Origin of the sequence: Photorhabdus namnaonensis, assembly GCF_001684335.1 — a bacterium.
Lineage (GTDB): Bacteria > Pseudomonadota > Gammaproteobacteria > Enterobacterales > Enterobacteriaceae > Photorhabdus > Photorhabdus namnaonensis.
Map to the genome: position 1 here is coordinate 396748 of NZ_LOIC01000018.1, position 57671 is coordinate 454418.

General features: G+C 41.6%; 49 protein-coding genes and 1 other RNA gene. 17 read left to right on the plus strand and 33 right to left on the minus strand.

From position 1 onward, the window contains the following. Nucleotides 1–3: 3 nt before the first annotated feature. Nucleotides 4–405 carry a Cu(I)-responsive transcriptional regulator gene (gene cueR / locus Phpb_RS04095; protein ID WP_065389275.1) on the minus strand — a complete coding sequence of 134 codons (402 nt, stop codon included), beginning with the start codon at nucleotides 403–405 and terminating at the stop codon, nucleotides 4–6. Nucleotides 406–543: 138 nt separating this feature from the next. Here cueR and copA point away from each other — a divergent pair, with 138 nt between their 5' ends. The 3 genes from copA to ybaK all read left to right on the plus strand — a co-directional run bounded on the left by copA (nucleotide 544) and on the right by ybaK (nucleotide 5115). Beyond that, nucleotides 544–3279 carry a copper-exporting P-type ATPase CopA gene (gene copA / locus Phpb_RS04100; protein ID WP_065389276.1) on the plus strand — a complete coding sequence of 912 codons (2736 nt, stop codon included), beginning with the start codon at nucleotides 544–546 and terminating at the stop codon, nucleotides 3277–3279. A 349-nt stretch (nucleotides 3280–3628) separates the two neighbouring features. Beyond that, entirely contained in the window at nucleotides 3629–4441 is an 813-nt protein-coding gene (locus Phpb_RS04105) for a TraB/GumN family protein (RefSeq protein WP_065389277.1), read from the plus strand. 197 nt (nucleotides 4442–4638) lie between these two features. Continuing rightward, nucleotides 4639–5115, plus strand: a complete 477-nt coding sequence (gene ybaK, locus Phpb_RS04110; protein WP_065389278.1) for a Cys-tRNA(Pro)/Cys-tRNA(Cys) deacylase YbaK — start codon at nucleotides 4639–4641, stop codon at nucleotides 5113–5115. Between the two features lie 46 nt (nucleotides 5116–5161). Here ybaK and ushA read toward each other — a convergent pair whose 3' ends face one another. After that, nucleotides 5162–6835 (minus strand): bifunctional UDP-sugar hydrolase/5'-nucleotidase UshA, encoded by a 1674-nt coding sequence (gene ushA, locus Phpb_RS04115; protein ID WP_065389279.1) that lies wholly within the window; start codon nucleotides 6833–6835, stop codon nucleotides 5162–5164. 251 nt (nucleotides 6836–7086) lie between these two features. On the opposite strand from ushA, the gene Phpb_RS04120 reads away from it, so the two are divergent. Together Phpb_RS04120 and ybaL are read left to right on the plus strand one after the other, a co-directional pair. Next, on the plus strand, nucleotides 7087–8304 hold the full coding sequence (locus tag Phpb_RS04120) for an MFS transporter (RefSeq protein ID WP_065389280.1): 1218 nt from the start codon (nucleotides 7087–7089) through the stop codon (nucleotides 8302–8304). Nucleotides 8305–8545: 241 nt separating this feature from the next. Further along, the gene (ybaL, locus tag Phpb_RS04125; protein WP_065389281.1) at nucleotides 8546–10252 is read left to right on the plus strand and encodes a YbaL family putative K(+) efflux transporter; all 1707 of its coding nucleotides are present in this window, start codon (nucleotides 8546–8548) and stop codon (nucleotides 10250–10252) included. A 191-nt stretch (nucleotides 10253–10443) separates the two neighbouring features. Here the strand turns inward: ybaL and Phpb_RS04130 are convergent, their stop codons facing one another. From Phpb_RS04130 to apt, 10 genes are all read right to left on the minus strand, one after another. Next, nucleotides 10444–11055 carry a LysE family translocator gene (locus Phpb_RS04130; protein ID WP_065389282.1) on the minus strand — a complete coding sequence of 204 codons (612 nt, stop codon included), beginning with the start codon at nucleotides 11053–11055 and terminating at the stop codon, nucleotides 10444–10446. A 940-nt stretch (nucleotides 11056–11995) separates the two neighbouring features. After that, the gene (locus Phpb_RS04135; protein WP_065389283.1) at nucleotides 11996–13306 is read right to left on the minus strand and encodes an inosine/guanosine kinase; all 1311 of its coding nucleotides are present in this window, start codon (nucleotides 13304–13306) and stop codon (nucleotides 11996–11998) included. Nucleotides 13307–13403: 97 nt separating this feature from the next. Next, entirely contained in the window at nucleotides 13404–14507 is a 1104-nt protein-coding gene (gene wzz(fepE) / locus Phpb_RS04140) for an LPS O-antigen length regulator Wzz(fepE) (RefSeq protein WP_065389284.1), read from the minus strand. A gap of 178 nt (nucleotides 14508–14685) precedes the next feature. Next, the gene (gene hemH, locus Phpb_RS04145; protein WP_065389285.1) at nucleotides 14686–15663 is read right to left on the minus strand and encodes a ferrochelatase; all 978 of its coding nucleotides are present in this window, start codon (nucleotides 15661–15663) and stop codon (nucleotides 14686–14688) included. A 176-nt stretch (nucleotides 15664–15839) separates the two neighbouring features. Further along, nucleotides 15840–16484 (minus strand): adenylate kinase, encoded by a 645-nt coding sequence (gene adk / locus Phpb_RS04150; RefSeq protein ID WP_065389286.1) that lies wholly within the window; start codon nucleotides 16482–16484, stop codon nucleotides 15840–15842. A gap of 189 nt (nucleotides 16485–16673) precedes the next feature. Continuing rightward, the gene (htpG, locus tag Phpb_RS04155) at nucleotides 16674–18566 is read right to left on the minus strand and encodes a molecular chaperone HtpG (protein ID WP_205634734.1); all 1893 of its coding nucleotides are present in this window, start codon (nucleotides 18564–18566) and stop codon (nucleotides 16674–16676) included. Between the two features lie 265 nt (nucleotides 18567–18831). Continuing rightward, on the minus strand, nucleotides 18832–19437 hold the full coding sequence (gene recR / locus Phpb_RS04160) for a recombination mediator RecR (protein ID WP_065389288.1): 606 nt from the start codon (nucleotides 19435–19437) through the stop codon (nucleotides 18832–18834). Beyond that, nucleotides 19437–19766: a YbaB/EbfC family nucleoid-associated protein gene (locus Phpb_RS04165; protein ID WP_021323842.1), complete on the minus strand. Its 330-nt coding sequence runs from the start codon at nucleotides 19764–19766 to the stop codon at nucleotides 19437–19439. Before Phpb_RS04165 ends, recR begins: the two co-directional genes overlap by 1 nt. A gap of 56 nt (nucleotides 19767–19822) precedes the next feature. Continuing rightward, a complete protein-coding gene (dnaX, locus tag Phpb_RS04170; RefSeq protein ID WP_065389289.1) occupies nucleotides 19823–21817 on the minus strand; it encodes a DNA polymerase III subunit gamma/tau in 1995 nt (664 codons plus the stop codon). 96 nt (nucleotides 21818–21913) lie between these two features. Further along, complete coding sequence (gene apt, locus Phpb_RS04175) at nucleotides 21914–22465, minus strand: adenine phosphoribosyltransferase (protein WP_046394861.1); 552 nt, start codon at nucleotides 22463–22465, stop codon at nucleotides 21914–21916. A 145-nt stretch (nucleotides 22466–22610) separates the two neighbouring features. Between apt and priC the strand changes: the two genes are divergently transcribed. Continuing rightward, on the plus strand, nucleotides 22611–23153 hold the full coding sequence (gene priC, locus Phpb_RS04180; protein WP_065389290.1) for a primosomal replication protein PriC: 543 nt from the start codon (nucleotides 22611–22613) through the stop codon (nucleotides 23151–23153). A 22-nt stretch (nucleotides 23154–23175) separates the two neighbouring features. Then, nucleotides 23176–23343, plus strand: coding sequence for a pleiotropic regulatory protein RsmS (gene rsmS / locus Phpb_RS04185; RefSeq protein WP_065389291.1), 168 nt, complete (start codon nucleotides 23176–23178; stop codon nucleotides 23341–23343). A 128-nt stretch (nucleotides 23344–23471) separates the two neighbouring features. Here rsmS and Phpb_RS04190 read toward each other — a convergent pair whose 3' ends face one another. Next, complete coding sequence (locus tag Phpb_RS04190; protein ID WP_065389292.1) at nucleotides 23472–23909, minus strand: DUF1284 domain-containing protein; 438 nt, start codon at nucleotides 23907–23909, stop codon at nucleotides 23472–23474. Between the two features lie 122 nt (nucleotides 23910–24031). Here Phpb_RS04190 and Phpb_RS04195 point away from each other — a divergent pair, with 122 nt between their 5' ends. Then, nucleotides 24032–24796 carry a 2OG-Fe(II)-dependent halogenase WelO5 family protein gene (locus Phpb_RS04195; RefSeq protein ID WP_065389293.1) on the plus strand — a complete coding sequence of 255 codons (765 nt, stop codon included), beginning with the start codon at nucleotides 24032–24034 and terminating at the stop codon, nucleotides 24794–24796. Nucleotides 24797–24998: 202 nt separating this feature from the next. Here Phpb_RS04195 and Phpb_RS04200 read toward each other — a convergent pair whose 3' ends face one another. The 4 genes from Phpb_RS04200 to acrR form a co-directional block, all read right to left on the minus strand. After that, complete coding sequence (locus Phpb_RS04200) at nucleotides 24999–25547, minus strand: biotin transporter BioY (protein ID WP_065389294.1); 549 nt, start codon at nucleotides 25545–25547, stop codon at nucleotides 24999–25001. A gap of 40 nt (nucleotides 25548–25587) precedes the next feature. After that, the gene (locus Phpb_RS04205; protein ID WP_065389295.1) at nucleotides 25588–26217 is read right to left on the minus strand and encodes an energy-coupling factor transporter transmembrane component T family protein; all 630 of its coding nucleotides are present in this window, start codon (nucleotides 26215–26217) and stop codon (nucleotides 25588–25590) included. Next, nucleotides 26214–26888: an energy-coupling factor ABC transporter ATP-binding protein gene (locus tag Phpb_RS04210; RefSeq protein ID WP_065389296.1), complete on the minus strand. Its 675-nt coding sequence runs from the start codon at nucleotides 26886–26888 to the stop codon at nucleotides 26214–26216. The genes Phpb_RS04205 and Phpb_RS04210 overlap by 4 nt, the downstream gene beginning before the upstream one ends. A 406-nt stretch (nucleotides 26889–27294) precedes the next feature. After that, nucleotides 27295–27936, minus strand: coding sequence for a multidrug efflux transporter transcriptional repressor AcrR (acrR, locus tag Phpb_RS04215; protein WP_065389297.1), 642 nt, complete (start codon nucleotides 27934–27936; stop codon nucleotides 27295–27297). Nucleotides 27937–28065: 129 nt separating this feature from the next. Here acrR and Phpb_RS04220 point away from each other — a divergent pair, with 129 nt between their 5' ends. The 3 genes from Phpb_RS04220 to Phpb_RS04230 all read left to right on the plus strand — a co-directional run bounded on the left by Phpb_RS04220 (nucleotide 28066) and on the right by Phpb_RS04230 (nucleotide 33679). After that, a complete protein-coding gene (locus Phpb_RS04220) occupies nucleotides 28066–29259 on the plus strand; it encodes an efflux RND transporter periplasmic adaptor subunit (RefSeq protein WP_065389298.1) in 1194 nt (397 codons plus the stop codon). Nucleotides 29260–29277: 18 nt separating this feature from the next. Beyond that, a complete protein-coding gene (locus tag Phpb_RS04225) occupies nucleotides 29278–32427 on the plus strand; it encodes an efflux RND transporter permease subunit (protein WP_065389299.1) in 3150 nt (1049 codons plus the stop codon). 1048 nt (nucleotides 32428–33475) lie between these two features. After that, nucleotides 33476–33679, plus strand: coding sequence for an HHA domain-containing protein (locus Phpb_RS04230; protein ID WP_011147992.1), 204 nt, complete (start codon nucleotides 33476–33478; stop codon nucleotides 33677–33679). Between the two features lie 100 nt (nucleotides 33680–33779). Here the strand turns inward: Phpb_RS04230 and ffs are convergent. Both ffs and Phpb_RS04240 read right to left on the minus strand, forming a co-directional pair. Beyond that, an RNA gene (gene ffs, locus Phpb_RS04235) (signal recognition particle sRNA small type) lies at nucleotides 33780–33876 on the minus strand. A gap of 134 nt (nucleotides 33877–34010) precedes the next feature. Continuing rightward, entirely contained in the window at nucleotides 34011–34553 is a 543-nt protein-coding gene (locus Phpb_RS04240) for a YbaY family lipoprotein (protein ID WP_240492394.1), read from the minus strand. 265 nt (nucleotides 34554–34818) lie between these two features. Here Phpb_RS04240 and tesB point away from each other — a divergent pair, with 265 nt between their 5' ends. Continuing rightward, a complete protein-coding gene (gene tesB / locus Phpb_RS04245; RefSeq protein WP_065389300.1) occupies nucleotides 34819–35682 on the plus strand; it encodes an acyl-CoA thioesterase II in 864 nt (287 codons plus the stop codon). Between the two features lie 72 nt (nucleotides 35683–35754). On the opposite strand, the gene amtB is transcribed toward tesB, so the two are convergent. The 5 genes from amtB to Phpb_RS04270 form a co-directional block, all read right to left on the minus strand. Beyond that, nucleotides 35755–37038, minus strand: coding sequence for an ammonium transporter AmtB (amtB, locus tag Phpb_RS04250; RefSeq protein ID WP_065389366.1), 1284 nt, complete (start codon nucleotides 37036–37038; stop codon nucleotides 35755–35757). Between the two features lie 22 nt (nucleotides 37039–37060). Beyond that, nucleotides 37061–37399: a P-II family nitrogen regulator gene (gene glnK, locus Phpb_RS04255; RefSeq protein WP_065389301.1), complete on the minus strand. Its 339-nt coding sequence runs from the start codon at nucleotides 37397–37399 to the stop codon at nucleotides 37061–37063. 178 nt (nucleotides 37400–37577) lie between these two features. Further along, nucleotides 37578–39362 (minus strand): SmdB family multidrug efflux ABC transporter permease/ATP-binding protein, encoded by a 1785-nt coding sequence (locus tag Phpb_RS04260; protein WP_065389302.1) that lies wholly within the window; start codon nucleotides 39360–39362, stop codon nucleotides 37578–37580. An 11-nt stretch (nucleotides 39363–39373) separates the two neighbouring features. Next, entirely contained in the window at nucleotides 39374–41128 is a 1755-nt protein-coding gene (locus Phpb_RS04265; protein WP_065389303.1) for a SmdA family multidrug ABC transporter permease/ATP-binding protein, read from the minus strand. 116 nt (nucleotides 41129–41244) lie between these two features. Beyond that, nucleotides 41245–41706: an Lrp/AsnC family transcriptional regulator gene (locus Phpb_RS04270; RefSeq protein WP_065389304.1), complete on the minus strand. Its 462-nt coding sequence runs from the start codon at nucleotides 41704–41706 to the stop codon at nucleotides 41245–41247. 127 nt (nucleotides 41707–41833) lie between these two features. Between Phpb_RS04270 and Phpb_RS04275 the strand changes: the two genes are divergently transcribed. Both Phpb_RS04275 and queC read left to right on the plus strand, forming a co-directional pair. After that, nucleotides 41834–42886, plus strand: a complete 1053-nt coding sequence (locus tag Phpb_RS04275; RefSeq protein ID WP_065389305.1) for a PLP-dependent cysteine synthase family protein — start codon at nucleotides 41834–41836, stop codon at nucleotides 42884–42886. Nucleotides 42887–42918: 32 nt separating this feature from the next. Continuing rightward, nucleotides 42919–43617 carry a 7-cyano-7-deazaguanine synthase QueC gene (queC, locus tag Phpb_RS04280; protein ID WP_065389306.1) on the plus strand — a complete coding sequence of 233 codons (699 nt, stop codon included), beginning with the start codon at nucleotides 42919–42921 and terminating at the stop codon, nucleotides 43615–43617. 28 nt (nucleotides 43618–43645) lie between these two features. Here queC and Phpb_RS04285 read toward each other — a convergent pair whose 3' ends face one another. From Phpb_RS04285 to bolA, 9 genes are all read right to left on the minus strand, one after another. Then, a complete protein-coding gene (locus Phpb_RS04285; protein WP_046394481.1) occupies nucleotides 43646–44053 on the minus strand; it encodes an acyl-CoA thioesterase in 408 nt (135 codons plus the stop codon). A gap of 155 nt (nucleotides 44054–44208) precedes the next feature. Next, complete coding sequence (locus Phpb_RS04290) at nucleotides 44209–44583, minus strand: ComEA family DNA-binding protein (protein ID WP_065389307.1); 375 nt, start codon at nucleotides 44581–44583, stop codon at nucleotides 44209–44211. A gap of 150 nt (nucleotides 44584–44733) precedes the next feature. Beyond that, a complete protein-coding gene (gene ppiD / locus Phpb_RS04295) occupies nucleotides 44734–46605 on the minus strand; it encodes a peptidylprolyl isomerase (protein WP_065389308.1) in 1872 nt (623 codons plus the stop codon). Nucleotides 46606–46907: 302 nt separating this feature from the next. Then, the gene (gene hupB / locus Phpb_RS04300; RefSeq protein WP_011148005.1) at nucleotides 46908–47183 is read right to left on the minus strand and encodes a nucleoid-associated protein HU-beta; all 276 of its coding nucleotides are present in this window, start codon (nucleotides 47181–47183) and stop codon (nucleotides 46908–46910) included. Nucleotides 47184–47411: 228 nt separating this feature from the next. After that, entirely contained in the window at nucleotides 47412–49766 is a 2355-nt protein-coding gene (lon, locus tag Phpb_RS04305; protein WP_036775120.1) for an endopeptidase La, read from the minus strand. A 207-nt stretch (nucleotides 49767–49973) separates the two neighbouring features. Further along, nucleotides 49974–51245 carry an ATP-dependent protease ATP-binding subunit ClpX gene (gene clpX, locus Phpb_RS04310; protein WP_065389309.1) on the minus strand — a complete coding sequence of 424 codons (1272 nt, stop codon included), beginning with the start codon at nucleotides 51243–51245 and terminating at the stop codon, nucleotides 49974–49976. Nucleotides 51246–51382: 137 nt separating this feature from the next. Further along, nucleotides 51383–52006, minus strand: a complete 624-nt coding sequence (gene clpP / locus Phpb_RS04315; RefSeq protein WP_065389310.1) for an ATP-dependent Clp endopeptidase proteolytic subunit ClpP — start codon at nucleotides 52004–52006, stop codon at nucleotides 51383–51385. A 272-nt stretch (nucleotides 52007–52278) separates the two neighbouring features. Continuing rightward, the gene (gene tig, locus Phpb_RS04320) at nucleotides 52279–53583 is read right to left on the minus strand and encodes a trigger factor (RefSeq protein ID WP_065389311.1); all 1305 of its coding nucleotides are present in this window, start codon (nucleotides 53581–53583) and stop codon (nucleotides 52279–52281) included. Between the two features lie 379 nt (nucleotides 53584–53962). Next, nucleotides 53963–54277 carry a transcriptional regulator BolA gene (gene bolA, locus Phpb_RS04325; protein WP_036775112.1) on the minus strand — a complete coding sequence of 105 codons (315 nt, stop codon included), beginning with the start codon at nucleotides 54275–54277 and terminating at the stop codon, nucleotides 53963–53965. Between the two features lie 243 nt (nucleotides 54278–54520). On the opposite strand from bolA, the gene Phpb_RS04330 reads away from it, so the two are divergent. The 3 genes from Phpb_RS04330 (at nucleotide 54521) to Phpb_RS04340 (ending at nucleotide 57665) form a co-directional block, all read left to right on the plus strand. Next, nucleotides 54521–55099: a lipoprotein gene (locus tag Phpb_RS04330; RefSeq protein ID WP_065389312.1), complete on the plus strand. Its 579-nt coding sequence runs from the start codon at nucleotides 54521–54523 to the stop codon at nucleotides 55097–55099. A 72-nt stretch (nucleotides 55100–55171) separates the two neighbouring features. Beyond that, a complete protein-coding gene (gene ampG, locus Phpb_RS04335; RefSeq protein ID WP_065389313.1) occupies nucleotides 55172–56659 on the plus strand; it encodes a muropeptide MFS transporter AmpG in 1488 nt (495 codons plus the stop codon). A gap of 244 nt (nucleotides 56660–56903) precedes the next feature. Beyond that, nucleotides 56904–57665: a nucleoside-specific channel-forming Tsx family protein gene (locus tag Phpb_RS04340; RefSeq protein ID WP_065389314.1), complete on the plus strand. Its 762-nt coding sequence runs from the start codon at nucleotides 56904–56906 to the stop codon at nucleotides 57663–57665. Nucleotides 57666–57671 lie beyond the last annotated feature (6 nt).

A 57671-nucleotide genomic window follows, 5' to 3' on the forward strand; every position in this document is an offset into this window, starting at 1 on the left:
CTCTCAGTGATGAGAGCAACAACCCGATAAATGATCTATGATGGGGCATTCAGCCCCATCATCTCCAGGGCACTCTTCCGCCAAAGATAACAATTTACTTCTCATTTTCTGCAACTCTTCAATCGCCTTTTCTATTTCAGCCACCTTATGCAAGGTTGCCGTTTTTACATCAGCACTGTGACGATTGGGATTGCGAAATAACACTAAAAATTCACGGCATTCATCAAGCGTAAAACCGACCTGTTTCGCCTGACACAACAGCGTTAATTCATCAATATGTTTCTGCTGATAATAACGGTAGCCGTTATCCCCCCTTGCCGGCGGTGTAATCAGATCCTTTTCTTCATAAAACCGAATAGCTTTACTGGTAAGACCAGTTTTTTGGGCAACTTCACTGATGTTCATTTTTTCCCCTTGACCTTACCCTTGCGGGAAGGTTTAACCTTCGCAACAAGTCAGAAATTCACTTGAACTGTGTAGATATCATCAATTATCACACAGGTGTGAAGAATAATTACATCACTATGTGTTAGGAGTTTTTTTATGTCACACACAATCATTTTAACCTTGCAGGGACTCTCCTGTATGCATTGTGTTAACAGTGTGAAAAAGGCACTGGCAAATCGTGCAGATGTGGAACAGGCGGATATTACGATTGATTATGCCAAAATCACCGGCGCAGCCTCTGCTGAATCATTAATCGAAACAATTCAAGCAGCCGGTTACGATGCGATAATCGCCAGCCAACCTGACGTTGAACTGGCGCTCTCCGGCCTGAGTTGCATGCATTGTGCCGGTACGACTCGTAAAGCGCTGGAGGCCGTAGATGGCGTTATCGCCGCAGATGTGAACACTGAAACAGCTAAAGTTTACGGTCAAGCCGATGTCGATACGTTGATTGCTGCTGTTGAACAAGCTGGCTATCACGCAAAACTCGCTTCTGGGCAAAACTCCCCAAAATCTGAGCCGCTGACACTACCTGCTTCGAATAGACCGGAACCTTTGGCAGCGGCAACCTCTTCCGTTCCGGTCGAAAAAACTGACGCCTCCGTTGTGAGTGATAGCGATGAGAGCATCCAGTTGTTGTTGGACGGCATGACTTGTGCCAGTTGCGTGAGCAAAGTTCAGAAAGCCCTACAAGGTGTTGATGGCGTGGAAAATGCCAGAGTGAATCTTGCTGAACGCAGCGCTTTAATTACCGGCAGCGCCTCAGAGGAGGCGCTGATTAAAGCAGTAGAAAAAGCCGGGTATGGCGCAGAACTGATTCAGGACGAAGCTGAACGGCGTGAACGTCAGCAACAAGTTTCTGACGCTAATATGCGCCGTTTTCGTTGGCAATCAGCATTAGCATTGGTCGTCGGTATTCCCGTGATGGTGTGGGGCATGATGGGCGATAATATGATGCTCACACCTGAAAACCGTCATATCTGGCTGACTATCGGCGTTATCACGCTTGCCGTGATGATCTTTGCCGGTGGTCACTTCTATCGCAATGCGTGGCAAAGCCTGAAAAACCGTAGTGCCACAATGGACACATTGGTGGCATTAGGAACAGGCGCAGCTTGGCTTTACTCTATCAGTGTCAATCTATGGCCGGATATTTTTCCGCCACAAGCCCGTCATCTCTATTATGAAGCCAGCGCGATGATTATTGGTCTGATAAACCTGGGTCATACTCTGGAACAACGTGCCCGTCAGCGTTCTTCAAAAGCACTGGAACGTCTGCTGGATCTGACACCACCGACGGCCCGTGTGGTGACAGAAGATGGCGAAAAAGAGATGCGATTGGCTGATGTCAAACCCGGCATGACATTACGTTTGGCAACCGGTGATCGTGTTCCCGTTGATGGTGAAATCATGCAAGGTGAGATTTGGATAGATGAAGCAATGCTCACCGGTGAGCCAATTCCACAGCAAAAATCTAAAGGCGATAACATTCATGCCGGTACGACAGTGCAAGACGGTACGGTGCTGTTTACTGCCGCCGCAGTTGGCAGTCAGACAACATTAGCACGAATCATTAAACTGGTCCGTCAGGCGCAAAGCAGTAAGCCCGAAATTGGTCAGTTAGCAGATAAAATTTCCTCCGTGTTCGTTCCCGTTGTGGTCGCGATTGCCCTGATTGCCGGTGCTATTTGGTATTTCGTGGGTCCAGCGCCACAGATCATGTATTCATTGGTCATTATTACCACCGTGTTGATTATTGCCTGTCCCTGCGCTCTTGGGCTGGCGACTCCGATGTCAATTATCTCTGGTGTCGGCCGGGCAGCAGAATTTGGGGTTCTGGTTCGGGATGCGGATGCGCTGCAACAAGCGAGCACCTTAGATACCCTTGTTTTCGATAAAACCGGTACGCTGACGGAAGGGATGCCTCAAGTGACTGATATCCATACTTTTAATGGGTACAGTGAACAAGAGGTATTGCGTTGGGCAGGCGCACTGGAGCAAGGTTCTAACCATCCATTAGCCAAAGCCATTCTTGCCAAAGCCAAAGGGCTGCAATTACCGCAAGTTGAACAATTCCGTACTCTGGCTGGACTCGGTATCAGTGGTGAAGTGAATGGCACAATCTTGTTGCTAGGTAATCAAGCCTGGCTAGAACAAAATCAAGTTGATACGCAAGAATTAAAACCGCTGATTGCTCAACAGGCAGAAAAAGGCATCACACCGGTTCTCCTGGCAGCAGGAGGTAAAGCGGCGGCAGTGCTATCAATTCGCGATCCACTGCGTGAAGATACCATTACTGCATTGCAGCGATTACATCACCAAGGCTACCGTTTAGTGATGTTAACCGGTGATAACCCGGCTACTGCCAATGCGATTGCAAAAGAAGCAGGTATTGATCAAGTGATTGCGGGTGTATTACCTGATGGCAAAGCTGAGGCGATTCAGAAACTGCAAGCAGCAGGTCGCAAGGTTGCTATGGTGGGGGATGGTATTAACGATGCTCCTGCCCTAGCTCAAGCTGATGTGGGGATTGCAATGGGAGGTGGTAGCGATATCGCCATTGAAACCGCGGCGATAACACTGATGCGTCATAGTCTGCATGGTGTGGCTGATGCGATTGAACTGTCCAAAGGAACGCTGCGCAATATGAAACAGAACCTATTGGGGGCATTTATCTACAACACATTAGGGATTCCAATTGCCGCTGGTGTGCTCTATCCCTTTACCGGAACCCTGTTAGATCCGGTAGTCGCAGGTGCGGCAATGGCGCTCTCTTCAATTACGGTGGTGAGTAATGCTAACCGCTTATTGAGGTTTAAACCTAAATTATGAATTACTAAAGAAATAAGTCTGCTTTGATGATGTTGGGGTGAGTCGTAAAGTGAGTCGTAAAAATGCGCATCCATGATCGCATTTTACACTTCTACCCCAGCACTTTTTCATATAGCAATGTCCCCCATGTTACTGCATCAAATCACCACATCTCCGACAATGTTTTCATTACAAATCTCTAGTTATCATTTTTAAAGAACTGGAAAGGTAAATGCAGAGGTCAAGTAAAATCTCCTTGTATACTGAATAGTAGTAAAAGAACATTCAATGGAAATGGATAGAGATACAGTTGTAATATTAACCTAGAAAAATAGCTAGTTTAAAGAATAAATGCTAAACCGGAGCTCAAATGGGACGACTGATTAAACACCTTACCAATATATTAGGAATCAATGCTCTCCATCGTTATCCCTATCCCGCTCACGATATTACACTGGCAGGTGATAGACATTTGCATCTGGTAGGCAGTATTCATATGGGTACGAAAAACATGTTCCCACTTTCAGCAATATTGATAGCACAGCTTAATCAATCCGATACATTAATCGTGGAAGCAGATATTACTCAGTCAGACTCCCCATTTCATGATGAGTTTCAATCATATCACCGTATCGAACAACGTTTATCTTCTGAGATGTATCAGAATTTTCAGGACTGTTGCAATGAGATCCAACAGCAAGAAGAATTCCTCAATCTATTGCCCTCATGGCAAATCGCTTTAATTTTACAAGCTGGACAAGCACAAAACCTTGGATTGCATCCCCAATACGGTATCGATTATCAGCTCCTGAATGCAGCCAAGGCTCAAGGGAAAACGATTATTGAACTAGAAGGTACTGAATCACAAATTAATTTACTTAATCAAATTCCCAATAACGGCCTGCCACTACTGGAAGATACATTAACCCATTGGCACGCAAATGCCCGTGCTTTACAAACCATGATCAGTTGGTGGATGGACTATCAACCAGAACAACAAGAACATGCTTTACCAACAACTTTCAGTAAAGAGATATACCAACTATTGATGACTGAGCGCAATAAACGATGGAATAAGCGTTTACAGGAATTACCTGCCGGTCGATACCTCGTTGCTGTTGGCGTTTTGCATCTGTATGGTGAAGGGAATTTGCCCAAGATGCTGACAGAAAAACAGCATTAAAAAAAGGCCAATATTACATATATCGCTATAATAATATTGGCCAATCATATGAGGTATAATCTGTCATTTTTGTTATTCTTAAGTACGGGATATTACCTGTTTGTATACAAGCAACAGAGCCGTAGTCAGATTATCAATTCCATCATTCCATTTCATCCATTATCTTTAATTACAAAATCATCCTATGTAATGAAATCATGACACCTGCGATCATTTTACTAGAGAAACAGAAAGTTAGCTTTACTCTTCATACCTACGAACACGACGCAAATGAGCATAACTTTGGTGATGAAGCAGTGAGGAAATTAAGACTCAATGCCAGGCAAGTCTTCAAAACTTTGCTGGTTGCACTTAATGGTGAGGCTAAAAATTTGGTAGTAGCGGTCACCCCCGTTTCAAGTGAACTAGATTTAAAAAAGGTCGCCAAAGTTTTTAAAGTCAAAAAAGCTGAGATGGCTGATCCGCAAATCGCCCAGAAAGTGACAGGATATCTCGTCGGCGGGATCAGTCCGCTAGGACAGAAAAAACTCTTGCCAACGGTTATTGATAATCAGGCGCGACAGTTCCCTACTATCTTTGTCTCTGGTGGCAAACGAGGGTTAGATATTGAATTAGCGCCATCTGATCTCTGTAGGTTAGCGAAAGGCACCTTCGCTGATATTGCAAGAGTTTAAATTATTCCCCCAAAAGGGCTGCCAAAATTGCAGCCCTTTCGATTTATCATTCTGTCAGGGATTTTTGATAAATAATTTCACCCTTTGGCTCATAATCAGCCGCTTTCAATGGTGAATGCTTCTCGATATAGTCTTTCAACACTTCTGCATCAACAAAACCGGTGTTGACATAGGTTGGATAATTATCAACTCGTGGATAGCCATCACCACCGATAGCATTAAAGTCAAGCATTGCCATGCGGTAAGTTTTATTCGGCTCTAGTGGCTTTCCACCGATTTTTACCTCTTTAACGCCTTTACCATCAGCGATCAGGCTAACATTCACAAACTGTGCGTAAGCACCAGAATCAACTTTCATATTAGCAATCACTGCCAGATATGGTTCAATTTCGCTGCCTTTCATATCAACGTAAACCAATGAGTTGGCAAATGGATGCACTTTCAACACATCTTTATAAGTGATATCGCCAGATTCAATCGAATCGCGAATACCACCGCCACTCATAATCGCAAAATCGGCATCCGCGCGTTCCATCATGGCAGAGAGGGCAACACGGGCCATATTAGTCTGAACAAAACGAACTTTGCTGCGATCCCCTTCCAATTTACCCTCAATAGAGCCCACTTTTACACCAAGCTGTTTATCACCTTTATCCTGATAAGGCATCAGCAACTTTAACATATCCTGGTTTTGTGCAATTTCATGAGTGTAGTAAACACGTTCAGTAGCACCGTCTCCCTTCTGCACTTTCTTTTTGAGGTTAATAGGGATCAACTGATAGTGAGTCAACTTCAATTCACCATTACGAAATTGGAAATCAGCTCGACCAACGTATTTCCCCCACTCATGAGCCTGGACAATCCAGGTACCGTTCTGACGATCCGGCGAACATGGCGCTCCTGGCACATAATCGATCTGCTTATAATTTTTCTTTTCCGCGGACATACAGACCGGATCTTGTGAGTGACCACCAACAATCATATCCAGATAGCCTGCTGGCAAACTGCGAGCCATTTCAACATCACCCGGCGCATTAGAACCATGATTACCGTTGTCATAGTGTCCCATATGGGTTGCGGCAATAATCACATCTGGCTTTTCATCTCTCTTTAGTTCTTCAACAACCATTTTGGCTTCTGTCGCAGGAACACGAAACTCAACATCAGGGAAATTAGCCGGGTTGCCGATTTTCGCCGTATCATCAGTTGTCAGACCAATAACGGCAATTTTCACACCCTGTTTATCGAAAATGGTATAAGGCTTGAACAAACGTTTGCCGGTGCTTGCTTGGTAAATATTGGCAGCCAGAAATGGAAAATTTGCCCATTTTTCCTGTTGACGTAGTATTGACAGAGGATTATCAAACTCATGGTTCCCCAACGCCATTGCATCATAGCCCACCAAATTCATGCCCTTAAAATCAGGTTCGGCATCTTGCAAATCAGATTCTGGTACACCGGTATTAATATCTCCGCCGGAAAGCAGTAACACACTACCGCCTTTTTTCACGACCTCTTGACGGATTTCATCAACGACCGTTTTTTGAGCGGCTAAACCATACTCACCATAATCGTTATGCCAAAAATGCCCATGATGGTCATTGGTGTGCAAAATGGTAATGTCATAGGTTTTGTCCTTCTCCCACGCACTTGCGATTGCAGGAAGTAATGCTATAGATACAACCAAAGCGCAAGCTGAGGTCTTGAACGAGAGTTTCATGGTATATCTCCATGTTTTTTTTAGTGAATTGCCATGCAAAAACAGCTTCAAAAGCTAACAAGGCGGGATAAATTGATCATTTCTTGAGATAGGTTATGTATGTTATGCAGTTATTAGAACATGTTTTGCTTCGTCTTCGCGGGAGTACCATAAAACTATACCCAAAATAGTAAAAAATCAACTCTCTACCTAATATGTATTAAAATTCAACAAATAACCAATATACTGATTAAGACAGGTTGGCAGCGAATATGAGTGAACAGAGCAATACTACTATAGCCCCATCTCCCACAAGAAAAACCAGGAATACCGTTTTCACTATTCTTGGTGCAATCAGTGTTTCACACTTATTGAACGATATGATCCAATCGCTGATTCTGGCGATTTATCCTTTACTACAATTAGAATTTAACCTAAGTTTTGTGCAAATCGGTATGATCACACTGACCTATCAGATTACCGCCTCGCTATTACAACCACTGATAGGTCTTTATACCGATAAACATCCACAGCCCTATTCATTACCTGTTGGAATGAGTTTCACTTTATCCGGTCTATTACTGCTGGCCTACGCCAACAATTTCTCGTTAATTCTATTAGCATCTGCATTAATTGGTACAGGCTCTTCGGTATTCCACCCGGAATCGTCGCGCGTAGCACGTATGGCATCCGGTGGTCGACACGGATTAGCTCAATCTCTTTTCCAGGTCGGCGGTAATTTCGGCAGTTCCCTTGGGCCTTTGCTAGCTGCTGTGTTTATTGCTCCCTATGGCAGAGGCAACGTTGGCTGGTTCACTCTGGCGGCATTACTCGGTATCATCGTGCTGCTACAGATCAGTAAATGGTATAAAGCTCAGAATTACATCAAGAAAAATCAAACTAAAGCTGACCTCGCCGTCAAAGTTTTATCAAGAAAAACCGTAATAGGTTCCTTGGTTATTTTGCTAATTTTAATATTTTCCAAATATTTTTATCTCACCAGTATCAGTAGCTATTATACTTTTTACTTAATACACAAATTTGGCATTTCCGTACAAAACGCCCAGTTTCATCTGTTTATTTTTTTATTCGCAGTCGCGGCAGGAACCATTATTGGCGGACCGCTTGGTGATAGGATCGGCAGAAAGTATGTTATCTGGATATCTATCCTCGGAGTTGCACCCTTTACATTAGTTTTGCCTTACGCTTCTCTATACTGGACAAGTATTCTATCAGTGATTATTGGTGTGATTCTAGCATCTGCGTTCTCTGCAATCCTGGTATACGCTCAGGAACTTATTCCAGGTAAAACCGGGATGGTATCCGGCCTGTTTTTTGGGCTAGCTTTTGGTATGGGAGGTATTGGCGCAGCGGTACTTGGTGATATTGCAGACAGAACAAGTATTGAACTGATTTATCAGATTTGTGCTTTTCTGCCGTTACTTGGCATATTTACCGCTTTATTACCTAATATAGAAGATAAGAACTAGAAAAATCACCATCCAACCCCACATAAAATTTACTTTTTATGTGGGAATAGTGCTTATTTACCTTATAAATATTCAAATAGAACAACATAAATCCCTGTTACGGGTAATTTAATCCTTTCAATCCATATTTTTTGATGTTTTATTCATTTTTTTAGCGAATTTACCTCGAATTATCTATAAAATACAGTTACACCTACCTCTTCACTATGCTATTTACTAGCCTCAGCACGAAGGAGTCTTAATGGAGCACTCGACACCACTTATCACCACTATCGTTGGCGGGTTCTTTATCGCTTATCTGCTCGGTATGCTGGCACAACGCCTGAAAATCTCACCGCTGGTTGGTTATCTTACTGCGGGAGTACTCGCTGGTCCTTTCACTCCTGGTTTTGTCGCTGATGCATCACTGGCCCCCGAATTGGCAGAAATTGGTGTCATCTTATTGATGTTTGGTGTTGGACTGCATTTTTCACTCAAAGATCTACTCGCTGTAAAATCCATTGCTATCCCCGGAGCGATTGCGCAAATATTGGTCGCGACATTACTCGGAGTAGGATTATCAGCAATACTGGGGTGGGAATTATTTAGCGGTATCGTCTTTGGTCTCTGTCTATCAACCGCCAGTACCGTTGTTCTGTTACGAGCGTTAGAAGAACGCCAACTGATCGATAGCCAACGAGGTCAAATAGCTATTGGCTGGCTGATTGTCGAAGATCTGGCGATGGTGCTGACTCTGGTATTACTGCCTGCGGCTGCCGGTATTCTTGGTAATAAAGAAGCCGATATCGGGCAGTTAGTTATCGAACTCGCCATAACCGTCGGCAAAGTTATCGCGTTTATCCTGCTGATGATTGTTGTTGGCCGTCGTCTAATTCCGTGGGTACTGGCAAAAACCGCCAGTACTGGCTCCAGGGAACTGTTTACCCTTGCCGTGTTGGTTATTGCCTTGGGTATCGCTTACGGCGCCGTTGCTCTGTTTGATGCTTCATTCGCACTAGGGGCGTTCTTCGCCGGTATGGTATTAAACGAATCAGAACTAAGCCACCGTGCCGCCCAGGATACGCTGCCACTCAGAGATGCTTTCGCCGTATTGTTCTTCGTTTCTGTTGGCATGCTGTTCGACCCAATGGTCCTCATTCAACAGCCACTATCTATATTGGCAACGTTAGCAATCATTATTATTGGTAAGTCCGCGGCTGCAATGTTACTCGTAAAGATGTTCGGCCACTCACGCCGGACTGCGCTGACAATTTCAGTCAGTCTGGCACAAATCGGTGAATTCGCCTTTATTCTGGCTGGTCTTGGAGTCGCACTCGGCCTGCTTGATGCAAATGCCCGTAACCTTGTTCTGGCTGGCGCGATTGTTTCTATCATGCTAAACCCAGTTCTATTCAGCCTGTTGGATCGCTATCTGGAAAAAACAGAAACTATTGAGGAACAGTTGCTGGAAGAAACGCTGGAAGAAGAGACGCAAATTCCTGTCGATATCTGCGGTCACACTATCGTTGTCGGCTACGGACGTATCGGCAGCTTGCTATGCCAACGCTTGCAGGAAAAAGAGATCCCTCTGGTTGTTATTGAAAACACCAGAGCCAAATTTGAAGAACTCGGTGAACAGGGTATCAGTGCCGTCATGGGCAACGCCGCCAGCAAAGATATTATGTCACTGGCTCGCTTGGATTGCGCCTGCTCCCTTCTACTGACCATTCCCAATGGCTATGAAGCAGGTGAGATTGTCGCTAGTGCGAGAGAAGCACGCCCAGATATTAATATCATTGTCCGAGCTGACTACGACGATGAAGTTACCTATATCACGGAGCGTGGGGCTAGCCACGTTATTATTGGCGAGCGTGAAATTGCCAAAACAATGGCAAGTGTATTAGCTAGCAGTGAGCAAGGCTATCCGACTGAGCCTCCCTCTGCGTCGCCCTTTTCGCCATTAATCTGAGAAGACGCGACTGTTGATAGAATAATTCCCTATTCTTTACCGAGTAGGGATCATGAGCCATCCTTATCACTTTAGGTACCGGTGATAAGGATGGTTCAGAGGGAACAAAGCTTTCAGTTACAGTATCGATCTACTCAATTCTGTACAGCAAAAATCAATCGGAAAGTCGTAATATCAAATATTTCATTACGTCAAAGATATAAAACACCTTTCATTGACGTGTAAAACATTGAAACAGAGAAAACACATAACACTAAAGAAGCGAGACGATAAAACAGATCAGGTTTTAAACTCCCTTTTCCCAGCTTTCCTGCATATAGCATTTTCCCAACCCCCACCCAAATTAAAGAAACAGGCAATAACGCGCAAACAAAAACCGCCATACATGGAATGTATTCTGACCACAAAGTAAATGCAGTAAGAGGAAATATATATGTAGCAAACACAAAAGCCTTAGGATTCAGCAACGTGGCAAATAATACCGTGATAAAGTGGATTTTCGCCGCATTCTTGTCTAATGAGAAATGCCAAACTTTAAAAGCCAAATAAGCAATGTATGTCGAAGCACACATCTTTAAGATAACTAATGACCATACGAAAGCATGAGAGACAGTAGATAAAAATAACCCCCACAAACTAATTGCTGTTATATAACCCAGTGCCTCAGCTAATATCAGCCTGAGTGTACTAATAAAACCATGTGAATATCCAGATGATACCAAAAGAGTATTGGTTGGTCCCGGCATAATTAAGACCATACTCACCATACTGGCAATTCTTATATAATCGTAGTAACTATTCATAGTATCCTCAATGGCTGTTATAGATAATAATTAATTATTTGAAATATAATAGGAAATTTCTAATAGAAAATTTCATCACGTTCCTCCATCTCTTTAAATTAACAATAATAAGTTATAGTCATTAAATACTATGACTTTCATTTAATTGCTATTAACTACGTCTTTTCTTCAAATGTGAGTAATATCAATAACTCCAATTCAATAATAAAAGATACAAAAAACCTGTCCTAATATAGGCCATAAATTTAAATAATTACAGCAAACACTAACTCACATATCAATACTATATAAAAGATATGAAACTCCGTATCATCATAGAGGCTATTTCTAGAATATAGCAGCACAAATCCATATATAACTAATATCATTTCTATATATGGTCGATATCATTTCAATATATAAAGAATATCATTTCAGTATATTACTAATAAAGGAGTATCTTCCAGCCAATCATCTTGATTATAATCAGTAAAATCAATAATTGAAAAATCAGTTCCAAAATTTTTCAACATTGTGATTTTAGTCCAAATTCATTCTTTACTTGATCCCTCCAAAAATAAATGAAAAATACTTAAATAAGCACAAGTTAGATTGGTAACTTTAGCGACACATAGATATATTACAAATGTGCTCCTATGCATAATTATCATATATAAAACAACAGGATAAATTATAAATAAAAAACAAGTAGAAAATTTAAATTGCATATTTTTGCTACCTGAGTGACATAAATATTCTATTAAAAAATATTTATTACATATTATGTGAATTTATTTAAACAGATATATAAACAAGAATAAAATAATTTTTCCTTTATAAATTCAAAAAAAATCATTATTCTTAATTAAATAAACCTTAACTATCATTTATAACTTTAATAAATGATTTTGTACCTAAATTTCGGCGCCGTATAAATTAATACGGTGCCGAAATTTTAGAATTATCGTTCCCAATAAGACTCTTCCAAACTATCTTCTTTTTCAGGTAAACCACGACTTAATCGAGGAGAATGCTGACTCAATACCTGATAGCTAACTCTGTTCGCATATTTACAAACCTGAGCAAGTGATGAATATGTCAGATAAGTACGGATATGTTTGCTGGAATTAGGCACATTCATTCTGTGATGATTGTTGGCCGTTATATCATGCAGTAAAGCAGATAAAGCACCATCACCCGCCCCATTGGTATTCATGATTTTTTCCGGCCCCCCCATATAAGGTTCAATATGGGAATAAACTTTCATTGGGATTTGGCAATCAGATTTACGCATAGCGCGGCTGAATTCATAACGGTTAAATTCAGCAATAGCCCCCGGTAGCAATGGGTGAGTTGTCTGACGCATGTAATCTTTTTCCGTATAACCTGCCATATATAGTCCAGCCGGACCAGCGGTACACAAAACTAAATCAACCCAATCCAACGCCATATCTGAAGCTAATAACGGATCACTGCAACCAGTAAGCTCATAAGCCTCATCTTCATTCATTGCCAGAACAGAAATATTCTCAACTAAAAAGTCACGCCACCATTGTGGATCATCAGCAATAACGTATTTTGTCCCCAGCGTCAGAACGACAGGCACACTATGTTTTTTCGCATATTCGATGGCCTTCATAGTCGCTTCTGGCATTGGTTCTCCCGGTTTACAACGAACCAGGTAAGCGGTTAACACCAATGCAGAAGCTTCAGCAATAATCTTCTCAGGAATACTCTCCGGCTTAAGTTGATTCATTTGCCCAGGACTAATGGCAAAAGTGCGCTCACCATTTTCCGTTACTAACGTAAAACAGCGCCCAATTGCCCCGTTCACACCTTGTAAGTAGTTCAGATCAGTACGGCTAGACGTGTTACATAAATAGCGGTAAGCATAGCTGCCAATCTGAATATTATTGCACATAGTACCTAGTAAGACAGAACGATCATCGGCAAGAACCGAGTAATTATGTAAGGTATTACCAATAGTACCGCCAGCAAATTCGTGGCTAATAAGATTATTATCAGTAAGTTCTTTATACAGGACCTCAGCAACATCATCTTCAATAACTAATGAATGCCCTTGGCTGAGGTTATAGCGCTGGATAAAATCTTCGTCTACTTTCGCTTCAATATCTACTAATGTCTGATCGATACCAACGATATAAGCTCGGTTATTCTCCCCATCCATCATCTCTTTAATTGGCTGGAGTAAAGGATCACGCAGACTGACGGGAAAATAGTGTTTTGATTTACGTTTACCGGGGAATTTCATTTTTGGTTGATGCTATAACGCTAAAAGATGCAGCATATTAGCACAACAAAAGACTAACAGGCAGCAAATGTCATTCGACATTTGCTGCCAAAGAAGACTAAGCCGCTTGTCGACGACTACGTACCATATGACGGATCAGAACAAACACTACAGCCAAGATCAGCCCAACGAAAGCACTGCCTACTAAAATAAGTAAACGCTTCGGTGAATCTTTCGCCGTTGGCTCATAAGGAGACTGCATATATCTGAATGGTTGGAAATTAACGGTATCTATTTTAAGTGCTTTAAGTGCCTCTATATAAAACAAACGGTTACGTAAGTCAGCATCAACTGAGGTGGGATCTTTAATATCCTCGGTAATTTTCAGCTTACGTTGTAATGCATCAGCACCCAAAGCAATGGAATAATCTGGATCGTCTTTGATCATTGCACCTTCACTGGAAATAGGTTTCTTAATTCCTGCTGAATTAGCAATAGATAATGCATGTTTCAATCGCTCGATATTTGCTTCCTGTATATTATTCACGCGATTTAAATCAACCTTATATAAACCTTCAGAGTAAACAAGCTTTTGTTTCACCATATCACTTAATTCACTCTTTACCTGCTCACGAACAACAGACGACACATAGTCAATATAACCCTTTAACAGGTTATATGCATCCTCAGCAGTTCCAGCACTGAAAGTCAATTTAGTTTCACCATTGTCATCATCTTTCTCCGCTTTTGAAAAAGATGAAATATTATCATTTACAATTTTTTCAATAAGTTTTCTTTTTGCAAACGGTGAATGATCATCTGATTTTGCTATCAGATTTTTAAAATAATCTGTATTGACCAAATATTCTTCACGTAAAACCCGTGAATCAAAATTATTTAAAAAACGATTATACAACGACGACGAAGTTATTGATGGTTGTAAATTTAAAACCTCTAACTTAGTCAGGGTATCTTTAAGTGGTTGTATCTCTTCAAGTTGAGGTTTAACAACAGAAGCCGAACTACTCCACTTTTGTGGCATCAAAGATGCTGCCGCAAAGCCAATAACAGCAAAAAGAATAGTAACAGCAATAATCAATAACTTTGATTGAAATAAAACAGAGAATAACTCAAACAAATCAATTTCATCATCTTGTTTTGAATTGTAATAATTAAAATATTCTTCACTGAAATTAGTGTCTTTAATCGGTTTATTACTCATTATTTATATCCAAATTCAAATATGCTGTTACTAATTGATATACAAAACATCATCCCACTAGCCCATAGGTTAATTCCTATTTACTCTGAAATAAGCATGGCATTTCCACCAAGCTAGCATCCGTGTAGCAATATACCCTAAAAAGCCAATGAACCCTAATGATAGATTAATCCTATCACTATTCATTCCCGTTTCTGACAAACCCGTTGACCAACGCTTCAAGGAGTAAAATATGGCTTGTATTGTCGTTAAGCGCAGGAATATATTCGAATTTTTCTCCACCCGCACTAAGAAATATCTCTTTATTTAGCTGTTTTATCTCTTCCAAAGTTTCCAGACAATCAGACGAAAAGCCGGGGCAAATCACCTGAATATGTTTTACTCCCTGATTAGGCAGGGATTTCACTGTTTGATCCATATATGGCGTCAACCATTGTTCACGACCAAAACGTGACTGATAAGCCACCATTACCCGTTCTGCCGGATAATTAATTGCCTGCTTTAGTAAGCGTGTTGTTAACTTACACTGTTCAGCATAAATATCACCCGTATCAGCATAACGCTGCGGAATGCTATGGTAGGAAAACAATAATCGGTCAGGTTGACCATGCTTATCGAAACTCTGCTCAATAGTCTCTTTCAGCGCAGAAATATAGGCCGGATGATCAGCATAACTACGAATAAAGTGAATCCCAGGAATAGTACGATATTTCTGCAATACCTGACTGACACCATCAAATACCGCCGCAGATGAGGAACTAGAATATTGGGGATAAAGTGGTAATACAATTAGCTGCTCAACATTCTGCTTAAGTAAGTTGTCAATCGCTTGCTCAAGAGATGGAGAGCCGTAATTCATTCCAAGTTCAACAGGGATGTCAGCAAGCCTTTCTGCCAGTAATTTCTGTTGCCGACGGCCATATACCAACAGAGGAGAACCTTCATCCATCCAAATTTTCTGGTATAACTTTGCTACACGTGAAGAACGTAAAGGCAAAACAAATCCATATAATATTGGCTTCCAGATGAATCGAGATAAATCTATGACTCTTTTATCGCTCAGAAACTCAGCTAAATAACGTCTTACAGCCTTAGTTGTCGGTTTATCAGGAGTACCAAGATTAACTAATAAAACACCATATTTACCGTTGTTCATTATGTCGATCCTTAATTGTTTCTCTAGTGAAAACCCTAACACAATAAAATACAGATGAAAATCATGTTTATCTACGCAAACAATCAAGAAAAACCGACCAATTTACATGATATAGTAAATAAATAATATAAGATAAGGCGACTTGTTAGTCGCCTTTTAAGAATCATTTAGGTTGATTAACCTAAAATTTCAGTTAATTCTTCGCTAATCTCAGATACCTTACGAGTACCATCAATTCTAAAATATTTAGTATAATCTACCTCTGCTTCTTTTCGGTAGTAGGATATTAAAGGTGCTGTCAGTTGATGATATTCAACTAAACGTTTACGCACGATATCTTCGTGGTCGTCTTTACGAATGGTCAACTCTTCACCCGTAACATCATCCTTGTTCTCCACTGCCGGTGGATTAAATTTGATGTGATAAACACGGCCAGATAGCGCATGTATACGGCGCCCAATGATACGTTCAATAATGAGTTCATCGGGAACATCGAACTCCAGGACATAATCAACATTAATCCCCGCTTCTTTCATTGCATCAGCCTGGGGAATAGTACGGGGGAACCCATCCAACAAGAAACCATTGCGGCAGTCATCTTGTTTGATGCGCTCTTTGACCAAAGCAATTACCAGTTCATCAGTGACCAGCTTGCCATGATCCATCAGAGCTTTCGCTTTTAAACCTAATTCTGTGCCAGCCTTAACCGCAGTACGCAACATATCGCCAGTAGAAATTTGAGGGATCCCATATTTCTCCACGATGAATTGCGCCTGAGTCCCTTTACCGGCGCCCGGAGCGCCCAGCAGAATAATACGCATTGCGTAAATCCCCTTGCTAGTTAGTTTTTATATTTTCAGAAAACGAATCACCATACCATTTAGCATGGGGTTCGCTCAAGGAAACAGGTAAACGATTTCGTGATATTTTTCTCTAAAAATAAACCACGCCCCATCTTATTATTAGAGGAGAGGCGTGGTTTACAATCGTTATCAAGAAATATAGTTAAATCAAGCTTTTTCAGACAATAACAACTGATTCATACGGCGAATAAACTGATTTGGGTCTTCTAATGTGCCACGTTCAGCAAACAATGCCTGATCAAGCAACAGTTCAATCCAATCCGCAAATTGAGCCTCATCACTGATATCAGCAGCCAGTTTTACCAACTGATGATCAGGATTCAGTTCAAAATTGTACTTAACATCCGGCACTTGTTGACCAGCCGCAGCAAACAATTTCGCCATCTGCGTGCTCATTTCATCCGCATTTGTTGTCACAATTGCTGGAGTATCAGTCAGACGGTGAGTCAATTTAACCTCTTTCACGCGATCACCAAGCAGTGTTTTCACACGCTCAACAAACGGTTCCAGTTGCTTTTCAATTTCTTCCTGCTCGGCTTTGTTTTCATCTGCTAATTTATCCAGGGACTCATCGGCTTTACTGACTGACTGGAATTTTTTACCATCAAAATCAGTGAGGTATCCCATCATCCATTCATCAATGCGCTCTGACAGCAACAGAACTTCAATACCTTTTTTACGGAACAACTCCAAATGAGGACTGTTTTTCGCCGCAGCATAACTGTCTGCGGTGATATAGTAGATCTTATCCTGACCTTCAGTCAGCCTGCTAACATACTCTTCCAGAGAAACTGTCTGCGCCGAGCTATCATTATGAGTAGAAGCAAAACGCAGCAATTTAGCGATAGTTTCCTTGTTGGTACTATCCTCTGCCGGACCTTCTTTCATTACCAGACCAAACTGTTGCCAGAATTGCTGGTACTTTTCCGCATCATCTTTCGCCAGTTTATCCAGCATCTGTAATGCACGTTTAGTCAGTGCATTACGTAAATTACGAGTAATAGAATTATCTTGTAAGATTTCACGGGAAACATTCAGCGGTAAATCGTTGGAGTCAATCAGGCCGCGGACAAAGCGTAAATAGTTCGGCATAAACTGTTCCGCATCATCCATAATAAACACACGCTGGACATACAATTTCAGCCCGTGCTTATGCTCACGGTTCCACATATCCCACGGAGCCTGAGACGGAATATAGAGCATGCTAGTATATTCCTGTTTACCTTCTACGCGGTTATGGCTCCAAATCAGCGGATCAGAAAAATCATGAGAAATATGTTTGTAGAACTCTCTGTACTCTTCATCTGTAATTTCAGATTTGCCACGAGTCCACAAAGCTTGAGCTTTATTAATCTTCTCCCAAGTTACTGTATCCTCTTCACCCTCTTCTTCGCTCTTGTTTTTGGTTTCAATTTCAACCGGCAAGGCAATATGGTCAGAGTATTTACTGATAACAGAACGCAAACGCCAGTCATTCAGGAATTCATCTTCTCCTTCACGTAAATGAAGGGTGATCTCTGTACCGCGCGTCTCTTTTTCAATATCAGCAACCGTGTAATCGCCTTCTCCGGCAGATTCCCAGAATACGCCCTGATCAATTGAAGCGCCAGCCGCACGAGTACGCACAGTGACTTTATCAGACACAATAAATGCAGAGTAAAACCCAACACCAAACTGACCAATTAACTGGCTGTCTTTAGCCTGATCTGAACCAATAGATTCCAGAAAAGCTTTTGTTCCTGATTTAGCGATTGTTCCAAGATTATCGATAACTTCATCACGAGTCATACCAATGCCGTTATCACTAATCGTGATGCTTCTCTTTTCTTTATCAAAAGAAAGACGAACGCGTAGTTCACCATTATTTTCATAAAGTTCTGGAGCAGATAATGCGCGGAAACGTAATTTGTCAGCAGCATCGGAAGCGTTTGAGATTAGCTCACGAAGGAAAATCTCTTTATTGGAATAGAGTGAATGGATCATTAATTGCAGAAGTTGTTTTACTTCAGACTGAAATCCACGGGTTTCCTGACCTTTCATACTCATTTATTACCTCAATCTAAATCCAGTTCAGATAGACAAAATCAGACGATAATATGCAGATGGGGATAAATAAGTTGAATTTCAAGTTTGATTATCCAAAAGAATTATGAAGTCACTTTTGCTGACAACAGAATGAACTCAAAGGCATGCGCCACATAAATGTAGCGCCTCAAAACCTTTACGACTTGTTCTAACCAGACTACAACTCTGTTCAAGCACATATTCAATCACAACTCGAAAACCGTAAGGCATTAACAGAAAATCAATAAGTAATCTTCTGCCGCCCGGCAATTGAATGAGACAATGTTGTACCATCTACCATCTCAAGTTCACCACCAACCGGTACACCATGAGCAATACGACTTGCTGTCACACCGTACTGAACGCATATCTCTGCGATATAATTGGCAGTAGCCTCTCCCTCCACTGTCGGATTAGTCGCCAGAATCACCTCTGAAATCTCTTCACTAGAAAGACGATCCTCAAGACGATCTAAACCAATATCCATTGGACCAATACCATCTAATGGAGATAAATGGCCCATCAATACAAAGTAACGCCCGGCAAACTGCCCAGTTTGTTCAATAGCATGGATATCCGCAGGATTTTCAACCACACAGATTTGACCGTTTTGTTGACGGCGTAGATTAGCACAAATCGTGCACTGTTCCTGTTCGGTAAAAGTCCGGCAATATTTGCAGTGTCCAATTTCTGACATCGCTCTGGTCAATGCCTGAGCCAAACGCATTCCACCACTGCGATCACGCTGGAGCAGATGAAAAGCCATCCGCTGCGCAGATTTAGGGCCAACCCCTGGTAAACAGCGTAATGCTTCCATCAAGGACTCAAGGAGAGGACTGGTTTGCATCAGAATGGCATCTTAAAGCCTGGCGGCAGTTGCATCCCACTGGAAACACTTGCCATTTTCTCTTTCTGAGTCTCTTCAATACGACGAGCTGCGTCATTGAATGCGGCAGCAATCAGGTCTTCCAGCATCTCTTTGTCATCTTCCATCAGACTTGGATCGATCTCAACACGACGGCAATTATGAGCACCATTGATAGTCACTTTAACCAAACCCGCACCCGATTCACCCGTCACTTCCAGATTGGCGATCTCTTCTTGCATTTTCTGCATTTTGTCCTGCATTTGCTGGGCCTGTTTCATCAAATTGCCCAAACCACCTTTACCAAACATAGATTTCTCTCTTCGCTATGGCTACATCGTACAACAAGGTACAGATTGCAGCATGGTTAAACCGGTCGGATACTCTCTTCATCCAATTCAGCATCAAATACCTGCCGCAATGTTTGAATAGTTTTATCCGCAATAATTGATTGGCGAGCTTGTGCCAATTTCTCTTCATAAATGGCTTGTCGCCACTCCAGCGGAGTTTTCTCCGCAGGATTATCATCTTCAATAATGCTGAATTCAACCGTTGCGCCATACAACTCGCTCAAAGCCCCCGCTAATGATTTTTGTGCGAAAGCGGAATTAAGGTGACTCTGGCTCGAACGTAGGTGTAAACGGATGTTATTCGCGCTAACCTGCTCTTTGAACGCATTTAATGCCAATTGCTGCACCAGCTTAGGAATTTTAAGTTTACCAACTTCTGCGGCCCATGCATCTCTCTGTTTAGATTCTTCCGCTAATTTATCTACCAGCTCTGGGGTTTTCTCATGTTCCAAAGCTGTTCTTAAAGCGTTTGGTGTAGCCACATGAGTTTCTGTTTTCTCCTCAATATTCTTGGCTCGCCAACGATAAGCTTCTTTTTTCTCAGGTTTGTTTTCCTGTTTTTTATCTATTGATGACTGAGGTCGCTGTCCTGACACTGCGGCAAGCCGTTCCAATGCTGAAGTTGTTGACTTCATTTTAACAGGTGTAGCCGATTCAGGCTTTTTTGTTGGCGTTTGCTCTTGCTGTCGGGATAACACACTCCTTGCTTTCAGCAACTGCGCGGTTGGGCTTGATGAAAGCGCCTGAGGTATCTGAGGTTGCGACGGAGAAGTTCTATCCAATTGTGCCGGTTCATTAATATCATTAGCAGGTGGCACATCCCCCTGATCACTCTGTTTATGTTTCGGCTGTGCTGTAACTGGTGTTGTAACTGATGGTATAACCGCAGGATTTACCACCGGCGCAGCAACCTCTTCAATAACTTTTTTGGGATGAAATGCCAAAGCTCTGAACAGAGCCATTTCAACCCCCATCCTGCGCTCCGGTGCATACGGCAAGTCCCTACGACCAATCAGCAAAGTTTGATAATAAAGTTGCAAATCTTCCGGTGAAATAGCTTTTGCCAATATGCGCAAACGACCTTCAATCGATGAAGAAACGATCTCTGGTTGGGAAGGTAATAGTTGGAGCATTGCAATCCGATGTAGCAATGAAAGGATCTCTACCAACAAATCTTCCCAGTCAGCACCACGTGAAGCAACTTGTTCCACCAATGCCATAACCTGCTGACCGTCAGCTCGAATCAATGCTTCAATAATTGATAACGGTTGCTCATCATCTAATGTTCCTAGCATCAAGCTAACTATTTCGGCTGTTACCTGGCCCTGCCCGATAGCAATAGCCTGATCTGTTAGACTCAACGCATCACGCATGCTGCCATCAGCAGCGCGAGCCAATAGCTGACGAGCACGGCTGTCACTCTCTATATATTCAGCTTTAAGAATACGTTCAAGCTGATCGCTTATTTGACCAATATCCAGCGATTTGAGATGGAACTGCAAGCAACGGGAAAGAATGGTCACTGGCAATTTTTGCGGATCAGTCGTCGCCAGTAGAAACTTCACATGCTCAGGCGGCTCTTCCAACGTTTTCAATAATGCATTAAAACTGTGGCGGGAAAGCATATGAACTTCATCAATCAGGTAGACTTTAAAACGTCCACGAACCGGAGCATATTGCACGTTATCTAGCAATTCGCGCGTATCTTCAACTTTGGTACGGGAAGCCGCATCAATTTCAATTAAATCGACAAATCGCCCATGTTCAATTTCAAGGCAATTAACACATTTACCACAAGGCTTATCAGTAATACCCATTTCACAATTTAGCCCCTTGGCAAACAAACGGGCGATCGTTGTTTTCCCGACACCTCTCGTGCCAGAAAATAAATAGGCGTGATGAAGCCGGCCGTGGGCAAGACCATTAGCCAACGCAGTCAGGATATACTCCTGACCAATAACATCAGAAAATATTTGTGGGCGCCACTTACGGGCAAGTACCTGATAGCTCATTGATACCGGGAAAATCGAATACAGTTGGGTACCATGCTAACACAGCCTCACTACAGACAGCGAGGCCGATATGTTAGTAATACGAAAATAAGTAGATTAATGATCTGGGAATTCAAGTAGAGTAAAACTACTTACACCTTGTTTTTGCAGACGCTCAGCACCGCCTAAACCAAGCAAACCAATAATAAAGGCCGCTTCAAAAACTTCACCACCTAAGCGACGAATTAAACGAACAGTGGCTTCAACCGTTCCCCCCGTTGCCAGCAAATCATCAATAACCAACACCTTATCGTTTTCTTTTACGCTATCCTTATGCATTTCCAACTTATCAGCGCCATACTCCAGATCGTACGTTTCACTCAATGTTTCCCGAGGTAGTTTGCCCGCCTTACGAACAGGAACAAAACCAACACCAAGACGTAACGCAACCGGAGCTCCAAACAGAAAACCGCGAGCTTCAGTGCCAACAACTTTTGTAATGCCTTTGTCCTGATATCGCTCTACCAGAAGATTAATTGTTGTTTGGTAGGCAAGAGGGTTATCCAATAAAGTGGTTATATCACGAAAAAGAATCCCTGGTTTCGGATAATCAGGAATCGTTTCAATGCTGTCTTTAATAAATTGCAGTTGCTGCGCGTTTGCGGTCATAATCGGGCCAATGATGAGTAGAACACGGAGGTTCTAAAATCTATGTAAACTGATAGAAAAAAGCAACTGATGAGCACACATCAGCCTACTTTTTGTCGTCCCAGATTAATTCTGCTTCCCAAGACATAACCATTTTAGGGTATAAATGAATACACAGCCGTTATTAAATTTACTCGAAAAACAGGTCGATATACTGGCGGAAGAGATAGCGCCATTAGCTGACACGACATTCTCTACTGCCCGGTTTGATCAAGCTTTATTTAACCGACATAGCGATAAACTCCGGGGCTATCTACAAGAAGTCAGGCACAACATGGAACAACTCAAAGAGTGTGTTCAGGATCACCGAACCGAACAGGTTGCATTTCTAACTGAACGCCTAGTTGCCCAAATAGAGGCATTAAAGCGTGAATTGTCCACCCAGTCATTAAGAAAAAAAGAGAGCCGATTTGAACATAAACAACAAGCTACTGACCTGTATCACAAACTGGCTGAACATCAGGATTATGAACGCCGTCTACTCGCAATGATCAATGATAGGGAGCTAAAATTGAATCAACAAACTACACTTAGTCATCAACAAAAAATACAGAAAGAAATCGCGGCATTAGCCGGAAGGCTAGCACGTTGCCGTCAATCTCTAACACGAATTGAAAAATCAATTGAATACAGAGAAAACATGGACTAACGATTCAGATGAGGAATGTTTTATGTCCGTCGAACATGCACCACCCGAAGTTCAACTTGCTGTTGATCTGATCTATTTACTGGAATGCAATGAAATCACTCCTGAAATCGCACTCGCCGCACTGGAAATAGTCAAACACGACTATCAAGCAAAATTAGCGAAGCAATCACCGTCGACAAAGGAGTATTGAGCCATTTACTTCAACACCTCGATAGATACCCTGATCGATACTATAAAAGATTCGCGTTTATCTTAAGTATATGATCATACATTCATATCAATATCAGCCTTTGTAAAATTTCAAATGGCTTTATATCCTCACTCGCTCTTTCCACTACTTCGTTTAAGAAACGTTGAAGAATAATCATCCGCAGCAATTCGAGTACAAAGCGGCTCCCACTCACAGCCCACACAAGCGGCTCTTATGATCCCGCGATTAAAAGCCCATCGAGCCCGTTTTAAATAGGTTTCATCAAGCCTCAGGGTATGGCCTACCTCAATTGATCGGCCCATAAGAGAACCAATAGCTTCCAAAGCTCGACCATCCCGGACAGTAACACTCTCGCCAAAACAGTGAGGTTTGTCTTCTCCAAGCAAAGGAATACATATGTCATCCGGTCCTGCCACAATCAGAATATCTTCATCCCGAATTCGAGGAATAATCCTATTATAATTTTCAACAAAATCAGAGGAATATCCGTTGCCCGCATAGGTAAGAATACACAAAAGGTGATGACCTCTCAGAGATATTGTCATTATTGCGCTCCAGAATGTGATCAGATGTTGAATTTTTATACAATCAATGCTATATGATTAATACTGACCATCAATAGATCAGTTTTTCTAATATAAATAAAATCGGCTAGGAATCGACTACTATGTCGTCACGGTGGGTATCAAACGAGCTTGTCAAATTATCATCAGAAAGCTTGCAGGCAATCATAGATAACAAGATTCCAGCAGCGATGATAGATGATTTTGCAACTAAAGAAGAAGCAGAACAGCTTTCGTCTGCAATACTGAGCATGAAGGCAAAGCCATATGAATTTGGAAGGCCGGGGTCTTATTTAGGAAATCCACTCGCTCATTACCGCAATCGACCCAAAGAGCAATATTTCGCTCAAGTTAGCGTAGCTGAACAAGATCTCACCCAAATTATCAATCAAGCTTTTGATCCAGTTGCTCGGTTCATACGATATATCAATCACGATACAAATTTCAGCATTTCGGTCGCAGAAGAACCGGGATTTGGTCCCTATTTTGCCGGTATCGTCCGGATTATCTCCGGTGGTTCGGATCTACATGTGGACTACGCACCTACTTTTGCGAAAGGAAATTTAGTCGTCGGAGATATATCAACTCAACTTGCCTGGAACCTCTATATTTTATCTCCCTCCCAAGGAGGAGAAACCGTAATCTATAACCAACCATTCAAGAGTACTGTCGTTGATAAAACATACAAACCATATGATAGTGCTCTATTGGTTGATTGCGAATCTTTCACTTTCCGACCTCAAGTTGGCTCTGTCGTCATTTTCAACACCAGTAACCCTCATATTATCCTGCCCGCAAGCAGCAATCGCATCGCAACAGGCTCCTTCATCGGTGTATTAAATGAGAAAAAGTTGATTTTATGGTCGTAATAGTGTTTCAGTAAGATATCTGGAAGTTGAACATTAAGAGCACTTTTTCCTACCCTACCGCTATTTTATATGTTGTAACAATTATCACGAGGGAAATGTCGTGATATGCAGAAAAACTACAATTAACTGACATTATATCTTTAAGTAACCGTTGAAGGTTATCGTCCAGTCGTCTGGTCCATAATAAGCACAATGATGACACTTAAGAACGCGGTTCAAGAGTAGGGTAAGCCCGACGGACCGTCTTCGCAATCAAAATAACCAATACGATTTTGATAATATCTCCCGGTATGAACCCAATTGAACCTACGGCTGCTTGCCGAATGCTGATATTAGCAAATAAGGCAATCCACGGGATACCGATGACATAAACAACCATAATTCCACCAAAGACAAGAAATACAGCTTCTTTAAAGGTATTCAGTTTTGCAAGATTCTTCTCATACAAATAGCCAATGACAAAAGCGGCAATCGGCCATGCCAAAATAAAGCCACCACTTGGACTGAGAAATACACTCAATCCTCCCCGCCCTCCAGACATCACCGGTAATCCAACGGAAACAAACACACAAAAGAGCAACAATGCTAATCCACCCCGTTTTGCACCAACGATGGCACCAGCAAGCATTGCTCCCATTGACTGCGCTGTTATCGGAACGCCCACAACGGGAAGTGTCAGTGGCGGAAATAAACCCAGTGCTGCGGTTAGAGAGGCAAATAGTGCTATATAAACAATATCTTTGGTAGACATTTAATCCCCCTTTCTTTTCAATAAAGCCACAACTCCTACTTTACTTGTTGCTTGATTTATTTCTGTCAAATTCTGGATCATAGGACCTGGCTTCAATAGCGGCAGAAATATCGTCTGCCATTTTGAGCATTCTCACAATAACAGGAACTGCAATTGCAATGACACTCTTATCGAGACCTCTTGCTTTCTGCGCCTCCCGTACTTCTTCTGTAATTGACGCCAGAACAGGGATAAACCGCAAAGCAAGCGATAGAGCCAAACTCACTTTTCCAGGATTGATGCCAAGATAGTACAACCATCCAAGGCCCTTTTCCAAGGCGTCGATCATATCAGAAGAGCGAGTAGTAAGAGTGACAAGTGAGGCCAGCAATAAAAGTGAGACAAGACGAACTACCACAAGTACACCTGCGGTCCAGTGGTGTAAAAGCAATTGGACTATAAAAATAAGTGCGAGGACCCATAGCGCTGGCCGTAGTTGCATCCAAGCAGTTTTTAATGAGATTCTGGCTAATAAGTATAAAAGTACGATGCACGCCAACGCCGCAACAGAGAGATCGATACGTGGAATAACGAAAAGTAATGTTCCCAGAATGACCAAAGAAATAATTTTAAGCCCCGGGCTAACTCTGTGTACAAATGATGAACCAGGGTTATACCCAGACAGGCTCATAACATCATCCTTACATATTCAGGAATAGCAATAGAGGGTATGTCATCAACAACAACGCGACCATCATCAAAAACCAGAACACGATCAAATTCCGCCAAAAAATCAAGGTCATGAGAAACTACAATCACAGTTTGAGATAAGTTATCGATTGCTTCGGCAACACGGCGCTTGTTTCGTAAATCCAGCAAGGTTGTCGGCTCATCGAAAATAATGTAATCGGGCTCCATCACAAGGACGCCAGAAATCGCAAGGAGCTGTTTCTGACCGCCACTTAAAAGATGAGCAGGATGCTCCCTAAATTGAAGTAAATCATAGCGTGAAAGGGACTCCCGCGTTCTTTGCCGAATCTTGTCTTTGGTAAAACCAAGATTTTTCATTCCAAAAGCCAAATCTTCCTCAACGACTGGAAAAACGATCTGATTGTCAGGATTCTGAAATACGAAACCAACCTTACGTCGGATCGCCTTACCCTCCGTTCTTGTGTTCAAACCATCTACCAAAACATCACCACTTTTCGGTACCAATAATCCATTAAGAAGACGTGCAAATGTACTTTTGCCACAACCGTTACTACCTATGATGGCAATCCGTTTTTCCTTAAGCTGCAAATTTAACTCTTTCAATATCACTCGCTCGCCATAGGCATGCGTCACATTTTGTATTTCCAACATAGATAGTTATCTCTTAGCAGCCAGCAACTTAACACTACTCCTACTTAGCACGGTGTCTGCCTACAAAATCCGTAGGGAAAATTCAATCAATATACTAATTTCAGCGTTATCAACCCGTTCCAACCTGCTGACATCACAAACTCCTGTTCCACCCTTCTAAATTTGATCAATACATTTTATACAGTCAAAATCTTAAAAATTTACCTTAAGTTATAGTTTTTCTTTGACCTTTTCCCTAACAAAACCGGCAACAGCATCTGATATTAGAAATATTTTCAACTTAGTTTCTCTGTCTCATCTCTTATATAGCAGCAGATAAACAAAGAGCATAAGATAATGATTTTTTGCCATTAGCCACATTGTTAGCAATTACCAAAATAGAATTCACCTCTATTATTCTGGTTCTTCATTTTTCAGTGATTTTCATATGCTCACTATATTTAAGCATATCGATAAAACTATCTACTAACGACTCCGCTTCTTTCTGAATATCAAAACTATCTGGCGCAAATAACCAGTTTTCCAGCAAGCCCGTTATCAATCCCCTTAACATGATAGCCGCTCGCCGCAGATGAAGATTATAAGGAAGCTGGCCTGATGCAATACAACCAGAAAGAGATTCTTCAATACGAACATAGTCTGCAACACACAGCTCCTGACGGACTTCCACCAAGGCAGACATTTCACCAACAAACTCACATTTGTGGAAAAAAATCTCCATTAATAGCCGGTTTTTCGGATCGTCAACGACCGACGTCAGGATATGGATGATTAAAGTTCTTAAAATCAGGAGTGGATTATTAGGATATTTTGCTTGATACTCTTTTTCTAATTCGTCAATCTTAGAATCTGTTATTCTACAGGCTTCGGAAAACAGGTCTACTTTATTTTTAAAGTGCCAGTAAATTGCTCCTCGGGTTACCCCGGCGGTTGTGGCAATATCTGTCAGTGAAGTAGCAGAGACACCGCGCTCAGAAAACTCTTTTATAGCTGCGTCTATAATCTGTTGCCGGGTCTCCTCAGCCTGTTGTTTAGTTTTTCGTGCCATACACTCTAATTTTAACCTAAAATGGATTTACATACATTCACGTATGTTTGTATTATAGCATGCTGTTATTAATGGAGTAATGGTTTTACGGATTGAAGGGTCAACATCTAAAAATATTGAGGTTTACTTATGCGAATAAACAGGGGAGTTTTGCCTCTGGCTACAATACTGGTATTCTCAGGCAGCTTAGCTCTTTCAGGATGTAACGACAAAGACTCTCAGCAGGCTGCTGGGAATCAACAGGCTCCTGAAGTCGGTATCGTGACGCTGAAAAATGAACCTCTGATGGTCACGACAGAACTTCCAGGCCGAACGTCAGCCTTCCGCATTGCAGAAGTTCGTCCACAAGTAAGTGGTATAATTCTGAAACGAAATTATAAAGAAGGTAGCGATGTAAAAGCAGGCATATCTTTATATCAGATAGATCCAGCAACTTACCAAGCTACCTATGACAGTGCTAAAGCTGATTTGGCAAAAGCTCAAGCTAATGCAGAGATCACACGCTTAACAGTGAACCGATATAAGTCACTGTTAGGTACAAACTATGTTAGTCAACAGGAATTTGATAAAGCCAGCGCTGACTATGCTCAAGCGAATGCTATAGTACAAGCAGCAAAAGCATCTGTAGAGACTGCCCGTATCAATTTAGCATATACCAAAGTTACAGCGCCGATTAGTGGTCGTTCCGGCAAATCGACTATAACTGAAGGCGCTCTTGTTTCTGTTGGTCAACCAACAGCACTGACAACTGTTCAACAACTAGATCCAATTTATGTGGATGTCACTCAGTCAAGTGATGATTATCTGCGTCTTAAAAATGAAATCGCCAAAGGTGTTGTGCAGAAAGGGGACAGTAAGGCTAAAGTTCACCTGATCATGGAAAATGGTAAAAATTACAGTGAAACAGGCTACTTGGAATTCTCTGATATCGCTGTAGATGAAACAACAGGCTCTATCACTATCCGTGCAATATTCCCTAATCCAAATGAAGAGTTACTGCCAGGCATGTTCGTCCGAGCAAAACTGGAAGAGGGGATTCGCCGGGATTCAATACTCGTTCCTCAACAAGGAGTTACCCGTACACCTCGTGGTGAAGCTACTGTCATGGTGGTTGGTGCAGACGAAAAAGTCGAACCACGCGTTATCACCGCTAACCAAGCTATTGGTGATAAATGGCTAGTAACTTCCGGTCTGAAAGCAGGTGACCGGATCATTGTTACTGGTTTGCAAAAAATTAAACCCGGCATCCCGGTTAAAGCAGCAGAAGTAGACTTAAATGCAAAATCTGCTGCGAACCAAACTGAACCTGCGAAAAAGTCTTAATTTAGGAGTCGGTGATTCATGCCTAAGTTTTTTATAGATCGGCCAATCTTTGCATGGGTAATCGCAATTATCACCATGCTGGCTGGGCTGCTGGCAATTATGAAATTACCCGTGGCGCAATACCCTACTATCGCACCACCGGCGATTTCTATCGCCGCAACTTATCCCGGCGCAGATGCCACCACTGTACAAAACACAGTTACTCAGGTTATCGAACAGAATATGAATGGTATCGACAACCTGGTTTATATGTCTTCCGACAGTGATTCTGCTGGAAACATGAACATCACACTAACCTTTGAAGCGGGTACTAACCCCGACATTGCACAGGTACAGGTGCAAAACAAGCTGCAACTCGCTATGCCTCTGTTACCACAAGAAGTGCAACAGCAAGGGATACGTGTAGATAAGTCCACAACCTCTTTCCTGATGGTTGCCGGATTCATCTCTGAAGATGGCTCCATGTCACAGGACGATATCTCTGACTATGTTGGTGCAACTGTCAAGGACCCTTTAAGTCGCGTAACCGGTGTAGGTGATACAATGCTTTTCGGTAACCAGTATGCTATGCGTATCTGGTTAAACCCCGACAAGCTCGTTAACTACAAAATGACGACTTTAGATGTAATAAATGCAATTAAAGCGCAAAATAACCAGATAGCCGCCGGTCAATTAGGGGGAACTCCTCCCGTTCCAGGTCAACGCCTGAATGCTTCGATCATTGCTCAAACACGTCTAACCTCACCGGAAGAGTTCAGTAATATCCTCCTGCGCGTCAATACTGACGGTTCTCAGGTCCGTCTGAAAGACGTAGCAAACGTGGAACTAGGTGCGGAAAGCTACAACATCATTGCCCGCTATAACGGTAAACCTGCTGCGGGTATCGGTGTCAAACTAGCGACAGGCGCTAACGCTTTGGATACATCCAAAGCAGTAAAAGAAGCACTAAAAAATATGGAACCTTTCTTCCCTCACGGGCTGAAAATTGTCTATCCATATGACACCACACCATTCGTTAAAATCTCTATTAACGAAGTGGTAAAAACACTGGTTGAAGCAATTATGCTAGTGTTCGTGGTAATGTACCTATTTCTCCAAAATTTCCGCGCAACACTCATTCCAACCATTGCGGTTCCAGTCGTACTCTTAGGAACATTTGCGATACTCGCTACATTTGGCTATTCAATAAATACATTAACCATGTTTGCTATGGTTCTTGCCATTGGCTTACTGGTAGATGACGCCATTGTTGTTGTAGAAAACGTTGAACGTGTTATGCAGGAAGAAGGTCTATCGCCAAAAGAAGCAACCAGGAAATCAATGGGACAAATCCAAAGCGCCTTAGTTGGTATTGCAATGGTGCTGTCTGCTGTATTTATCCCAATGGCCTTCTTCGGCGGTTCAACCGGTGCAATTTATCGTCAATTCTCGATTACTATCGTATCTGCAATGGTACTCTCTGTGCTGGTAGCCTTAATCCTGACACCAGCTCTATGTGCCACTATGTTGAAACCCATTGCCAAAGGTAGCCACGGTAAGCAGACCGGCGTCTTTGGCTGGTTCAACCGCATATTTGACAAAAGTACCCACCACTATACTGATAGTATTGGTCGTATTCTACGCAATACAGGCCGTTATCTGGTAATTTATGTATTCCTAGTGGCTGGTATGGCCGTCATGTTCACACGCTTACCATCTTCCTTTCTTCCTGAAGAAGATCAGGGAGTATTGCTGACAATGGTTCAATTACCTGCGGGGGCGACACAGGAACAAACAGAGAAAGTTCTGGATAAAATAAGCGATTACTTCAATACAGAAGAAAAAGATCGTGTGGTTTCTGTATTTACCGTCAGCGGCTTTGGTTTTAGTGGTCAAGGGCAAAACACTGGGTTAGGCTTTATAAGCCTGAAAGACTGGAGTGAACGTCCTGGCGCTGAAAACAAAGTACCTGCTATTGTTGCCAGGGCTAGTGCTCACTTCCAGAAAATCAAAGAAGGTATGGTTTTTGCGTTCAACATCCCGGCAATTGTAGAGTTAGGTTCAGCGACCGGCTTTGATTTTGAATTAATTGATAAAGCAAACCTTGGACATGACAAACTGACAGAAGCCCGTAACCAATTACTTGGCATGATACAACAACATCCAGATATGTTAGTAGGTGTTCGTCCTAATGGTCAGGAAGATACTCCTCAATATCGGCTCAGGATCGATCAGGAAAAAGCCGAAGCTCTCGGTATTTCCATCGCTGATATTAACTCAACACTCAGCACGATGTTTGGTAGTAACTATGTGAACGACTTTATCGATCGCGGTCGCGTCAAAAAAGTTTACGTTCAGTCGGAAGCACCTTATCGTATGTTGCCAAGTGATATCTACAAGCTGTATGTCCGTAACAAACAAGGTGAAATGGTTCCATTTTCTGCCTTTATAGATACATCCAAAGAACCTTGGACCTACGGCTCACCACGTCTGGAACGTTACAACGGTTTACCATCAATGGAAATTCTGGGTGAAGCAGCTCCAGGTAAAAGTACCGGCGATGCAATGGCCCTGATGGAAGAGCTGGCATCCAAGCTACCGAATGGGATCGGTTTCGATTGGACCGGTATGTCCTATCAAGAGCGCCTATCCGGTAATCAGGCTCCAGCTCTGTATGCATTATCATTGATAGTGGTATTCCTCTGTCTGGCAGCACTATATGAAAGCTGGTCAATTCCATTCTCAGTTATGCTAGTAGTACCATTGGGTATCGTTGGGGCCTTGTTAGCAACAACATTCCGCGGTTTGGATAACGATGTTTACTTTAAAGTTGGCTTGTTAACCACTATCGGTTTGTCGGCGAAAAACGCAATACTCATCGTTGAATTCGCTAAGGATCTGATGGAAAAAGAAGGCAAGGGGTTGATAGAAGCTACGCTAGATGCGGTAAGAATGCGTCTTCGCCCAATCCTAATGACATCACTAGCATTTATGTTAGGTGTTATTCCCCTAGTACTGAGTAATGGTGCAGGCTCTGGCTCTCAAAACGCAGTGGGTACTGGGGTATTAGGCGGAATGATTGCAGCAACCTCGCTAGCAATCTTTTTCGTGCCAGTATTCTTTGTGGTTATAAGACGACGTTTCAGTAAGAAAGCGGAGGAGATTGAACCCGCGTCAGAATCTCATTAATACTACCAACAATAACCAGAAGGCCGTCAAATCGGCCTTCTTAATATAATAGTTGCTTCCATCTGGCAAAATTCTGATCACTAACCTATCCGCTTAATCTTTAAGTAATTTTGTTTAAATTTAATTATGATCACCACTTATGAGTATAAAATAGCTTTAAAAATCCAAGCATTAGTGACTTTAATAAAATTAATATGAAAGTTGTCGGACAAAAATTACTTTATCTTTTTTTACACTAAATGACAAAAAACAATACCAGCACATAGTGACTTATGTAATAATGATGTTATATTCATTGATTATTGTAGCCATCAGGCTATAATCTGCCGTTACTGGTATCTGAGAGTAATACTGTTTTATATAAACCTACATATTAACTCACACATACTAGCCGATATTTATAGTTTATTGAGTTAAGGTATGAATTTTTGTTAAGAGCTGATCCTGATTTACCAGAAGCAAATCAGAGCTATCTGTAAAAAAGATAAATAATCCCAAAGAACGATTATAGATACATAATAATAATCTCTCGAAAAAAATTTTATAATACGTGTATATGCTTAGTGTTTAACTCAAAAAATTAAGTAATGGCATATACTGGAAGATCAACATAGCATGGATGAATATTCACTCAAGATGACATAATATTGATGAATTAAAATGCTTATGTGAGAATCTAAGGCAAGAGGCACATCTAGTGCAAAGTATACAGAGATGAGACTGGTTGTGAAAATAATTTTTACATCTCAGGATAATTTAGAGCTAAACAAATAGAACGAATACATATCAACTTTCGTTTGGTACTTTAAAATAAAATATTCTGATGATTTCAACCTTCTCTCTTGAATTGATAAATGTATTGATAATACATATACTTACAAATTTCTTGGAAACAAATTAAGATTGGCGTTTCCAGACTTGTGGAATGGTAAAACTAATGAACACTCAATCAGCGTCCTGTTACAGGATTTAAGTTGTTCCTTGAGCAAAATTTGATTGAATATTTCCCTCAATAATTTTTTATATATGTTAAATAAGAAAGGCGATTATGACTAAAACTGATTATCTGATGCGTTTAAGAAAATGCACCACGATTGATACACTAGAACGTGTGATTGAAAAGAACAAATATGAACTTTCAGGAGATGAACTTGAACTATTCTACTCTGCTGCGGATCACCGCCTAGCTGAGCTGACCATGAATAAACTGTATGATAGAATTCCACCTTCAGTATGGAAATACGTTCGCTAAAATAGTCTTTATCAGATAGAAAGTGATCCGAGCCGGTAAAGTGCTATCGGCTTATTTAGATCATCTATTTATTTAGGTTATCAATGAAAATTGGCGAGGGCTCTGCCAGCGACATCCCGGCACACACATCCCCTGCTATGGCTGCTTCCTTCCGGACCTGACCAAGTTAACAAGTTAGCGTTGCGGGAGAACCAACAGAGCCCCCATTGTGACGTGTTGCTTTAACTTCAAAGCGGCGCCATTATCATTCATACCTACTCAAATAGCAAGACAAGCAGGCCCGAATGCTGATTTATTGCACATTACAAGTGAATACAATTAAGGAAATGTATTATCTAACGGCTTTCAACGTAATTTCGATATTTTTAGTCTTCCCATTATTAATCACTTCATACGCTGTATCTGTAACAAACATCAATCGACTATGCAGCGAAACAGAAGCACTGACAACAATGCGTGCACCCGGGTTAATTTTGTCTGATTGATAAGGCAAAACAAAATGGAAAGGCGATTGTTTCCCTCCTAAACGTTCAACCTTCTGAGACAGAGTAACTGAAGGTGCATCAAGCAAAGATACATCAGATAAAGTCACCGTCAGAACAGCATCTGCTGGCAATGCTATACGCTGTAATATATTAATATTGCCTTCAACAAAAGACCGTTTCACTGGATTTTCAATCTTTTTCACCTGAGTATCTACTACCTCAGCACCTTTGGCATTACACCCGACCAAAGCAACCGCTAGTAGCACACCAGCGGGGAGCTGCCATAACTTCATATACATTCCTCCATTATTAGCTAATCTATACCCGTTATCTTTCAAGTTGCCTCTTTGTTGGCTGAGTTCACTCACCCCGGTCACATAGTTACCCATGCTCCCTTGCCGTCGCAATGCATCTTGAAATCCATAAGGTATATATAAAAATTAAAATAAATTGAAATATCAAATCATTAAATCTAAACCATCTGGATTATAGATTAAAAAATTGAATATTAGACACCAATAAATCTCATATTCTTTATTGCACTACTGTCAGGACTTAAAACATTTACAATTTAGTTATTTATTAATCATCTATTAATGAGACAATAATCATCCCTTGTACTCTCGATAACCTAATAGAAAACAAAGGCGTATTATGAGTAAGTCATTACAGAATCTGATAAATTTGATGAAATTGGAGAAAATTGAGGAAGGTATTTACCGAGGAGAAAGTAAAGATCTCGGTTTTCCCCAAGTTTTCGGGGGGCAAGTGATTGGTCAGGCACTGTATGCAGCCAAACAAACCGTTGTCGATGACCGGATGGGCAACTCTTTTCATAGCTATTTCTTACGCCCCGGAGACAGTCACAAACCTATCGTTTATGATGTTGAAATTCTACGTGATGGAGGAAGTTTTAGTGCCCGGCGAGTCAGTGCCATTCAGAATGGCAAACCTATCTTTTATATGACCGCCTCATTTCAAAGTCATGAAGAAGGTTTTGAACATCAGAATATGATGCCGGATGTACCCTATCCAGAAGAGCTTATCCCTCAGAACGAAATCGTGAAAAAGATGTCACATCTACTGCCACAGAAGATGCAGAATATTCTTCTCTTTCCCTGCCCGCTAGAAATGAGACCCGTAAAATATCATAGTCCATTTAATTGTCCACCAGAAGAACCTGTACGCTATGTTTGGTTCCGCAGTAACGGCGATATGCCTGATGACCCTTTTATTCATCAATATCTTCTTGGTTATGCCTCCGATTTTAACTTTCTGCCAACAGCATTACAGCCACATGGCTTCGGGTTTCTTGAGAAAAATATTCAGATAGCAACAATTGACCACTCTATGTGGTTCCACCGCCCGTTTAAACTAGACGACTGGCTACTATATGCTATAGATAGTCCATCAGCTTCTGGTGCTCGTGGTTTTGTTCGGGGACAGATTTATAATCGTGAAGGGGTACTTGTTGCCTCCACAGTACAAGAAGGTCTGATTAGGAAACGCAACAGATAAATAAATAAGGCAGCAAATTAAGAAACCAGCATTGTATTTTATGGTTTTATTGCTGCCTTTTAATATTACAGCTTAATTATAAGCACTCTCTCCGTGAGAATTAATATCCAACCCTTCCCTTTCAATTTCAACTGTAACCCGTAACCCTACCAACAGCTCTGCTATTTTAAAAGCAACAAAGGCAACAATAACTGACCAAACCACACAAACCAGTATACTAAACGCCTGAATACCAACTTGCTCCAACATGGTTATACCCTCTGCATGCCCGGTTCCTCCCAAAGATTTAGCCGTAAAAATCCCAGTCAGGAGGCAACCTACGATCCCGCATACGCCGTGTATACCAAATACATCACATACATCGTCAACACGTAACCATCGTTTTAAAGCCACCACCCCCCAAAGTCCGGTAAAACCCGCGATCAGACCAATGACTAATGCACCACCAACACCTACCATTCCGGCAGCAGGTGTAATACCAACCAGTCCAGCAATACAGCCTGAACACGCTCCTAAAAGAGACGGCTTATTACGGAAAAACCATTCTGCAAAAACCCATGACAGGATAGCAGCAGCAGTCGCCACAATAGTATTTAAAAATGCCAGAGCAGCTATCTCATTAGCAGCACTCGCAGAACCCGCATTAAAACCAAACCAACCAATATAGAGCACAGAAGTACCAGTGAAGACCATCGGCAAATTATGCGGTTTAAATGCTTCTTTCCCAAAACCAGTTCGTTTTCCCAGCAAGTAGGCACCAACCAATCCAGCTACAGCAGCGTTAACATGGACAACCGTACCACCCGCAAAATCCAATGCTCCATCCTGTGAAAGTACACCGCCGCCCCAAACCATATGCGCCATAGGAAGGTAAGAAAATGTCAACCACAGCACACTAAAAATTAACAAGGCCGAAAAGCGAATACGTTCCCCTAATGCACCAACAATCAAAGCAACTGTGATACAAGCGAAAGAACCCTGAAATGCCACATGAATTAGCTGATAAAAACTGCCACTTAAGTCAGTGAATGCCAAATTCTTTAGCATCATTTGACTAAAACCACCGAAAAAACCATTCCCTGGTTCAAAAGCCAGGCTGTAACCGTAAATCACCCACAACACACATACTAAAGCAAAGCTCACCATAACCTGAGCCAGTAGCGATAAGACGTTCTTACTCCGTAACAATCCACCATAAAACAGAGCAATTCCCGGAATGGTCATAAACAGAACAAGGACTGTACAAATCATCATAAAAGCATTATCAGCTTTATCAACAACGCCTTCCGCAGCCTGAGATAATGATGGCACACAACTGGCCACAATACCGGCGGCCACTGAGAATTGTCTTTTCACATCTATCTCCTCTATCAGTGAGTTACAGTGCCGCATCGTTAGTCTCTCCTGTTCTAATACGAATAGCCTGCTGTAATTCAACGACAAAGATTTTACCGTCGCCAACTTTTCCAGTGAAAGCTGATTGCTGAATAGCATGAATTACCTCCTCAACTGATTCATCTGCTACAGCAATATCTATCTTTATTTTAGGTAAAAAATTGACACTATATTCAGCTCCACGGTAAAGCTCCGCATGTCCCTTCTGACGCCCAAATCCTTTTACCTCTGTTATGGTCAATCCCTGAACACCAAGACCAGAGAGAACCTCCCTAATATCCTCCAATTTGAATGGTTTTATAATTGTCGTAATGAGCTTCATATATCCCCCTTCCATCCGGCTATTATGTTTGCAATAAGGAAATAGCAAAGTATGTGCCAGAAACTAAAAGAATATAGAAATCAAATAATAATAAAGAAAATAAAAATTCTGGAGAATAAGAAGGGGGGAGAGTAGCGAATATACTCTCCCGGAGTGCACCTAATCAGTGCAAGCCTGATTAAATTAGTACCTCTTTCTCAGAGACTGTGCCACATTCATTTAGTGTCTCACCGACTTGTTGCAACTGATACATCTGATAGTAACGTCCACGCCTTGCCAATAATTGTTGATGGCATCCCTGTTCAACAACTGCACCACGATGTAGCACCAGAATGGTATCAGCTTCCACAATAGTAGACAGGCGGTGAGCAATCACGATCAACGTTGTTTGCTGACGAATCAACCTCAAAGCCTGTTGTACCATCTGTTCTGTACTAGAATCAATGTTTGCAGTCGCTTCATCAAGGATCAAAATTTGTGGCGTTTGCACTAACACTCTCGCCATAGCAAGCAACTGTTTTTGACCAGCCGACAACGTATTACCCTGCTCTCCCAAAATAGTATGAAGTCCATTAGGTAATGTACGTACTAACTCAGCTAATTGCACGGTTTCCAATACCTGCCAAACTTTCTCTTCTGAAATATTTCGGCCAAGAGTAATATTGTCAAAGAAAGAATCAGCAAGAATGACCGGGTCCTGCTGAACCATTGCTATACCATTGCGTAGTACCGAATGAGACAGGGATGATACAGGCCGACCATCGAGGTAAATTTCCCCTTTCTGCCACGGATAATATCCCATCAGTAAATTTGCCAACGTACTTTTACCACTACCGGTATGACCAACCAAAGCAACAAAACCATGAGCCGGAACTTGTAAATTGATGTCTTGTAAAACTACTTTGTCATCCCGATAAGAAAAGCTAACATTTTCTATATCAATTCGACCACTGGATAGTGGCTGATTATCCATGCCATAGCCTTGTTGAGGACTATCCATTAATTCAAATATTCTCTCACCAGCAACCACAGCTTGCTGCAAGATAGATTGCTGGGAGGTCAACTCAATGAGTGGTTCATTCAACCGTGCCAAGTAATCGATAAAGGCATACAACACCCCAACACTAATTACGCCGATTCCATTAAAACCAAATAGCATGATAAGGCCACACAGTACCATAGCTGACACAAAATTCAGTAATGGTCGTAATAAAAGCCCATCTAACCGTAGTACCTGCATTCTTGCTTGATAATGAGCAAGATTAGTTGCCAGCATTCGTTCACCAAAACGGGCCTGCTGCCGGAATTGTTGGATAACACTCATTCCATTGATAATCTCGTTAAAATTATCATTAACGTCAGCTAAATAACTACGCACCTGTCGGATAATTGGTGTACTTAGATACTGATATATCGCCATAACAATTAATACGATAGGAAAAATAAGAATTGCAATCAATGCCATACGCCATTCCAGTACAAACATGGCAATCAACATAGCGCTAATCAATGCTATACCACGGAATACCGTAGGGATCACATTGACATAAAGATCTAGAATAACCTCAGTATCATTCGTTACACGAGAAATTAATTGTCCTACTGGTTGATTATCAAAAGCACTCAAAGGCTGACGCAATGCCGCATTCATTACATCAGTACGAAGTTGCCGAACAACATCAACTGATATTTGATTGAACAATAAAGCCTGGAAATAGTGTAATACAGCAGTGATAAGTTGCAGAGCAATAAAGGATACAGCCAAGCCAATGACCAATCCAATGGGCATATTACCTGTTGCAACCATATTATCGATAAAATAACAAATTAGAACTGGGCCACTTACCTCCGCAATTGCAGACACCCACAACATAAGCACCGCCAGCACTAACAGCTTACGATAATCTTTTCCATAAATCAGCAAACGTTTCAGAGACGGCCACAATTGACGAACCTTAGTCATCTCTATCTCCTTCATACGATTCCATCCTCACTATCCAGTGCTGCTTCAATTTGTTGATAATGATACATATCACGATACCATCCTGGTTGCTCCACCAGTTGCTGATGTTGTCCCTGCTGTATAATCGAACCTTGCTGCATCACCAGAATATTATCAGCATCAGTTAATGCAGACAGACGATGGGCACTAATAATAACCGTGCGTTGTTGTCTCCATTGTCTTAGGTTTTGCAAAATACTGTATTCAGTTTGCCCATCAACCGCAGATAAGGCATCATCCAAAATCAAAATCTCTGTTTCTAAGAGTAATGCTCTCGCAATAGAGATACGCTGCTTCTGCCCACCAGAAAGCATCACTCCACGTTCCCCTACCTCCGTTTGATACCCTTCTGGTAAACGAAGAATATCTTCATGAACACAAGCCAGGCGAGCAACTTCTTCAATTTGCTCCTGTGTAGCATCCGGATGTCCCAAAGCAATATTACTGGCTACGGTATCTGAAAACAGAAAAGGTGTTTGATTGACAACGGCAAAACGAGCCCGCCATTCATCCAACTGGATATCTGCAATTTTTATCGACTGGAAAAGAATTTCCCCCTCAGTTACATCAAACTGTCTCTGCATCAGAGCAAGCAGGGTACTCTTACCTGAACCTGTTAGACCACAGATCCCCAGTAACTGCCCAGGAGATAACCTGAAATTAATTTGATTCAGAACACTCTTATTACTTTGAGGATAATTAAAAGATTTAATATCCACATTCAGGATACTGCGCTCAGGTGATAAATGACGGAGACCATTTTTAATGACAGGAGGTTCTTGTAATAAACTACGGATACGGCTATATGCAGCACCTCCCCGTTCAACAATATTAAACATCCATGCTAGCGCCAACATTGGCCAAATCATCAAACCAAGGTACATTACGAAGCTAGTAAGTTCACCCAGAGTTAATCCCCCATTCAACACCATCCAACTACCACCCCCGACAGCCAACAAATCTGATATACCGATTGCAATAACAATTGTCGGATCAAATCGGGCATCTACTCTGGCAACATACATATTCTTATGGCTAGCCTCTACTGCAACTTGCTCAAACTGATTTGCTTGTAGATCTTCAAGACCAAATGCCTTGATCATGCGAATACTAGTTAAACTCTCCTGAGCTTGATTATTCAGAGCAGAAAATGCACCTTGTGCCGATTTAAAACGATGATGTAGTTGATCACCATATCGTTTAATAATAATTGCCATAATAGGCATAGGTAACATAGCCAATAACGTTAACTGCCAACTAATTTGCACACTCATTACAATCAACACAGCGCAGCCCATAACTAGCGAATCAACCAACGTTAACACGCCTTCCCCCGCGGCAAACACCACCCGTTCCACATCATTGGTGGCACGAGCCATCAAATCGCCCGTACGGTGACGCAGATAAAATTCCGGGTTTTGGCAACTGAATTGTCGGTAAAAATTATTCCGTAACTTAACCGCTAATTGATATGACGCCCCAAACAACCATAATCGCCATATATATCGTAGAACATAGACAAACAACGCTACGACCAACATAACACCAATCCATATCATCAATTGGTAAGATGACATAGATCCAGCACTAACACCATCAACAATGACACCCACCAAATATGGAGGAACTAATAGCAGAATAGAAATGATAATAAGCAGGCTTACTGCTCCAAGGTAGCGACGCCATTCACTACGAAAGTACCAACTTAATTGAGAAAATAATATCACACGTGTATATCCCGAAATATAAATTTATATTTAAATATAAACTTAAATATAAATAAATAATAAAAAAATTAAATCAAACTCAAAATAATTGAATTAATTCTCTGAATAATAGTGGACTAATCTGGTATTGGCAATACCGTAGTATACTTGATTTTTTCCATTGCAAAGTTGGATGTAACATCAATCAACCCCGGTATACCGTTCACCATACGCTTGTAAAAAAGATCATAACTCTTCATATCTACAACTTCAACATGCATCAGATAATCACACTCACCAGCCATACGATAAAAAGCCAAGACTTCTGGCATTTGTTTTATAAATGCGACAAATTGCTCATACCAAGCACTATTATGCTGCTGAGTTCTGATCATAACAATCACTGTCAGCCCTAATCCTAATTTTTCGCTATCAAGCAAAGCAACTTTGCCAACGATATAGCCTTCATCTTCAAGTCGTCTTAGTCGCTTCCAACAAGGAGTAGAGGTAAGATTAACAGCTTCCGCCAATGCATTCAGAGACAGACTACAATCTTTCTGTAGTAACTTAAGCAACTTGCGGTCTGTTTTATCCAACATAGCTACCTCTTATAGAAAATTTTTCCATCAAGAAACCACATATTAAGAAAAATAACAATCTATTTCTCCCAGTATCAAGTTAATCTATCCGCCGTCAATTATTTTTAAATTATAGAGTTAATAATTAATGTCACACAGTTGGACCACCAAGGCAATCAGAGAGATTCAAGCAGATCATCAACGCAGTTCTGACACTCATCTTATCCGCCTTAATTTACCAGTTTTCCCAGGTATCCATTTGTATCTAAAAGATGAAAGCACCCATCCAACTGGTAGTCTGAAACACAGGCTTGCTCGTTCTTTATTCCTTTACGCACTTAGTAATGGCTGGATAAAGGAAGGTACCCCAGTTATTGAATCCTCATCGGGTAGTACCGCTGTATCCGAAGCCTATTTTGCCCGTCTGCTTGGGTTACCTTTTATTGCTGTTATGCCCTCATACACCGCTAAACGTAAGATTCAGGAAATTGAATTTTATGGTGGTAAATGCCATTTTGTTAACCATTCAGCACAAATTTATGACGAGTCAGAACGACTAGCGAAAGAACTAAATGGACATTATATGGATCAATTTACTTACGCCGAAAGAGCAACAGACTGGCGAGGTAACAACAATATTGCTGAAAGTATTTTTCGCCAGATGCAAATGGAACCATTTCCTGAACCAGATTATATCGTTATGAGCGCTGGTACTGGGGGAACTTCTGCAACGTTAGGACGCTATATCCGTTACCAAGGGCATAACACGAAACTAATTGTTGTCGATCCAGAAAACTCTATATTCTATGACTATTACCGTCAAAATTGCTGTGATATTCGTGGCAATTATAGCAGTAAGATTGAAGGTATTGGCCGCCCTCGGGCTGAGCCTTCTTTTATTCCTTCGGTTATTGATGACATGATACAAATACCCGATTGCGCCAGCATTGCAACAATTTACTGGCTGGAAAAATTGTTAGGCAGAAAAGTTGGCGCATCTACGGGGACCAATGTCTGGGGAGCTCTCCTGCTTGCTAACCAAATGCATGAGCGTGGAGAACAAGGTGCAATAGTAACTTTACTGTGCGACAGTGGTGAACGTTATCTCGATACCTATTACAATCCAGATTGGGTAAAAAATAACATCGGCGATGTCTCATCTTATCTCAAACAACTATCCAATTTCCGCAGTTATAAGTAACATAACCATTTTATTCTAATGAGGATGTTACAATGAGACGAGCTGTTGTTGTATTCAGTGGTGGACAAGATTCCACGACCTGCCTAATTCAAGCAATTAATCAATATGACGAAGTACATTGTGTCACTTTTGATTATGGTCAGCGCCATCGCGCCGAAATTGATGTTGCACGTAATATCAACCATTCTCTTGGTGTTGTTGCTCATAAAGTACTGGATGTCACATTACTTAGTGAACTGGCTCTCAGCAGTCTGACTCGCGATAACATCCCTATTCCCGATTATAATGAAAGTAAAAAAAGCGCTATACCCAGTACATTTGTCCCTGGCCGCAATATTTTGTTCCTGACACTGGCTGCTATATATGCTTACCAAGTTGAAGCAGAAGCAGTTATTACTGGCGTATGTGAAACTGATTTCTCCGGTTACCCTGATAGCCGTGATGAATTTATCAAAGCAATGAATAAAGCTGTAAGCCTTGGCATTGCCCGTGATATCCGTTTTGAAACGCCATTGATGTGGCTCAACAAAGCTGAAACTTGGGCATTGTCCGACTACTACCAGCATTTAGACTTTGTTCGTAGTCAGACACTAACTTGCTACAACGGCATTCAAGGTAATGGATGTGGTAAATGTGCAGCTTGTCATCTCAGAGCTAACGGATTAGAACAATATCTAAATGCGCCTGAAAAAATAATGACTGAAATGAAAGCAAAAACACATTTAGTTTAATCCCAATGGCAATGAGAGCCTTCCCCTTTCATTGCCCTGTTTTCACCAACGCTCCCATTATTTCACGTAATTCACCTTCAATAGACAATGCCCTTTGAGTTTTTCTATCAATCCAGACAAACGTAGTCTTAGCATCTGCAATGAGTTGATTGTTCCTTCTGCGTATAATTTCCTGAGAAAATACACCACTTCTGTTTCTCAGCTCCGTCAATCGGCAATCCACTTCCAATTCATCGCCAAGAACTGCTGAACTGCGATAATTAATATTAATGTTGACCACGGCAAACCCAACATTGTTTTTCTGTATCCATTCCACTACAGAATGCTTATGCAACCATTCCCACCGAGCACTTTCCAAAAATTCCAAATAGCGAGCATTGTTCACATGCTGAAACAAATCTATATGATAACCATGAACTTTTATAATCGAACTCATAATATTGCCTTATGTTAAAGTCACTCATCTGACCAGATTGGTTTCACAATAGCAAAACAAAAAATTCACACTAATTAAAGTGATTTATTTGCAACCTTGATCACAACATCCCCATCCATAAAGAAAAATCATGAATGAGGATGATAGATAATATACTAGTAACTCAACTTATTTCTATTTCGTTCAATAAAAACTGGTCCTATTCCCTGAACCTCCTGTAACTGTTCCACCGTAGTAAACGCACCATGTTTTTCTCGATATTCAACAATTCCTTGTGCTTTTTTTACCCCAATACCATTTAGTACTCTTGCTAATTCTTCCGCACTTGCAGTATTAATATTCACCTTTCCCTTTTCTTCTACTTTCAAAGCATCCTGCTGCTGTAATTGCTTTTCTGATGAAGAATTACTGGTAGTATTGGCCGTTTTAGCTACTTTATCTTTTACTTGTTCAGTGGCAATCGCAAATTGCCCTCCACACGCATAAAGCAAGCCAGCGAGCAAAACAGATAAAATTCCCGATTTTTTCATATTAATTCCTCCATGTTTTATGAGCGGAAAAAAGATTGCCACAGATAAATTTGAGTACAATGGACAAAGATCAGATATGCGAAAGGCCGCGAAAGCGGCCTTTATTGACAAGATAATTACAAAGATATTTGCGATACTCTCCGCAAATTTTTATTCGATATGACCTAACTTAATTTTGGCTTTTTCACGCAAGCTAACCAGTAAAGACTCCAGCATAGCGTTACCCATTTCACTCTGATAGCTATCAATCATGCTTCTAATTTGTTCTTCGGATACAACACCTGGAGTAACTTTATCTAGTTGGATCAGCACAACGTCATCCAAACTATTTTTCGTCAAACCATATTCTGCCTTACCTTCTTTCGGCCGTGGTAAAGCAAATACTGCGCCAACTAACACATTATCCTGAGATGTACGCTGAATAACCTGAGATTCACCAAATTGAATACCTGCACCTTTCAAGGCTTGCTCACCTTTACCTTCTTTTAAGGCAGCCAGTAATTTCTCACTTTCGACTTGAAGTTGTTTTTCAGCTTTCTGACGTTTAACCAATTCAGCAACTTGCTCTTTAACTTTCTCGAAGGGTTGTACCGTTTCTGGCTTATAATTATCTACACGGAGAACAAATGCACGATCGCCTTCAACGGAGATAACATCAGAGTTAGTCCCTGTTGGCCCCTGTCCATCAACAAGATTACCTTCAAAAATGGCATGAATGACGGCCCCAAAATTAATCTCTGACGGCACACTATTGCGATCAAACCAATCAGTCGTCACAACCTTAATACCTGAAACTTCCTCAGCCGCAGCTAGAGATTCATTATCGCTAGTAGCAGCATCACTGACCTTCTGTTGCAGAGCATAGAAAGCATCTACTGCTTTTTCCTGCTTAACCGTTTTCTCAATTTCAGAGCGAACTTCAGATAAAGGCTTAATTACTTGAGGCTCAACATCATCCAAATGGAAAATAGCGAAGCTATTAGAAACCCTAAGCACAGAAGAAATTTGGCCTTTCTCTTTCAAATTAGCTTGTTTCAACTCTTCAGGAAGAGCATCCTCTTCCATCCAACCGATCTCACCACTATTTTTCGCTGAAAACTTATCCGTAGATTTTTTAGTCGCTAATTTACCAAAATCAGCACCTTTATTTAACTCATCAAGCACTGTTTTGGCTTCAGCTTCAGTTGCAAGCTGAATCAGACTGTATTTTTTCTGCTCTGGTTGGGTATAAAGTTTCAAATTATGTTCGTAGTAAGCATCAACATCAGCAGATGTAGCTGAAACTTTATTCATTTCATCTACAGCGTCCATCTTGATATAGCTAACTTTCACTTCTTCTGGAGCAATAAAGCTGCTTTTGTTCAGATTATAGTAATCTTGTAAGTCTTTATCTGTTACTTCCTGCTGCGCCTGAATTTTCTTCAGCTCCAGTGTAGCCATACGGGCAGTTCTCTGTTGCAGAAGTAATTCAGCGCTGAGTTTTACCTCACTAGGCAATGCTATTTCACTACCAGAAAAAGCCATAATTAATTGTTGATTAACTAGATTTTGGCGTGTTTGTTCAGCAAAAATATCTGGACTCATATTGGGACGCTCAAGCAACTCCAGATATTTGTTGTTATCAAATTTACCATTTGTCTGAAAGTAAGAGATATTTCGGATAGAATCCTTAACTTGCTCATCGCTGGCAGATAAACCCAATGCACGGGAATATTGCTCAATCAATACATTATTAATTAGACGCTCCAAAGCCTGATTACGAATCTGCTTCATGCTTTGTTCGTCACTTGCCAACACTGAGAATTTATCTCCCAATTGCTCTTGCAATGCGTTTCTCTCTTGCTGAAACGCACCCTCCAATTGAGCACGACTGATAGCTTGGCCATTCACTTCGGCAGCATAACTACCAGCTCCACTTGTCAGGTAGCCCCCAACCCCCGTCAAAACAAAAGACAGGATAATGAGAGCCAGCACGATTTTAAGCACAGGACTGTTTGCCGCCGTGCGTAGGTTGTCCATCATAAAGAGGCAAAACTCCGCTTTGGTGAAATTGAAAACGCCATATTACGCTAATTCAAGCGCTAAGAGAAAAAAAGCGCACCAATCAATTGATGCGCTTCTATTTTAACTTACCAAATCTGTCTCGTCAGTCTATGTTTGCCAATATATACCCGTTATCTTTCAAGTTGCCTCTTTGTTGGCTGCACTCTCTCACCCCGGTCACATAGTTATCTATGCTCTCGGGGATTCGCTCCCTTGCCGCCGCAATGCATCTTGAAATCCATAGGGTATAACAAGGACTGATAAACAATATTTGGTTCATGTCACCCATTAACAGCGTCTTTCAAACCTTTACCTGGACGGAAAGCAGGTACTTTAGCCGCAGCAATTTTGAGCTCTTTTCCTGTTTGAGGGTTACGACCTGTACGTGCGGAACGTTCACGAACAGCAAAAGTACCGAATCCCACCAGAGCAACATCATCGCCATCCTTCAATGCACCCGTTACAGAAGAAATAAATGCATCTACTACACGCCCTGCGGCTGCTTTAGAAATATTAGAGTCAGCAGCAATCTTGTCGATCAGTTGTGATTTATTCACTCTTATCATCCCCATATAGTTTTTACTATCGCATCAGAATCCTAACGGATAACCCGATAGCAGTGCCGTTATATCAATCCTTTCCGATATTGGCAAGAAATCATAAGACAACAAAATATTTATTAGACAGTTCATCCAAGTTAGCAATATAAAAAGGCTGGCAAGCCTGAATTCGCTTACCAGCCTATATTTCATCCATAATTATTAAGATAGCCCACTATTTTTGCACTATTGAACTGACACTAATTCTGCGCCAAACACAGGATCCTGCAATGTAATAGCCAAAACATCTTCAATACGTTTTACTGGATGGATCTGTAGATCTGCAATAATATTTTGGGGAATTTCTTCCAGATCACGTTTATTCTCTTCCGGAATTAAAACTGTTTTGATTCCGCCTCGATGAGCAGCCAGTAGTTTCTCTTTCAAGCCACCGATTGGCAGAACTAAACCACGCAATGTGATTTCCCCGGTCATAGCAACATCAGCTCGAACTGGATTACCGGTCAGACAGGAGACCAATGCTGTACACATGGCGATACCCGCACTTGGGCCATCTTTCGGCGTTGCCCCTTCCGGAACGTGGACGTGAATATCCCGTTTCTCATAAAAATCAGCGTTGATACCCAATTTATCAGCACGAGCACGAACAACGGTTAATGCTGCTTGAATGGATTCCTGCATAACCTCACCGAGTGAGCCAGTATAGGTTAGTTTACCTTTCCCTGGAACACACGCGGTTTCAATGGTTAGTAAATCACCACCAACTTCAGTCCATGCAAGTCCTGTGACCTGACCAATACGGTTTTCCGTATCTGCACGGCCATAATCCACACGTTGAACACCCAGATACTCTTTTAAGTTATCTGAATTGATTTCAATATGTTTTAAATTTTTATCCATTAACAATGCTTTTACCGTCTTACGGCACAGCTTAGAAATTTCTCGCTCTAAACTACGCACTCCTGCTTCACGAGTGTAATAACGGATAATCCCAATAATAGCACTGTCATCAACAGTTAATTCGCTTTTTTTCAGGGCATTACGTTCAATCTGCTTAGGCAGCAAATGACGTTTGGCAATATTCAATTTTTCATCTTCGGTATAACCGGAAAGACGAATAATCTCCATACGATCCAACAATGGCGCCGGAATATTCATAGAGTTGGATGTTGCAACAAACATGACATCTGACAGATCATAATCGACCTCCAGATAATGGTCGTTAAATGCCACGTTCTGTTCCGGGTCCAAAACTTCCAGCAAGGCAGAAGCTGGATCACCACGCATATCGGATGACATCTTATCAATCTCATCCAGCAGAAACAGAGGGTTCTTCACTCCAACTTTGGACATTTTTTGGATCAATTTGCCCGGCATAGAGCCAATATAAGTTCGGCGATGACCACGGATTTCAGCCTCATCACGAACCCCCCCCAATGCCATACGCACATATTTCCGCCCGGTCGCTCGTGCAATGGACTGACCTAAAGAGGTTTTACCTACCCCAGGAGGCCCAACCAAACATAAAATCGGCCCTTTAATTTTACTAATTCGGCTTTGGACTGCCAGGTACTCAAGGATACGCTCTTTCACACGCTCCAAGCCGTAATGGTCGGTATCCAAAGTTTCCTGAGCTTTAACCAAATCTTTTTTGACTTTACTGCGAGCAACCCACGGAACCTGCACCATCCAATCGATGTAACTACGGACAACCGTCGCTTCCGCCGACATAGGAGACATCATCTTCAGTTTTTGCAATTCAGCTTCGGCTTTTTCACGAGCCTCTTTGGGCATTTTTGCTGCTTCAATTTTACGCTTTAGGGTTTCATACTCATCAGGCGCATCATCCATTTCACCCAATTCTTTCTGAATCGCTTTCATCTGTTCATTCAGGTAGTACTCGCGCTGGCTTTTTTCCATTTGTTTCTTCACGCGGTTACGAATGCGTTTTTCTACCTGTAACAAATCAATTTCTGACTCCATCATTGCCATCAGATATTCAAGACGCTCAACGACATCAGACATTTCCAAAACAGTCTGTTTATCACTAAGCTTCAATGGCATATGCGCAGCAATTGTATCAGCTAATTTAGCGGCATCTTCGACACTGTGTAACGAGGTCAGAACCTCTGGCGGAATTTTTTTATTTAATTTAATGTAGCCTTCGAACTGATTAATAGCTGTCCTGATCATAACTTCTTGCTCACGCTCATCAACGAGCGGCGAGTCAAGATACTCAGCATGAGCAGAAAAATGTTCGCCATTATCAGCCAGAGTCGTAATGCGGGCACGTTTCAACCCTTCGACAAGCACTTTTACTGTGCCGTCAGGCAATTTTAACATCTGTAAAATAGAAGCTACGGTACCAACGGAGAAAAGGTCATTAACCCCTGGCTCATCAGTTGAAGCTTCTTTTTGCGCAACCAACATGATCTGTTTGTCATGATCCATTGCTGCTTCCAGGCAGTGAATAGACTTCTCACGCCCTACAAACAATGGGATCACCATATGCGGGTAAACCACCACATCACGCAGAGGCAATACAGGGATTTCTATGCGTTCGGAACGCTCAAGATTCATAGAGCTCTCTCTTCGTTTAGCTTTCGCCAGTTTTTAGGAATCTCGTGAAACACGGTTCTCACGAGTTTCACTCCATAGAATATAAAATATATGGGGACAGGAATTTGACATTCAATGGCATGGCACTTTAATAAAAACAAAATGAGGGTAATCCCCTCATTTTATTCAATAATATCTCGTTTAGTGAATTCCCTGTCCTAGACTCAATTATTCACCAGAAACCTGGGCATCCGGTTTGCTGTAAATCAGCAAAGGTGCAGATTGACCATTGATAACAGATTCATCTACAACAACTTTTCCAACGTTTTCCATTGATGGTAGATCATACATAGTGTCCAACAATGCGCCTTCAACAATAGAGCGTAGGCCGCGGGCCCCCGTCTTACGAACCATTGCTCTCTTAGCAATAGCAATCAGGGCTTCACTTCTGAATTCCAGATCAACGCCTTCAAGGTTAAACAGTGCTTGATACTGCTTGGTCAACGCATTTTTAGGTTCTTTCAAAATCTGAATCAACGCTTCCTCACTCAATTCACTGAGCGTGGCAACAACAGGTAACCGCCCAATAAATTCAGGGATAAGCCCAAACTTAATGAGATCTTCCGGCTCAGCCAGTGCAAGCAATTCGCCTTCAGTCGCTTTTTCTGACTCACCTTTGACTTTCGCACCAAATCCAATACCCGTACTGGTATTTAAACGCTGGCCAATGACTTTATCCAGACCTGCAAACGCACCACCACAAATAAATAGGATTTTGGAGGTATCTACCTGTAAAAACTCCTGTTGTGGATGTTTACGCCCCCCCTGAGGAGGAACTGCCGCGATTGTACCTTCAATCAGTTTCAGCAACGCTTGCTGTACACCTTCACCTGAAACATCCCGAGTAATTGACGGGTTATCAGATTTACGTGAAATTTTGTCAATTTCATCAATGTAAACAATACCGCGTTGAGCTTTTTGTACATCGTAGTCACATTTTTGCAGTAATTTCTGAATAATGTTTTCTACGTCTTCTCCCACATATCCCGCTTCGGTCAGCGTAGTCGCATCGGCCATGGTAAAAGGAACGTCAAGATAACGAGCCAATGTTTCAGCCAATAGGGTTTTACCACTCCCTGTCGGCCCAATAAGCAGAATATTACTTTTACCTAATTCAACACCGTTACTGATATCGCCATTACGTAACCGTTTGTAATGGTTATAAACAGCAACCGCCAACACTTTTTTCGCCGTTTCCTGGCCGATAACATAATCATCCAAATGCTGACGGATTTCATGAGGCGTTGGTAATGCACTACGCTCACGATGTGGTACAAGCTCTTTAATTTCTTCGCGAATAATGTCGTTACATAAATCCACACACTCATCGCAAATATATACTGACGGGCCAGCAATCAATTTTCGCACTTCATGTTGGCTTTTCCCGCAGAAAGAGCAATACAGCAGCTTTCCTGAACCGTCTTTGCGCTTATCTGTCATCAGTCACAACCTCACTTTATCAACTGCTCCCCCAGATTTATCTGGCAAAGCAGGAAACTTCTGCTATTACCCCAAACGTCATAGCTTTACCAAATGGTAAGCCGAATGTTTATATTATAGCTTCCGGGAATAATAAATTAATCGCGATGGGTGAAAATCTTATCAACCAATCCATACTCTACGGCTTCATCTGCCGACAAGAAACGATCACGTTCTGTATCTTTCGCGATCTCTTCAATAGGTCTTCCCGTATGTTTTGCCATTAACTCATTCATACGCGATTTTACTTTCAATATTTCCTGAGCGTGAATTTCAATATCTGTAGCTTGTCCCTGGAAACCGCCTAATGGCTGATGGATCATAACCCGGGAATTTGGCAAACAGATACGTTTTCCCTTTGCCCCAGCAGTCAACAAGAATGCTCCCATTGAACATGCCTGCCCCATACAAATAGTACTGATATCCGGTTTAATAAACTGCATCGTATCATAGATGGACATTCCCGCAGTGATCACACCACCTGGCGAATTGATATATAAGAAAATATCTTTTTCCGGATTCTCCGCCTCAAGAAACAGCATCTGAGCTACAACCAGGTTTGCCATATGATCTTCAACCTGACCGGTCAGAAAAATAATACGTTCTTTTAATAAGCGCGAATAGATATCGTACGAACGTTCCCCACGCGCAGTCTGTTCAACTACCATCGGCACCAGAGCCATGTGAGGCGCATATTGATCCCGCTTGTCGCTATATGACATTTTCGTCTCCTAATAGAATTCATGTTGGTGCCATTCATAACCAATTCTACTTGAGATAAGCGATGATGACCATGATTCAAAGTTAACCAATCAAGGGGGAATTACCCCTGAAAAATTTTGCAATCATATACATAATATTAAAAAGGATCTGGGGTTAAACCCACTTTTTTCAAGAAAAATCTTGTCTCTTACTTATAAAAAAACCCGCAGATTTATCTGCGGGTTCATTTCAATAAGACAACAAATTCATCATCTCATGACAAAATTAAAACTTATGCCATTTGATTCTGATTCATTAACTCATTGAAAGTGGTTTCTTTTTCAGAAACTTTTGCTTTACCCAGAAGAACTTCAACAGCTTGTTCTTCCAAAGCAATATTACGAACATTGTTCATCAATTCTTGGTTTTTACCATAGAATTCGATCACTTCTTGAGGATCTTCATAGGCAGAAGCCATTTCCTCGATTAATGCTTTAACACGCTCTTCATCAGCTTTCAGCTCATTACTGCTGATAACTTCACCTAACAGCAGGCCAACAACAACGCGACGTTTAGCTTGTTCTTCAAACAGTTCACGAGGCAGTTCCAGAGCTTGCTTTTCATTACCGCCAAAACGCTGAGCCGATTGGCGGCGCAGAACATCAATTTCGCTATCAACAACAGCGGCCGGAACATCGATTTCGTTAGCCTTAACCAAACCATCGATAACCTGAGATTTAATACGGTTACGGACCGCATTTTTCAGTTCACGTTCCATATTTTTACGTACTTCTGCACGCAGACCATCAACGGTGCCATCAGCAATACCGAAACGCTTGATGAATTCTTCATTCAACTCCGGCAGTTCACGCTGTTCCACTTTTTTCAATGTGATCGCAAACTTAGCAGCTTTACCTTTCAGATTTTCAGCATGATAATCTTCTGGGAAATTGACATCAATGGTAAATTCTTCCCCAGCTTTATGACCAACAATGCCCTCTTCAAAACCTGGGATCATGCGGCCCTGCCCCATAGCCAGAACAAAATCAGATGCCTTACCACCTTCAAACTCTTCACCATCAACAGAGCCATTGAAGTCAACAGTAACACGATCTTCTGCGCCAACAGCTTCTTCGGTTTCTTTCCAATTAGCCTGCTGCTTACGCAATGTTTCCAGCATTGCATCAACATCTTCGTCTTTTACTTCAACAACAGGTTTTTCAACTTCAATGGCTTCCAGATCTTTCAATTCAACTTCTGGATAAACTTCAAACTCTACAGAGTAAGTGAAATCTTCACCATTTTTGAATTGCTCTGGTGCATAACTTGGCGCACCCGCTGGATTAATTTTTTGTTCGATGATTGCATTAATAAAGTTACGTTGCATCAGATCACTCAGAACGTCCTGAATAACAGAAGCGCCGTAACGTTGTTTAACAATGTTCATAGGCACTTTGCCTTTACGGAAACCATCGATACGAACTTTTTTCGCTACATTGACCAACTCACTACTAACTGCTTTCTCAACATCGGCAACAGGAACGGTGATTGTCACACGACGCCCAAGGCCTTGAGTGGTTTCAACAGAAACTTGCATCTTTTTACCTCAAAAAAATCATAGTGCTCGGTCAACTCCAGAGACCATACAACCAGCACATATTTTATGCACCAATCGCAACACTCTCTAAGAACCGGGGCGGTCGCATTTAAAAACCGAGAATCCCTGATGTCAGAAGCGTCCCGAAACCATTCTAAAAATTAGACGCGACATTATAGCGATGCAGACGGTGTGAGTCGAGAATTGCTGAAAAAAGGCCGAACTATTCATCAACTTCACAGGATAACGATTATTCAGCGGCTAAATTTACATCCAAAAAGGATGCATATATAAAACACAAAAACGGCCCGAAGACCGTTCGCTAAATTTATTCTATTGTGTAAGAAAATGCCCAAAATTAAGTATCAATCAGCAGATTTCAGGCAACAATATTACCTCCGCGACATGCCGGTGACGCTAAAACAGTATCCTGTAATTCATTCCACTCTTTTTCTGTATAGGTATGCAACGCCAAAGCATGAACACCTGCGGACAATTCTGCCGATAATACGCTGTAAACAGAACGATGGCGGTTCAGCATACGTTCACCAGCAAATTTATTACTGATGATTACGACCTTAAAATGGCTTTCAGAACCTACGGGTACATTGTGACGATAACTTTCATCAATGACCTCAAGATATGAGGGATTAAATGCAGCCTGTAATTTCTCTTCTATATCCTGATACACCATATCATTCTCCTTAACCGCACAGCAGTCGTACTGCCAACCATACTAATAATCTTAGTCTATTCTCCATGAGTTATAGCACCAACGCATTAAAATATCTCTTAATCGAATCCCACATCATAAGGTTTTTATACGCGTTTACCCCATCAGGGATATGCCATGATCAAAAGGCAGTGCTATCATTGACGCAATTTATGCTATTGATAAGTATTACTGGATATCCTTATCACCGATGAGAAAATTAACATGTTGAAAAGAATATTATTCCCACTCATTGCGCTTTTTCTTCTTGCTGGTTGTGCCGCTCCCAGCAATACCCTGACCATTGAACCTAAAATTACATTGCCAACAGCAGATCCAACAATGAGCGCGATTACCATCAGTATCAGCGGTGCCGACAATCGTCAGTCTCAGACACTTGCTCAAATTAACCGCAATGCAAAGCTGGAAATACTGAAACCCTCCCGTGATCTGCGCTTTCTACTCCAGGAAATCCTGGAAAAACAGATGACTGCCCGTGGTTATATGATTGGCTCTCCAGCCAATGCCAATCTGCAAATTATTGTGAACAATCTATATGCAGATGTTAAAGAAGGTAGCCTGCGCCATAATATTTCAACAAAAGCCGATATTTCCATCATTAGTACAGCGCAAAATGGCAGTAAACAAGTTAAAAATTACCGCACTAGTTACAATGTACAAGGTCCTTTAGGCGCAACTAATGAGAAAATTGCTGATGCAGTCAATACTGTCTTATCAGAAGTTATAGCAGATATGGCTCAAGATCCTTCCGTCAGTAATTTCATCAAACAAAATACTCGCTAATTAAAAGACTAATTGTTTATTAAAGGACTAATTATTTACTCTGCCCGCTAAGGGCAGGGTTTTGGGAGGCACATGTCTTATCGTTATCTCACCGTTTTTACCCAACATAACTCACGAATCCTGCTTTTACTCGGCTTTGTTTCTGGTCTACCGCTCGCACTGACTGCCAGCACCCTGCAAGCATGGATGACCGTTGAAGACGTTGATCTTAAAACAATTGGCTTCTTTTCTCTTGTCGGCCAAGCATATGTTTTCAAATTTCTTTGGTCCCCCTTTATGGACCGATTTACCCTCCCTTTTCTCGGACGTCGACGTGGTTGGCTACTTGTTACACAGTTATTACTCATAGCCAGTATCACTGCAATGGGTTTTCTCCAACCATCTCAACATTTATGGTGGCTGGCCATACTAGCGGTAACCGTTGCCTTCTGCTCCGCATCACAGGATATCGTCTTTGATGCTTATAAAGCCGATTTATTGAGTAGCGAAGAGCGGGGTGTAGGTGCTGCCGTTTCAGTACTTGGTTATCGATTAGCCATGTTGGTTTCAGGCGGGTTAGCGCTATGGATCGCAGACCGCTATATTGGCTGGCAACATACTTACTGGTTGATGGCTGGATTGATACTAATTGGCATCTATGCGACGTTAAAAGCTAGAGAACCTGAAATTGACGCTCCGCCGCCAAAAACACTCCAACAAGCCGCAATAGAACCATTAGCCGATTTTTTTAATCGCAATAATGCATGGCTGATACTACTGTTGATTGTCATGTATAAAATGGGAGATGCCTTTGCCGCCAGCCTAAATACCCCATTTCTAATCCGTGGTATTGGCTTTGATGCTGGTGAAGTCGGAATGATCAACAAAACGCTAGGATTAACAGCAACCATCGTTGGTGCATTATATGGTGGTTATTTGATGCAACGATGGAGTTTATTCCGCTCACTCATGATCTTTGGCATCCTTCAAGCGATTTCCAATATCGGATACTGGCTGTTATCTATTACTGACAAAAATATCTACACTATGGGTAGCGCCGTTTTTCTGGAAAATATCTGTGGCGGAATGGGAACCGCTGCATTTGTCGCCCTAATTATGGCGTTATGTCATAAATCATTCTCTGCAACACAGTTTGCTTTATTATCTGCTTTATCTGCTGTTGGGCGAGTCTATGTCGGCCCAATTGCGGGTTGGTTCGTTGAATTACACGGCTGGCCAAACTTCTATCTATTCTCTATAGCGGCCTCTGTTCCAGGCTTATTATTGTTATTTGTCTGCCGCCAGACTCTGGTTTATACCCAGAGAACTAACGATTTTATGCCACGTACTGAGTTCAAAAATTTCTATCGCCTAGCGCTTGGCTTACTATCATTAGCAAGTATCTTGCTCACATTTTGGTTACTTATCATCATCACCAATGCTCTTAACTGGACTCATATACCTGATCTGGCCGAAACATTACTACTGTGGGGAATACAGATTGGTATCACAAGCATCATTCTCGGTAGCTTTCTAGATTATCTTGCATTAAGTAAGGTGCAAATTGATTTAAAAAGGTAAAAATATTAAGTTAATTTATCAAAGGTTGGCCACTGTCAGCCTTTGATATTCATGCCCTCTTTCTTAAATATTTAAGTGATAGCGATCACACTTCAAATAGTCATTTGCCAAAAGTGCTATTTTCGAGTGATTATTTGATTGTTCAATATTCATATCTGCGTAGAATCAGACTACCATTTTAAGGGTTATTTAATATAGCTTTAAAACCCAAAACCTCTTTATCATGGATGCGTTAGAGAAATTTATGAGAACAACCATTCTGGCTACTGCTTTATTCACCACCGTCTCAGTTCCCGCTTATGCTGAATATCAAGGGGGCTTTGCTAATATCAGCATGAACTACCTCGACTGGACTAGCCATACCACACACAAGTCAGGGCAAACCTCTCATAAAGACGACTTTGCCTATTTGGAACTGGAAGGCGGAGCCGGCTTTGACTGGGGTGAATTATACGGGTTCTTTGATCTGGAAAATGCTTTCAACAGTCAGCATGCTGAACCAGGGGATAACCAAAGATACACTTTTAAAACAACCGGTCGCTTTTATCTGGCTGATACTGGTTTCAATCTCTATGGTCATGTTTACGGTACTTACTCTCTCCCAGGTACAGCACACGGCGGGAACTTTCATGAAGTAAATACCCTCTATGGTATTGGTTACAACACTGATTTCGCCGGTATCTGGTTCAAACCATTCGTTGCGCTGCACTATGTTGACCAAACTTTCTACTCCGGTAATAACGGCTACGTTGTTGGCTGGGTTGCGGGTTACGACTTTCAACTCTGGGAAGAAAAATTCAGCATAACCAACTGGAATGAAATAGAACTTAACCGGAATGAACGCTACGGCAATGGTGGACGAAACGGTACCAACGGTGCGATAGCGTTATGGTGGACGCCTCACCAATCCTTCACAACCGGCATTCAATATCGATATGCCGACCATAAATTAGGTGAAGACTTCTGGCAGGATGCGATTGTCTACTCTATTAAATATAATTTTTAATTCTTA

Bases quoted from the DNA above. Each gene is read 5' to 3' on its own strand.
- Phpb_RS04135 (WP_065389283.1), bottom strand. From the start codon at position 13,306: ATGAAATTCCCCGGTAAACGTAAATCAAAACACTATTTTCCCGTCAGT.
- Phpb_RS04240 (WP_240492394.1), bottom strand. From the start codon at position 34,553: ATGGGTAACTATGTGACCGGGGTGAGTGAACTCAGCCAACAAAGAGGC.
- tig (WP_065389311.1), bottom strand. From the start codon at position 53,583: ATGCAAGTTTCTGTTGAAACCACTCAAGGCCTTGGGCGTCGTGTGACA.
- Phpb_RS04225 (WP_065389299.1), top strand. From the start codon at position 29,278: ATGCCTAAGTTTTTTATAGATCGGCCAATCTTTGCATGGGTAATCGCA.
- Phpb_RS04205 (WP_065389295.1), bottom strand. From the start codon at position 26,217: ATGAGCCTGTCTGGGTATAACCCTGGTTCATCATTTGTACACAGAGTT.
- Phpb_RS04120 (WP_065389280.1), top strand. From the start codon at position 7,087: ATGAGTGAACAGAGCAATACTACTATAGCCCCATCTCCCACAAGAAAA.
- priC (WP_065389290.1), top strand. From the start codon at position 22,611: ATGAATACACAGCCGTTATTAAATTTACTCGAAAAACAGGTCGATATA.
- lon (WP_036775120.1), bottom strand. From the start codon at position 49,766: ATGAATCTTGAGCGTTCCGAACGCATAGAAATCCCTGTATTGCCTCTG.
- queC (WP_065389306.1), top strand. From the start codon at position 42,919: ATGAGACGAGCTGTTGTTGTATTCAGTGGTGGACAAGATTCCACGACC.
- dnaX (WP_065389289.1), bottom strand. From the start codon at position 21,817: ATGAGCTATCAGGTACTTGCCCGTAAGTGGCGCCCACAAATATTTTCT.
- adk (WP_065389286.1), bottom strand. From the start codon at position 16,484: ATGCGTATTATTCTGCTGGGCGCTCCGGGCGCCGGTAAAGGGACTCAG.
- Phpb_RS04195 (WP_065389293.1), top strand. From the start codon at position 24,032: ATGTCGTCACGGTGGGTATCAAACGAGCTTGTCAAATTATCATCAGAA.
- ampG (WP_065389313.1), top strand. From the start codon at position 55,172: ATGTCTTATCGTTATCTCACCGTTTTTACCCAACATAACTCACGAATC.
- Phpb_RS04340 (WP_065389314.1), top strand. From the start codon at position 56,904: ATGAGAACAACCATTCTGGCTACTGCTTTATTCACCACCGTCTCAGTT.
- Phpb_RS04290 (WP_065389307.1), bottom strand. From the start codon at position 44,583: ATGAAAAAATCGGGAATTTTATCTGTTTTGCTCGCTGGCTTGCTTTAT.
- ushA (WP_065389279.1), bottom strand. From the start codon at position 6,835: ATGAAACTCTCGTTCAAGACCTCAGCTTGCGCTTTGGTTGTATCTATA.
- ppiD (WP_065389308.1), bottom strand. From the start codon at position 46,605: ATGATGGACAACCTACGCACGGCGGCAAACAGTCCTGTGCTTAAAATC.
- Phpb_RS04270 (WP_065389304.1), bottom strand. From the start codon at position 41,706: ATGTTGGATAAAACAGACCGCAAGTTGCTTAAGTTACTACAGAAAGAT.
- apt (WP_046394861.1), bottom strand. From the start codon at position 22,465: ATGACCGCAAACGCGCAGCAACTGCAATTTATTAAAGACAGCATTGAA.
- Phpb_RS04220 (WP_065389298.1), top strand. From the start codon at position 28,066: ATGCGAATAAACAGGGGAGTTTTGCCTCTGGCTACAATACTGGTATTC.
- Phpb_RS04210 (WP_065389296.1), bottom strand. From the start codon at position 26,888: ATGTTGGAAATACAAAATGTGACGCATGCCTATGGCGAGCGAGTGATA.
- Phpb_RS04275 (WP_065389305.1), top strand. From the start codon at position 41,834: ATGTCACACAGTTGGACCACCAAGGCAATCAGAGAGATTCAAGCAGAT.
- acrR (WP_065389297.1), bottom strand. From the start codon at position 27,936: ATGGCACGAAAAACTAAACAACAGGCTGAGGAGACCCGGCAACAGATT.
- glnK (WP_065389301.1), bottom strand. From the start codon at position 37,399: ATGAAGCTCATTACGACAATTATAAAACCATTCAAATTGGAGGATATT.
- Phpb_RS04105 (WP_065389277.1), top strand. From the start codon at position 3,629: ATGGGACGACTGATTAAACACCTTACCAATATATTAGGAATCAATGCT.
- clpP (WP_065389310.1), bottom strand. From the start codon at position 52,006: ATGTCATATAGCGACAAGCGGGATCAATATGCGCCTCACATGGCTCTG.
- Phpb_RS04130 (WP_065389282.1), bottom strand. From the start codon at position 11,055: ATGAATAGTTACTACGATTATATAAGAATTGCCAGTATGGTGAGTATG.
- tesB (WP_065389300.1), top strand. From the start codon at position 34,819: ATGAGTAAGTCATTACAGAATCTGATAAATTTGATGAAATTGGAGAAA.
- ybaL (WP_065389281.1), top strand. From the start codon at position 8,546: ATGGAGCACTCGACACCACTTATCACCACTATCGTTGGCGGGTTCTTT.
- Phpb_RS04285 (WP_046394481.1), bottom strand. From the start codon at position 44,053: ATGAGTTCGATTATAAAAGTTCATGGTTATCATATAGATTTGTTTCAG.
- Phpb_RS04165 (WP_021323842.1), bottom strand. From the start codon at position 19,766: ATGTTTGGTAAAGGTGGTTTGGGCAATTTGATGAAACAGGCCCAGCAA.
- Phpb_RS04200 (WP_065389294.1), bottom strand. From the start codon at position 25,547: ATGTCTACCAAAGATATTGTTTATATAGCACTATTTGCCTCTCTAACC.
- htpG (WP_205634734.1), bottom strand. From the start codon at position 18,566: ATGAAAGGTCAGGAAACCCGTGGATTTCAGTCTGAAGTAAAACAACTT.
- cueR (WP_065389275.1), bottom strand. From the start codon at position 405: ATGAACATCAGTGAAGTTGCCCAAAAAACTGGTCTTACCAGTAAAGCT.
- hemH (WP_065389285.1), bottom strand. From the start codon at position 15,663: ATGAACAACGGTAAATATGGTGTTTTATTAGTTAATCTTGGTACTCCT.
- Phpb_RS04190 (WP_065389292.1), bottom strand. From the start codon at position 23,909: ATGACAATATCTCTGAGAGGTCATCACCTTTTGTGTATTCTTACCTAT.
- recR (WP_065389288.1), bottom strand. From the start codon at position 19,437: ATGCAAACCAGTCCTCTCCTTGAGTCCTTGATGGAAGCATTACGCTGT.
- Phpb_RS04330 (WP_065389312.1), top strand. From the start codon at position 54,521: ATGTTGAAAAGAATATTATTCCCACTCATTGCGCTTTTTCTTCTTGCT.
- rsmS (WP_065389291.1), top strand. From the start codon at position 23,176: ATGTCCGTCGAACATGCACCACCCGAAGTTCAACTTGCTGTTGATCTG.
- bolA (WP_036775112.1), bottom strand. From the start codon at position 54,277: ATGGTGTATCAGGATATAGAAGAGAAATTACAGGCTGCATTTAATCCC.
- Phpb_RS04260 (WP_065389302.1), bottom strand. From the start codon at position 39,362: ATGACTAAGGTTCGTCAATTGTGGCCGTCTCTGAAACGTTTGCTGATT.
- clpX (WP_065389309.1), bottom strand. From the start codon at position 51,245: ATGACAGATAAGCGCAAAGACGGTTCAGGAAAGCTGCTGTATTGCTCT.
- ybaK (WP_065389278.1), top strand. From the start codon at position 4,639: ATGACACCTGCGATCATTTTACTAGAGAAACAGAAAGTTAGCTTTACT.
- Phpb_RS04230 (WP_011147992.1), top strand. From the start codon at position 33,476: ATGACTAAAACTGATTATCTGATGCGTTTAAGAAAATGCACCACGATT.
- copA (WP_065389276.1), top strand. From the start codon at position 544: ATGTCACACACAATCATTTTAACCTTGCAGGGACTCTCCTGTATGCAT.